General features: G+C 67.2%; 49 protein-coding genes and 3 pseudogenes (1 of these 52 running past the window's edge). 33 read left to right on the top strand and 19 right to left on the bottom strand.

Going from position 1 to position 57671, the window contains the following annotated elements:
* Positions 1-607, top strand: partial view of a selenocysteine-specific translation elongation factor gene (selB, locus tag A5648_RS02850; protein ID WP_065023100.1) — the final stretch only. The gene continues 1193 nt to the left of window position 1, outside the view; only the last 607 of its 1800 coding nucleotides appear in the window; its start codon lies beyond the left edge, outside the window; it ends in the stop codon at positions 605-607.
* 23 nt (positions 608-630) lie between these two features.
* Positions 631-1611: an FUSC family protein gene (locus tag A5648_RS02845; protein ID WP_065023099.1), complete on the top strand. Its 981-nt coding sequence runs from the start codon at positions 631-633 to the stop codon at positions 1609-1611.
* Between the two features lie 101 nt (positions 1612-1712).
* Here the strand turns inward: A5648_RS02845 and A5648_RS02840 are convergent, their stop codons facing one another.
* The gene (locus A5648_RS02840) at positions 1713-2678 is read right to left on the bottom strand and encodes a hypothetical protein (RefSeq protein ID WP_065023098.1); all 966 of its coding nucleotides are present in this window, start codon (positions 2676-2678) and stop codon (positions 1713-1715) included.
* Positions 2679-2914: 236 nt separating this feature from the next.
* On the opposite strand from A5648_RS02840, the gene A5648_RS02835 reads away from it, so the two are divergent.
* Positions 2915-4036 carry an acyl-CoA dehydrogenase family protein gene (locus A5648_RS02835; RefSeq protein WP_065023097.1) on the top strand — a complete coding sequence of 374 codons (1122 nt, stop codon included), beginning with the start codon at positions 2915-2917 and terminating at the stop codon, positions 4034-4036.
* Positions 4037-4063: 27 nt separating this feature from the next.
* Here A5648_RS02835 and A5648_RS02830 read toward each other — a convergent pair whose 3' ends face one another.
* Positions 4064-4771 carry a TetR/AcrR family transcriptional regulator gene (locus A5648_RS02830; protein ID WP_065023096.1) on the bottom strand — a complete coding sequence of 236 codons (708 nt, stop codon included), beginning with the start codon at positions 4769-4771 and terminating at the stop codon, positions 4064-4066.
* A gap of 89 nt (positions 4772-4860) precedes the next feature.
* Here A5648_RS02830 and A5648_RS02825 point away from each other — a divergent pair, with 89 nt between their 5' ends.
* The 3 genes from A5648_RS02825 to A5648_RS02815 all read left to right on the top strand — a co-directional run bounded on the left by A5648_RS02825 (position 4861) and on the right by A5648_RS02815 (position 7344).
* Positions 4861-5199, top strand: coding sequence for a DUF2563 family protein (locus A5648_RS02825; RefSeq protein WP_234787268.1), 339 nt, complete (start codon positions 4861-4863; stop codon positions 5197-5199).
* Complete coding sequence (locus tag A5648_RS02820) at positions 5181-6677, top strand: hypothetical protein (protein WP_065023094.1); 1497 nt, start codon at positions 5181-5183, stop codon at positions 6675-6677. The genes A5648_RS02825 and A5648_RS02820 overlap by 19 nt, the downstream gene beginning before the upstream one ends.
* Before the next feature lie 196 nt (positions 6678-6873).
* Positions 6874-7344, top strand: coding sequence for a hypothetical protein (locus tag A5648_RS02815; protein WP_131810510.1), 471 nt, complete (start codon positions 6874-6876; stop codon positions 7342-7344).
* Positions 7345-7351: 7 nt separating this feature from the next.
* On the opposite strand, the gene A5648_RS02810 is transcribed toward A5648_RS02815, so the two are convergent.
* A complete protein-coding gene (locus A5648_RS02810) occupies positions 7352-8260 on the bottom strand; it encodes an oxygenase MpaB family protein (protein WP_065023136.1) in 909 nt (302 codons plus the stop codon).
* A 67-nt stretch (positions 8261-8327) separates the two neighbouring features.
* Here A5648_RS02810 and A5648_RS02805 point away from each other — a divergent pair, with 67 nt between their 5' ends.
* Positions 8328-8975 (top strand): TetR/AcrR family transcriptional regulator, encoded by a 648-nt coding sequence (locus A5648_RS02805; protein WP_065023092.1) that lies wholly within the window; start codon positions 8328-8330, stop codon positions 8973-8975.
* On the opposite strand, the gene A5648_RS02800 is transcribed toward A5648_RS02805, so the two are convergent.
* Positions 8972-9547, bottom strand: a complete 576-nt coding sequence (locus tag A5648_RS02800) for a VOC family protein (protein WP_065023091.1) — start codon at positions 9545-9547, stop codon at positions 8972-8974. The two genes, A5648_RS02805 and A5648_RS02800, sit on opposite strands and share 4 nt — an antisense overlap.
* Before the next feature lie 88 nt (positions 9548-9635).
* Between A5648_RS02800 and A5648_RS02795 the strand changes: the two genes are divergently transcribed.
* The 4 genes from A5648_RS02795 (at position 9636) to A5648_RS02780 (ending at position 14654) form a co-directional block, all read left to right on the top strand.
* A complete protein-coding gene (locus A5648_RS02795; protein WP_065023090.1) occupies positions 9636-10292 on the top strand; it encodes a TetR/AcrR family transcriptional regulator in 657 nt (218 codons plus the stop codon).
* A complete protein-coding gene (locus A5648_RS02790) occupies positions 10289-11245 on the top strand; it encodes a 2-hydroxyacid dehydrogenase (protein ID WP_234787267.1) in 957 nt (318 codons plus the stop codon). The genes A5648_RS02795 and A5648_RS02790 overlap by 4 nt, the downstream gene beginning before the upstream one ends.
* A gap of 32 nt (positions 11246-11277) precedes the next feature.
* Positions 11278-13479, top strand: coding sequence for an acyl-CoA dehydrogenase (locus A5648_RS02785; protein ID WP_065023089.1), 2202 nt, complete (start codon positions 11278-11280; stop codon positions 13477-13479).
* Positions 13480-13613: 134 nt separating this feature from the next.
* Positions 13614-14654 carry a TQO small subunit DoxD gene (locus A5648_RS02780; protein ID WP_065023088.1) on the top strand — a complete coding sequence of 347 codons (1041 nt, stop codon included), beginning with the start codon at positions 13614-13616 and terminating at the stop codon, positions 14652-14654.
* A 27-nt stretch (positions 14655-14681) separates the two neighbouring features.
* On the opposite strand, the gene fadD2 is transcribed toward A5648_RS02780, so the two are convergent.
* Positions 14682-16352 carry a long-chain-fatty-acid--CoA ligase FadD2 gene (gene fadD2 / locus A5648_RS02775; protein WP_065023087.1) on the bottom strand — a complete coding sequence of 557 codons (1671 nt, stop codon included), beginning with the start codon at positions 16350-16352 and terminating at the stop codon, positions 14682-14684.
* 67 nt (positions 16353-16419) lie between these two features.
* On the opposite strand from fadD2, the gene A5648_RS02770 reads away from it, so the two are divergent.
* Entirely contained in the window at positions 16420-17667 is a 1248-nt protein-coding gene (locus A5648_RS02770; RefSeq protein WP_065023086.1) for a DNA polymerase domain-containing protein, read from the top strand.
* Position 17668: 1 nt separating this feature from the next.
* On the opposite strand, the gene A5648_RS02765 is transcribed toward A5648_RS02770, so the two are convergent.
* Genes A5648_RS02765 through A5648_RS02740 form a run of 6 tightly spaced genes read right to left on the bottom strand, consistent with a single transcriptional unit; the run spans position 17669 to position 24557 of the window.
* Positions 17669-18802: a Rieske 2Fe-2S domain-containing protein gene (locus A5648_RS02765; RefSeq protein WP_065023085.1), complete on the bottom strand. Its 1134-nt coding sequence runs from the start codon at positions 18800-18802 to the stop codon at positions 17669-17671.
* A complete protein-coding gene (locus A5648_RS02760; RefSeq protein ID WP_065023084.1) occupies positions 18799-20469 on the bottom strand; it encodes an AMP-binding protein in 1671 nt (556 codons plus the stop codon). The genes A5648_RS02765 and A5648_RS02760 overlap by 4 nt, the downstream gene beginning before the upstream one ends.
* Positions 20462-21067 (bottom strand): hypothetical protein, encoded by a 606-nt coding sequence (locus A5648_RS02755; protein ID WP_109470664.1) that lies wholly within the window; start codon positions 21065-21067, stop codon positions 20462-20464. The genes A5648_RS02760 and A5648_RS02755 overlap by 8 nt, the downstream gene beginning before the upstream one ends.
* 55 nt (positions 21068-21122) lie before the next feature.
* Positions 21123-22196, bottom strand: a complete 1074-nt coding sequence (locus tag A5648_RS02750) for a PucR family transcriptional regulator (protein WP_065023083.1) — start codon at positions 22194-22196, stop codon at positions 21123-21125.
* Between the two features lie 41 nt (positions 22197-22237).
* On the bottom strand, positions 22238-23641 hold the full coding sequence (locus A5648_RS02745; protein ID WP_082966299.1) for a carboxylesterase/lipase family protein: 1404 nt from the start codon (positions 23639-23641) through the stop codon (positions 22238-22240).
* A 13-nt stretch (positions 23642-23654) separates the two neighbouring features.
* On the bottom strand, positions 23655-24557 hold the full coding sequence (locus A5648_RS02740; RefSeq protein ID WP_065023081.1) for an MBL fold metallo-hydrolase: 903 nt from the start codon (positions 24555-24557) through the stop codon (positions 23655-23657).
* Positions 24558-24658: 101 nt separating this feature from the next.
* Between A5648_RS02740 and A5648_RS02735 the strand changes: the two genes are divergently transcribed.
* Both A5648_RS02735 and A5648_RS02730 read left to right on the top strand, forming a co-directional pair.
* Positions 24659-25507, top strand: a complete 849-nt coding sequence (locus A5648_RS02735) for a helix-turn-helix transcriptional regulator (protein ID WP_065023080.1) — start codon at positions 24659-24661, stop codon at positions 25505-25507.
* 122 nt (positions 25508-25629) lie between these two features.
* Positions 25630-25968: a hypothetical protein gene (locus A5648_RS02730; protein WP_065023079.1), complete on the top strand. Its 339-nt coding sequence runs from the start codon at positions 25630-25632 to the stop codon at positions 25966-25968.
* On the opposite strand, the gene A5648_RS02725 is transcribed toward A5648_RS02730, so the two are convergent.
* The 3 genes from A5648_RS02725 to A5648_RS02715 are packed head-to-tail and all read right to left on the bottom strand — an operon-like array spanning position 25961 to position 28977.
* Positions 25961-26722 carry an SDR family NAD(P)-dependent oxidoreductase gene (locus A5648_RS02725; RefSeq protein WP_065023078.1) on the bottom strand — a complete coding sequence of 254 codons (762 nt, stop codon included), beginning with the start codon at positions 26720-26722 and terminating at the stop codon, positions 25961-25963. The genes A5648_RS02730 and A5648_RS02725 overlap by 8 nt on opposite strands.
* A gap of 18 nt (positions 26723-26740) precedes the next feature.
* Positions 26741-27769, bottom strand: coding sequence for a phosphotransferase family protein (locus tag A5648_RS02720; RefSeq protein WP_065023077.1), 1029 nt, complete (start codon positions 27767-27769; stop codon positions 26741-26743).
* Entirely contained in the window at positions 27766-28977 is a 1212-nt protein-coding gene (locus tag A5648_RS02715) for an acyl-CoA dehydrogenase family protein (protein ID WP_065023076.1), read from the bottom strand. Before A5648_RS02715 ends, A5648_RS02720 begins: the two co-directional genes overlap by 4 nt.
* 138 nt (positions 28978-29115) lie before the next feature.
* Between A5648_RS02715 and A5648_RS02710 the strand changes: the two genes are divergently transcribed.
* The 6 genes from A5648_RS02710 (at position 29116) to A5648_RS02685 (ending at position 36761) form a co-directional block, all read left to right on the top strand.
* Positions 29116-29964: a TetR family transcriptional regulator gene (locus A5648_RS02710; protein WP_065023075.1), complete on the top strand. Its 849-nt coding sequence runs from the start codon at positions 29116-29118 to the stop codon at positions 29962-29964.
* 11 nt (positions 29965-29975) lie between these two features.
* The gene (locus tag A5648_RS02705; protein WP_065023074.1) at positions 29976-33575 is read left to right on the top strand and encodes a hydantoinase B/oxoprolinase family protein; all 3600 of its coding nucleotides are present in this window, start codon (positions 29976-29978) and stop codon (positions 33573-33575) included.
* A 19-nt stretch (positions 33576-33594) separates the two neighbouring features.
* Positions 33595-34542 (top strand): ABC transporter substrate-binding protein, encoded by a 948-nt coding sequence (locus A5648_RS02700; RefSeq protein ID WP_065023073.1) that lies wholly within the window; start codon positions 33595-33597, stop codon positions 34540-34542.
* Between the two features lie 89 nt (positions 34543-34631).
* A complete protein-coding gene (locus A5648_RS02695) occupies positions 34632-35282 on the top strand; it encodes a 5-oxoprolinase subunit B family protein (RefSeq protein ID WP_065023072.1) in 651 nt (216 codons plus the stop codon).
* A gap of 31 nt (positions 35283-35313) precedes the next feature.
* Positions 35314-36207 carry a 5-oxoprolinase/urea amidolyase family protein gene (locus A5648_RS02690; RefSeq protein WP_065023071.1) on the top strand — a complete coding sequence of 298 codons (894 nt, stop codon included), beginning with the start codon at positions 35314-35316 and terminating at the stop codon, positions 36205-36207.
* A gap of 8 nt (positions 36208-36215) precedes the next feature.
* Entirely contained in the window at positions 36216-36761 is a 546-nt protein-coding gene (locus A5648_RS02685) for a GNAT family N-acetyltransferase (RefSeq protein ID WP_065023070.1), read from the top strand.
* A gap of 494 nt (positions 36762-37255) precedes the next feature.
* On the opposite strand, the pseudogene A5648_RS24295 reads toward A5648_RS02685, so the two are convergent.
* A pseudogene (locus tag A5648_RS24295) lies at positions 37256-38470 on the bottom strand (SulP family inorganic anion transporter); the annotation flags it as partial.
* Between the two features lie 896 nt (positions 38471-39366).
* Between A5648_RS24295 and A5648_RS02680 the strand changes: the two are divergent.
* From A5648_RS02680 to A5648_RS02655, 6 genes and pseudogenes are all read left to right on the top strand, one after another.
* Entirely contained in the window at positions 39367-40581 is a 1215-nt protein-coding gene (locus A5648_RS02680; protein WP_065023069.1) for a sodium-dependent bicarbonate transport family permease, read from the top strand.
* A 183-nt stretch (positions 40582-40764) separates the two neighbouring features.
* A complete protein-coding gene (locus tag A5648_RS02675; RefSeq protein ID WP_065023068.1) occupies positions 40765-42171 on the top strand; it encodes an MFS transporter in 1407 nt (468 codons plus the stop codon).
* An 87-nt stretch (positions 42172-42258) separates the two neighbouring features.
* A pseudogene (locus A5648_RS02670) lies at positions 42259-42558 on the top strand (winged helix-turn-helix domain-containing protein); the annotation flags it as partial.
* Positions 42555-43271 (top strand): sirohydrochlorin chelatase, encoded by a 717-nt coding sequence (locus A5648_RS02665; protein WP_065023066.1) that lies wholly within the window; start codon positions 42555-42557, stop codon positions 43269-43271. The pseudogene A5648_RS02670 and the gene A5648_RS02665, both read left to right, overlap by 4 nt.
* Positions 43272-43382: 111 nt before the next feature.
* Entirely contained in the window at positions 43383-44774 is a 1392-nt protein-coding gene (locus tag A5648_RS02660) for a nitrate/nitrite transporter (RefSeq protein ID WP_065023065.1), read from the top strand.
* Positions 44771-45898, top strand: a complete 1128-nt coding sequence (locus tag A5648_RS02655) for a uroporphyrinogen-III synthase (protein WP_065023064.1) — start codon at positions 44771-44773, stop codon at positions 45896-45898. Before A5648_RS02660 ends, A5648_RS02655 begins: the two co-directional genes overlap by 4 nt.
* Here the strand turns inward: A5648_RS02655 and nirD are convergent.
* Entirely contained in the window at positions 45895-46266 is a 372-nt protein-coding gene (gene nirD, locus A5648_RS02650; RefSeq protein WP_065023063.1) for a nitrite reductase small subunit NirD, read from the bottom strand. The genes A5648_RS02655 and nirD overlap by 4 nt on opposite strands.
* Positions 46263-48824 (bottom strand): nitrite reductase large subunit NirB, encoded by a 2562-nt coding sequence (nirB, locus tag A5648_RS02645; protein ID WP_082966297.1) that lies wholly within the window; start codon positions 48822-48824, stop codon positions 46263-46265. The genes nirD and nirB overlap by 4 nt, the downstream gene beginning before the upstream one ends.
* Positions 48825-49051: 227 nt before the next feature.
* Here nirB and A5648_RS02640 point away from each other — a divergent pair, with 227 nt between their 5' ends.
* The 6 genes from A5648_RS02640 (at position 49052) to A5648_RS02615 (ending at position 54554) form a co-directional block, all read left to right on the top strand.
* Complete coding sequence (locus A5648_RS02640; RefSeq protein WP_065023132.1) at positions 49052-49489, top strand: Hsp20/alpha crystallin family protein; 438 nt, start codon at positions 49052-49054, stop codon at positions 49487-49489.
* A gap of 166 nt (positions 49490-49655) precedes the next feature.
* Positions 49656-49952 carry a hypothetical protein gene (locus A5648_RS02635; RefSeq protein ID WP_065023062.1) on the top strand — a complete coding sequence of 99 codons (297 nt, stop codon included), beginning with the start codon at positions 49656-49658 and terminating at the stop codon, positions 49950-49952.
* 64 nt (positions 49953-50016) lie between these two features.
* Positions 50017-50859, top strand: coding sequence for a hypothetical protein (locus A5648_RS02630; RefSeq protein WP_065023061.1), 843 nt, complete (start codon positions 50017-50019; stop codon positions 50857-50859).
* A 34-nt stretch (positions 50860-50893) separates the two neighbouring features.
* Positions 50894-52807, top strand: a complete 1914-nt coding sequence (locus A5648_RS02625) for a fumarate reductase/succinate dehydrogenase flavoprotein subunit (protein WP_065023060.1) — start codon at positions 50894-50896, stop codon at positions 52805-52807.
* Positions 52807-53562, top strand: a complete 756-nt coding sequence (locus tag A5648_RS02620) for a succinate dehydrogenase/fumarate reductase iron-sulfur subunit (protein WP_065023059.1) — start codon at positions 52807-52809, stop codon at positions 53560-53562. Before A5648_RS02625 ends, A5648_RS02620 begins: the two co-directional genes overlap by 1 nt.
* A gap of 2 nt (positions 53563-53564) precedes the next feature.
* Positions 53565-54554 (top strand): aldo/keto reductase, encoded by a 990-nt coding sequence (locus A5648_RS02615; RefSeq protein ID WP_065023058.1) that lies wholly within the window; start codon positions 53565-53567, stop codon positions 54552-54554.
* Here the strand turns inward: A5648_RS02615 and A5648_RS02610 are convergent.
* Together A5648_RS02610 and A5648_RS02605 are read right to left on the bottom strand one after the other, a co-directional pair.
* Positions 54551-55438 carry an aldo/keto reductase gene (locus A5648_RS02610; RefSeq protein WP_065023057.1) on the bottom strand — a complete coding sequence of 296 codons (888 nt, stop codon included), beginning with the start codon at positions 55436-55438 and terminating at the stop codon, positions 54551-54553. The two genes, A5648_RS02615 and A5648_RS02610, sit on opposite strands and share 4 nt — an antisense overlap.
* A gap of 185 nt (positions 55439-55623) precedes the next feature.
* Positions 55624-56493, bottom strand: a complete 870-nt coding sequence (locus A5648_RS02605; RefSeq protein ID WP_065023056.1) for an inositol monophosphatase family protein — start codon at positions 56491-56493, stop codon at positions 55624-55626.
* An 87-nt stretch (positions 56494-56580) separates the two neighbouring features.
* Between A5648_RS02605 and A5648_RS02600 the strand changes: the two are divergent.
* Positions 56581-57597: pseudogene (locus tag A5648_RS02600) on the top strand (13E12 repeat family protein); the annotation flags it as partial.
* Positions 57598-57671 lie beyond the last annotated feature (74 nt).

Below are 57671 nucleotides of genomic sequence, written 5' to 3'. Positions count from 1 at the left end.
CACGGTGCCCGCCGGCGTCCGGGTGATCGGCGACTGGTGGGTGCATGCCCCCACTTACGACGCCTGGCGGGAGCGCCTGCAGAACGAAGTGCGCGAACTGCGGCAGCGAGATCCGTTGGCCGCCGGACTGTCGCGGGGTGCAGCCGTTGACGTGTTGGCCCTCCCCGATCCGGTCCTGCTCGACGACGTCGTCGGCAGCGCCGGCCTGGAGCAGCACAACGGGCTGATCCGGCTGCCCGGCCCGCCCGGCGATCTGGGCCCGGCCGACGCCGCGATCGCCGCGCTCGAATCGCGGTTGGCCGCCGATCCGTTCCTGGCACCGGAAGCCGACGATCTGGCCGCCCTGCACCTGGGCAGCCGTGAGCTGGCGGCGGCCGAACGGGTCGGGCGGCTGTTGCGGCTCACCGAGAGCCTGGTGCTGCTGCCGACCGCGCCCGCCCTGGCGATGCGTGAGCTTGCTCGGTTGGATCAGCCGTTCACTGCCAGCCAAGCCCGACAAGCGCTGCACACCACCCGGCGGGTGATGATCCCGCTACTGGAGTACCTCGACGCTCGCGGCTGGACCCGGCGGATCGATGCGATCCAACGCGAAGTGGTGCGCCGATAAATCAGATGCGGTTTTCTGGCACCATGATCGGCACCTCTCGGCTGCGCGCCCCGCTGTGGACGATCCTGCAGACCGCGCTGGCCGCCGGCCTGGCCTGGTATTTGACCCGCGACGCGCTCGGCCACACCGCACCATTCTTCGCGCCGATCGCGGCAGCGGTGTGCATGTGGGCGACCAACGTGGTCCGCGCACAGCTCGCGATCGAGATGGTGGTCGGGGTGGGGTTGGGTATCGGCTTGGGCAGCGGTGTACACCACGCGCTCGGTACCGGGCCGTTCGCGATGTCCGTGGTCGTACTGGTCTCGCTGTCCGCGGCGTTGCTCATCGGGCGGGGCTTTCTGCTCCACCGTCCGATGTTCGTCAACCAGACCGTCATCTCGGCGATCCTGGTCCTGGCGTTCCCGCACGGGGGCATCGGAACGGAGCGGCTTTTCGACGCGCTGATCGGCGGTGGAGTGGCGGCGACCTTCAGCATCGTGGTCTTCCCCAGAAATCCGCTGGCTGTGCTGCGCGAGGCCCGGGTCGAGGTATTGGCGGCGCTACGGACCATCCTGTCCCAGACATGTTGCCACACCGGCGATTCAGACTGGATGCTTGCAGCCGCGGCGCAGCTGCACCACCGCCTCGCCCGCCTGACCGAAGCCCGTAGCACCGCCGAACAATTGGCGCGGATCTGCCCACTTCGCTGGTCGCTGCGCGACGCGACCCGCGCGGCCGATCGCCAGGCCGCACAATTGTCCCTGCTAGCCACCTCCGTGGTTCAGCTGGCGCGCACCGTCACCGGGACCGACAAGCCCCCCACCGAACCGGTCCGCGCCGCGATCGGCGAACTCGCCGACGCAGCGTCGGCCCTCGCCGGCGACGAGCCCGCTCCCGCTGCAGCCCACGCGGCGTCGGCGCGCGGTCACTGGGTGGCGCAGCCCGGTACTGCGGCCCCGCTGGCTGCCGCCCTCGACACCTGCGTGGACGAACTGGACCGGGTCATCGTTCTCGCGCCGCGCTGACACCCTGTTCGACCCGCTCACCGCGGCACCGACGGTAACCCGCCCCGCAAACACGAAATGCCCCGGCGAACCGGGGCATTCGTGCGTGCTGTTGTGGTCGGTTACGCGTCCGGCGTCAGCAAGCCGAGGTCGAGCGCGCTGTACAGACCGGCGGCTGCCAGGTCGGCGTCAGGCGTGATCACGTCGACGTCGGAGTAGTCGGCCGGCGCGAACCACGACGCCGCCCACGACATGTCGAAGTTGCCGAACGGCGTCTTGAGGAAGTCGACGGCGGCAGTGTCGTCACCGGCGGCGTCGTAGTAGAGGTTGGTGAAGCCGAAGCCCAGCTGGTTCTGGGCGTAGACGTCTCCATCCTCCGTGACGAACACGTTGTTGATCCCGGCGCCGAACAGCGACTCCGTGAGGTAGTTGGTGCCAACCAGCGTGTCGCCCTCACTGGGAACGAAGGTGGCATCCAGCTTCCAGGTCTGCGAGAACGGATCCTTGTCGACGAGCAACTGCGCGTCGTCGGTGCCGTACACCGGCGTCCAGGTCAGGTTCTCCGGAATGTCCTTGCCATACGCCAGGTTCAGCGCGCTGTACAGTCCGGCGTTCTCCAGCGCCTTGTCCGGCGAGGCCTCGTGCAGCTTTGTGACGTCTTCCGGGGTGAACAGCCACGCCATCGAGGACATGTTGATGTTTCCGAACGGCGTCTTCAGGATGTCGACGACGTCCTTGCCGTCACCCTCGGCGTCGTAGTACAGGTTGGTGAATCCCAGACCCAACTGATTCTGGTTGTAGACGTCCTTGGTGGCCTCGTCGATAAACAGGGTGTTGAGCCCACCGGTCGACGGCGTGAGGTACGTGGTCCCTACCAGCGTGGTGTCGTCGTTCACGAAAGTGGACCCGACGGCCCAGGTGTTGGTGAACGAGTTCGCCTGCTGCAGGACCTCCGCGGTGTCGGTCTGGTAGACCGGCGTCCACGTCGGCGCCGGCGTTTCGGCCGTGTCGGCGTTGGCAGTCCCGGCCGCCAGGAACGCCGCTGCCGCAGCGCCACCTACCGCCACACCCAGTGCACGGAACTTCATGACATTCTCCCTTGTTCGAAACCGTCATCCTTTTTCTTTTGACGGTAGCGTAACTGTAGGGCTGTCCCGATCTGACGTCAAGTTTTCTCACAGGTTTTTTTTGGGAACGAACCGATTCTCTTGATCCCGGAGCTGCGGTCGAGTACCTTGAACCAATTTGATGGGACCGTACGTCTCGGTAAATCACCGGGACCTTTCGATAAGGAACCGCCGTGTCCAACCGCCGCTCCCCCTGGATGACCGACGACCTCGACGCGCTGCGCGAGCTGGCTCGCGCCTTCTGCGAAAAGGAGATCGCCCCCAACATCGAGAAGTTCATCGGCCAGCACCAGGTCGACCGCGACCTGTGGAACAAAGCCGGCGAGCTGGGGTTGCTGTGCCTCTCAATTCCTGAGGAGTACGGCGGGGGCGGTGGCACGTTCGCCCACGAAGCGGTGCTGATGGAGGAGCAGGCGCGCGTCTGCGACACCGCCTGGGGTGTCAGCGTGCACAGCACCATCGTCGCCCACTACCTGCTGGCCTACGGGACCGAGGAACAGAAGAAGACCTGGCTGCCGAAGATGGCCAGCGGCGAGGTCGTCGGCGCTATCGCTATGACCGAGCCGGGCACCGGCTCGGACTTGCAGAACGTCAAGGCCCGCGCCACCCGCGACGGCGACGAGTACGTGGTCAACGGCTCCAAGACGTTCATCACCAATGGCCAGCAGGCGGATCTGATCATCACGGTGGTCAAGACCGACACCGCCGAAGGCGCCGGCGGCATCTCCCTGGTGCTGGTCGAGGCGGACCGCGCGGGTTTCCGGCGCGGCCGGTCGCTGGACAAGATCGGCCAGCGCGGCCAGGACACCTCCGAACTGTTCTACGACGACGTCCGGATCCCGGTCTCCAACCTGCTCGGCACCGTGGAGGGCCAGGGGTTCATCCAGCTCATGCAACAACTTCCCCAGGAACGGCTGGTCATCGCGGTCGGCTCGGTGGCCGGGATGGAGACCGCGCTGGAGCACACGCTGCGTTACACCAAGGAACGTCAGGCTTTTGGGCGGCCGATCTTCGGGTTTCAGAACACCAAGTTCAAGCTCGCCGAGGTGGCCACCGAGGCCAAGATCGCCCGGGTGTTCATCGACGACTGCATCGAACAGCACATCCGCGGCGAACTCGACATCCCCACCGTGGCAATGGCCAAGTGGTGGACCACCGACCGTGCCATGCACGTCGCCGACGAGTGCCTGCAACTGTTCGGCGGGTACGGCTACATGACCGAGTACCCGATCTCACGAATGTGGACCGACCAGCGAGTCCAGAAGATCTACGCCGGCACCAACGAGATCATGAAGGAGATCATCGCGCGCGCCCTGTGAAAGCCGCGGCGCCCCAAGGGCAGTTCCTCAGGACCGTTGCAGGGCCTCGATCACCGCGGTCAGCTCCTCGTCCGGGTCCAGGGTCACCCCGATCGAGCGGGCCGCGCCGTCGAGGATGAACCAGATGATGTCGGTCAGTGTTTCGGCCATCTGAGTGCGGGACCGGGTCGGCGGGGACTCCGACAACCAACTCGCCAGTGTCGCATCGACCATGGTGACGACCACGAACGGCACCGACTCGAATACCTCGCCGCCCACCCCGATGGCTTCGGCGAGCGAAGAGATGACGTCCGCCCCCCGCAGCGCGATGCGGCGCTTGAGCTCTTCGGTGGCGTCCTGCGAACCTTCCAAAGCCGGTCCGCGACGGGTGAATTCGTTCAGCGATTGGTGGTCGACCATCCAGTCGGCCACCGCCAGCAGCGAGCGGTTGAGGATCTCCCGCAGCGAACCGCTGGAGACGTCGAGCTTGGCGTCGAGCACCGCGGCGAAGTCGTCGATCAGATACGAGCGGATCCGGCGCTCCAATTCGTCTTTGCCGCTGAACTGTCGATAGACCACCGACTTGGCGACACCGGCGCGTTTGGCGATGGCCTGCACCGAGATATCCGCGCCGGCGGGGCTGTCCTCGATCACCTGCACCGCCGCCTGCAGGATCTGCGTGCGGCGTTCGGCGTTGTGCTGCTGCCAGCGCGCCTCATAGCCGCTCAGCGCGGCGGGCGTCGTGGCCGATGGCATGGGGATGAGCGTACCGGCGGCCAGGCGGGTAGCCGCGGGATCTTCGCCGGGTGAATTGACCCTCGCTGGGCCGGCTGCCAGAGTTGTCGATGACTGACCTGAGAGGGGTTGCGGTGTTTGTCGATCCGGCGATGCTGAAAGCAGGGGCGTCGGATTCTCACAGTGCTGCACAGCATGCCCAGGCCGGGGCAGCGTCACTGGGTCAGAACGCCGTCGCTACCGGCATTTTCGGGAGCTTCGGAGCCGCCGACGTCTTCCACCAGGCGCTCTCGGCCAGCCACTCCGAGCACATCACCACCCTCAACGACCACCACCGGACGCTGGCCGATCTCGCCGACAAAGCCCACCTGGCCCGGCGCGGATTCACCGACATGGACCAGGCCAACGCAGCCGAACTTCGCGCGGTGCGGTGCAACTCCAGCACATAAACCTGACGCTGCTGATCGAAGCGGCCGGCGGCGACCCATGGCAGGTCAACAACACCCTGCAAAGCGGTAACCCGGCCGTCGTCGACGAGCTGGCGCAGGCATTCCACGACGCCGGGTCATGCACCGCCGAGTCCAGTGCGGCGTTCGCCCAAGCCCGCCAACGCTTTCACGCGGCCTGGAACCGAGAGAACGGCGAACACCCGATCAACGACTCCGCCGAAGTCCAGCGCGCCACCACCACCTTGCATCTCCAGCAGACCCAGCTGGCCGCAATCGGCACCGATCTGGAAACCATCGCCGCCGCGCTGGCCGAGGCCCAGAAGGCGGCGGCCGCGAAGATCAACGCGCTGCAGATCCAGCTCCAAGACATCGACAATCGCATCGGCATGTACCAGCAGGCGCAGCTCGACACCTCCGAACTGGAGCAGATCGCGATCGACGACACCGCCGGGATCCTGCATCAACTCGAAAAGCTCCGCGACGACTACGCCGCGGTCCTACAAGACGCCACCAGCAAACTGCTCTCCGATGGCTACGACCCGGCAGCGCTGCACGGCTACGACGGCGACGGGCAACCCACCCAAGACCAGCAGGCCGATCAGGCTGCCGGGATTTACGGCACCACCCAACGTGATCGCGACCAGGAGTTGGTGAACAGCCCCGGCGAGATGACACCCGAGAAAACTGCCGCCGCCGCGCGGTTGCGTGACTATGCCACCGCCACGGATCCGGCCGCCGATCCTCAGGCTCGACGCCTGGCCGGTGACCGCCTCGAGGACTGCCGCATGGCCCACTTTCTCGGCCCGCTGCCGGTGGACCCGGTGCTGGGTGGCGATGCGCGAAGCAACGCCGCCAACCGGCTGGACCTACAACGCTGCCTGGAATCCGGGGCGCTGCACCCCGACCTTTCACCAATGACACCGGACCAAGCCACCCGAGCCCTCGACGACGCCGAAGCGGCTGCCCGTGCGTTTGCTCTCAACAGCTTCGCCGACCGCCTCCGCAATAGCGGCGTCTCCTCCGGAGGTGTCCAACAGGCCATAACCGCCATCAAGAACGGGACACCGCCCAGGGAGTTCTTCAACCAGCTTTCGAATGCAACTTCCGCTGTGGGCGGAGGCTTGGAGACGTACGGCGTAACGGCTTCCCCGGTGCGTCACGGCTTCGACCCCAGCGCATTCACCAAAGCCGATGCCGAAGCTCTGACGAAATTCGGCAAACATCTGGGCGGCGCGGGTACCGCACTGGATATCGTTTTGACCGGCAAGGACATCAACAACGGCACCGTCTCGCCCGGGCGGGGCCTTGCAGAATTGGGTGGTCGTACGGCGGGTGGTGCAGCAGGTGCGTGGGGCGCCGGGCTATTGATGTCTTTTGTGGTCGCCCCGGAGATTGCTGTGCCCGTCGTCGTGGCTGGAGGGGTGATCGGAGGATCATCGGTGGGCCAATGGCTTGTCGATAAGGGCTTGGGGTACTGACATGGGGAACGGGTTTCTCGTAGCGGCCGGCCTGTGCGTCGCGGTGGCAATCAGCTTGGCGTGGCTGAATCTATCGCTCCAACTGCAGCGTCGCATCTACTGGTGTTGCACGCTCCTCGCATCCATGTTCTCCTTTCTATCGGCCTACCCGAACTTGCAGTTGGGCCTAGGACTCGTCGCTTTTACATTTTTCGCAATGACAGCCCTGGCATTTCGCTGGACTCCGTACATTCGGGTCAACGGTAGGATCTACGCGCTCCGCGCCAACGATGTGAATGCCGAAGCGGAGAACCCGTCCGGCCCGCGGAAAGGCAACAGTCGGAGGCTCAGCCTCGAAGAATGGCTCGCGACCGCGCGCGGAGTGTGGTGGTTTGTTGCGGCAATATGGTTGGTCTTCGACGCTTCCATCGCGGGTTCGCTCGTCCACGGTGGCCCGGTATTGAACGACGGACACGATCGAATAATGTTCGCGTCCATCCTCATATTCCTCTTTTTATTCGGCGTCGCCCTGGGATTCATTGAGGCGGTAAACGAATACCCCCTGGCGCAACGACAAACCCTGCAGTTCGTCATCGCGACGATCTCGTCGGCCGGCCTGTTCGCCGTGCTCTACCTGACGTCCTACTACCTGACGGCGCTAACCAGGGGAAGCAGCAGCGGCGGTTAGCCGCACTTCACACCAGCGGCCGGCCCGTCCGCATCCGCCACCGCATGTCGGCCATCAGAGCGTTGAACGGGAAACGCCGCAGCGGCCCCGGCGTCACGTTGTTGACGATCCGCAGCAGTGCGATCAGGGCGTCGAACTGTCGCTGCTTGTCGGCATCCCACGACAGCCGCATCTCGTCGCGGAACCGTTGCGGCAGAAAGCCGGTCGTAATGAACAGCATCGGCCCTTCGACCAGCTTGTGCAGCGGGCCGGGCAGCGTCACCCCGCGCATCCGGACCGCGGCGATGCGATACAAGTAATCGCGGACCGGGCCGTCGATGTGGATGTTGGTGTTCAACTGGTCCTGCCAGTACTTATCGAACGCCTCCCGGTCCGCCGGCCACATCTCCTCTTTCATCTGCAATGCGGTGCCGAAGACCTTGGCCTCTTGGTAGTGGCGGTCGGCCGCCTCGTCGTCCATCTCGCCGTAGAACATCCGGTAGAGGTCGACCGAGCCTTTGTACAAACACGCCGCCACCCACAGCTGCAGTTCCGGGTCGAAGGCGTTGTACTTGACCGGGCTGCCCTTGCTGGAGCGGACCTGCCGATGGGACCCGTCGACCGCTTTGGTGAACGCCTGCCGTTCGGCCGCACTGCCCAGCGCCACCACCGCCAGATAGCCGATCGTGGTACGGGCCCGCTTGAACGGGTGCAGATCCGCGCGGCCGCTGTCGACCTTGCTCTCCAGCACCCCGTAGCCCACGCCCGGGCGTGCCAACTGCATGATCACGTTGGCCGAGCCGGCCATCAACGACAAGCCGAACATGCCGTCGGACATGTCCACGCCGTGTCGCTGCTGGGGGGCGCGCCGGCGGGTCGGGTCCGGCGGCGCGCTGACCGGCCGCTCCACCTGCTCAAGCCCTGCGCCTGTCGTCATCGCCACCACCCCATTTCTGAGAACGCTTGTTTCCTGATATTGGTCCGCATTCGGCCTCGGTGTCAAGATGGTGGGCATGGTCTCCACGAACGTCTCGGGGGCGCGCCCGTACGGCGGTATCGACGCCGCCGACCGGCTCGCGTCGCGCCGCGCCAAACTTCTCGAGGCCGGACTCGACCTACTCGGCGCCGACGTTCCGCAGGCCGCCGAGTTGACCGTGCGGGGCATCTGCCGGCAGGCCGGCCTGACCGCCCGCTACTTCTACGAAAGCTTCGCCGACAAGGACGAATTCGTCAGCGCGGTCTTCGATACCGTGATCGCCGACCTGGCCGCGAAGACCCAGGCGGTCGTACAGTCGGCGCCGCCCGACCAGCAGACCCGGGCCGGCATCGCCAACATCGTGCGAACGATCGCCGGCGACGCCCGGATCGGGCGGCTGCTGTTCGGCGTGCACCTGAGCAACGCGGTCGTCGTACGCAAGCGGGTGGAATCCACTGCGCTGCTGGCGATGCTGTCGGGTCAGCACGCCGGCACCGCGCTGCGCCTGCCCGAAAACGACCGGATCAAGGCGGCCGGTCACTTCGTCGTCGGCGGGGTGGCCCAGACGATCAGCGCCTGGCTGGCCGGTGAAGTGCGGTTCAAACCGGAACGGTTGATCGAGCAGTTGGCCGCACTGCTGGACAAACTCGGCGATCCGGGGCTGTATCGGGACTAAGTGGCGGCCGGAACCCGCCGGTCGGCTTCGGTCTTCGGCGTGACGTGCTCGGAGTCTGCGGTGAATTCCTTCGTCCAGCAGGCAAACTCCAATGTGATCCCGTCCGGGTCGAGGAAGTAGAACGACCGCACGTAGACGCCGGGATGCAGGGTTGCGCTGACCTGAAAGTCGGACGTGTCGTGGTTGAGCACGGGGCCGACCCGCACACCCTTGTCCTTCAGCCGCTGTCGATAGGCGTCGAACTTCTCGGCCGGCACGTGGAACGCCAGGTGGTTCATGGTGCTCACCGCGCTGGTGATCTCTCCGACGCCCGGGATGGCGGCCGGCGACGAGATACCGGGGACGCGGTCGGGAGCGTCGGCGAACCAGAAGAACGCCACGCAGTCGCCGTTGCCGGCATCGAAGAAGAAGTGCTGCCCCATCCCGCCGGGCAGGTCGAGGGACTTGACCAGCGGCATGCCGAGCACGTTGCTGTAAAAGTCGACCGTGCGCGCCATGTCGGCGCAGACCAGCGCGACGTGGTTGATACCGCTGATCTCGAACTCGGTGTTGACCCCGTGCGGTTTGATCATGGCGACTCCTCTGGTCAAGACCCGGATCTGAATCTAACATCAGATTCAGTTGCGATCCAGGCCCCGCCTCGACAGAAATCGGTGATCAGTGTCCACCCTTTCCGAGCAACCCGCCCGCCGCGAACCGTTGCCCACCCAGCGTGGCCGGCGCACCCAGGCCGCAATCGACGCGGCTGCGCGCACCGTGATCGCCCGTAAAGGGGTGCTGGCCACCACCATCGCCGATATCGCGGCCGAAGCCGGCCGGTCGGCGGCGTCGTTCTACAACTACTACGACTCCAAAGAGGCCATGGTCCGGGAGTGGGCCCTGCGCTTTCGCGACGAGGCCGGCGAGCGGGCATCCGGCGCGGTGCGCCACGGGCTGTCCAACCGGGAGCGGATCGAGCAGGCCGCCGCCGCGCACTGGTACACCTACCGCAACCGGCTGGCCGAGATGGTCGGGGTCTCCCAGCTGGCGATGGTCAACGATGACTTCGCCCGGTACTGGGCGGAGATCTGCGCGGTGCCAGCAACTTTCATCACCGAGATGGTGAAGCGCGCCCAAGCCGACGGCTACTGTGCCGATGACGACCCGGAACTGCTCGCGGTGGCGATCGTGTCGATGCTCAACCAGTTCTGCTATGTCCAACTGGCCACAGCGCGTCCAGCGGGATCCGAGTCAGACCTGGACGACGAAGCGTGCATCCGCACCTTGGCCAACGTCTTCTATCGGGCCATCTACGCCGAGCCGGTGGGCCAGCGGTGAGCTTGCGAGTCCTGGCGCACTTCGTCCCCGGCCCGAAGGTCAGCGATTTCGTTGCACCCGAGTCCGATTGGCTGGACATCCGGTGGTGCGGCGCGGACGACGACACCACCTTCCGCCGGGAACTGAGTGATGCCGAGGTGATCTGGCATGTGCTGCGGCCGCTGACCGGGGAGGAGCTGCGCAGCGCGCCCCGGCTGCAGCTGGTGCACAAGTTCGGCGTCGGGATCAACACCATCGACGTCGACGCCGCCACCCAATGCGGTATCGCGGTAGCCAACATGCCCGGCGCCAACGCGGCCTCGGTGGCCGAGGGCACCGTCCTGCTGATGCTGGCCGTGTTGCGCCGGTTGCTGGCGCTGGACCGCTCGACCCGGCAGGGCCGCGGCTGGCCCACCGATCCCGCTCTGGGCGAGCACTGCCGCGACATCGGCGGCTGCACCGTCGGTTTGGTCGGCTACGGCAGCATCGCCCAACGGGTGGCCGGGATGGTGAGCGCGATGGGCGCCCGCGTGCTGCACACCAGCACCGGCGACGATGGCCGGCCCGGCTGGCGGCCGCTGCCGGATCTGCTGGCCGAAGCCGATGTCGTATCACTGCATGTGCCGCTCACCGAAGCGACCGAGGGACTGATCGACCGCGCCGGCCTGCAGCAGATGAAGCGGGAGGCGGTGTTGATCAACACCTCCCGCGGCCAAGTCGTCGACGAACCCGCCCTGGCCGAGGCCCTGGCCGGCGGACGGCTGGCCGGCGCGGGACTCGACGTGTTCGCCGTCGAACCGGTCGGTGCCGACAACCCGTTGCTCGGCCTGGACAACGTGGTGCTGACCCCGCATGTCAGCTGGTACACCGCCGACACCATGCAGCGGTATCTGTCTGCGGCCGTCGACAACTGCCGCCGACTGCGCGACGGCCAACCCCTGACCCATGTCGTCAACCAACCGTCTGGTTGTTAGTTTGGCCACAGGCACAACCCGAAAGGCACATCATGGCGATAGCGATCACCTCTGAGCATCAGGACCTGGCCGATTCCGTGCGGTCCCTGCTGACCCGGGCGGTGCCGTCCGAGATGCTGCACGCGGCGATGGACTCCCCGATCGAGAACCCGCCGCCGTACTGGCGGGCCGCCGCCGAGCAGGGCCTGGCGGGCGTGCACCTGGCCGAGCAGGCCGGCGGGCAGGGTTTCGGCATTCTGGAGCTGGCGGTAGTGCTGGCCGAGTTCGGCTACGGCGCGGTTCCGGGCCCGTTCGTGCCGTCGGCGATCGCCAGCGCCCTGATCGCCGCCCACGACCCGGCCGCCCCCGAGTTGGCCGGCCTGGCCACCGGCGAGGTCATCGCCACCTACACGCTCAGCCCGGGTTTGACCGCCACCGCCCACGGTGACGGATTGGTGATTCGCGGTGAGGCCCGCGCCGTCGCGGCGGCCGCCGAGGCATCGTTGCTGGTTCTGCCCGTGGCGATCGACAGCGGTGCGGCATGGGTGGTGCTGGCCGCCGACCAACTCGAGATCGAGCCGGTGACCAGCGTGGACCCGCTGCGTCCGATCGCCCACGTGCGGGCCAACGGCGTCGAGGTCGCCCGGGCGGCCGTCTTGAACAACCTGAGCCAGGTGCGGGCCCAGGCCCTGATCTCCACCCTGCTGTCCGCGGAAGCGGTCGGCGTGGCCCGCTGGGCCACCGACACCGCCGCCGAGTACGCCAAGATCCGCGAGCAGTTCGGCCGGCCGATCGGCCAGTTCCAGGCCATCAAGCACAAGTGCGCCGAGATGATCGCCACCACCGAGCGGGCCACCGCCGCGGTCTGGGACGCCGCCCGGGCGATCGACGAGGCCGACCAAAACGGCTGGGACGAGGCCGCGAGTTCAACGGTGCAATTCGCCACGGCCGTGGCGGCCTCCCTGGCCCCGGAGGCAGCGCAACACTGCACCCAGGACTGCATCCAGGTGCACGGCGGGATCGGCTTCACCTGGGAGCACGACGCGGGCGTCTATTACCGGCGGGCACTGATCCTGGCCGCCTCGTTCGGCCGCCGCGCCGACTATCCCCAGCAGGTCTTGGACACCGCCACCGCCGGTGGCATGCGCAAGATCGACATCGACCTGGATCCGGAAACCGAGAAGCTGCGCACCGAGATCCGCGCCGAGGTGGCCGCGCTCAAGGCCCTGCCGCGCGAGGACCGCACCGTGGCGATCGCCGAGGGTGGCTGGGTGCTGCCCTACCTGCCGAAGCCGTGGGGACGGGCCGCCGAACCGATCGAGCAGATCATCATCGAGCAGGAGTTCGCCGCCGGGCGGGTGCGCCGCCAGGGCATGGGCATCGCGGCGTGGCTCATCCCGTCGATCGTGGCGTTCGGCACCGACGAGCAGAAGCAGCGCTTCCTGCCGCCCACCTTCCGTGGGGAAATGGTGTGGTGCCAACTGTTTTCCGAGCCCGGCGCGGGTTCGGACCTGGCCAGCCTGACCACCAAGGCCACCAAGGTGGACGGCGGCTGGCGGATCAGCGGGCAGAAGATCTGGACGTCGGCCGCGCAGTTCTCTGCCTGGGGTGCCCTGCTGGCCCGGACCGACTCCTCGGTTCCCAAACACGATGGCATCACCTACTTCCTGCTGGACATGAAGAGCGAAGGGGTGACCATCAGTCCGCTGCGTGAACTCTCCGGCGGGGCGATGTTCAACACGGTGTTCATCGACGACGTGTTCGTCCCGGACGAGCTGGTGCTCGGCGAGGTGAACCGGGGCTGGGAGGTCAGCCGCAACACGCTGACGGCCGAGCGGGTCTCGATCGGCGGCTCGGAGATGCCGTTCCTGGCCAGCCTCGACGGGTTCGTGGAGTTCATGCGCGACGGCCAGTTCGATCAGGGCGAGCACCGCCGGGCCGGCGAATTGATCGCCGAGGGCCACGCCGCCAAGCTGCTCAATCTGCGCTCGACCCTGCTGACGCTGGCCGGACGCGACCCGATGCCGGCGGCGGCGGTGTCCAAGCTGCTGTCGATGCGCACCACCCAGGGGTACGCCGAGTTCGCGGTGGGCACCTTCGGCGGCGACGCCGCGATCGGCGACAGCGACCAGCTGCCCGGCAAGTGGGCCGAGTATCTGTTGATGAGCCGTGCCACAACCATTTACGGCGGCACGTCGGAGGTTCAGCTCAACATCATCGCCGAGCGGCTGCTGGGGCTGCCCCGCGACCCGTAGTTCCGCGAGCAGTCGTGAAAGCCCCCAAATCTACTGGAATTTGGGGGCTTTCACGTCTGCTCGGCGCAAGGGGATTGCGCTGCTAGCATGGCGGGCGTAATTCGCCAGGAGACTACTGCACCGGGGCCGTCCACGTGAGCACTGACACCACCGAACGAAGCCGTATCACCGAAAGCCATTTCACGACCGCCGCCCTCTTCACACTGCCGGTCCGTCTGGTCATCGGATGGACCTATTTCTCCGCGTTCTGGCGTCGCGTCGGGATCGCCGACAAGTTGGACCCGAACCTGCCCGGCTATGTCGGCGAGAAGTTCAACCACTTTCTGCCGAACGCACTGGGCATCGGCCCGATCATCGAGTACCTGCTGACCCACCCCGCTCTGCTCGCCGCGGCGATGACGGTCTTCACCATCGTGGAAGGAATCGTCGGGTTCTGCGTGATCATCGGCCTTTTCACGCGGGTCATGAGCGTGGCCATCCTAGGATTGGCGTTCGGCATCCTGCTCAGCGCAGGTTGGCTGGGCACCACCTGTCTGGACGAGTGGCAAATCGGCATCCTCGGGGTGGCGTGCGGGTTGATGCTGTTTTTGAGCGGTGGCGGACGTTATTCGGTCGATCATGTTCTTTCCGACCGGTTCCCGAAGTTGGTGCAGCGAAAATGGCTGCGCTGGTTGACTTCCGGCGAGATCAGCGTCCCGAAGCCGGCGGTGCTCGCCGGCTCAGTAGCCGTCCTGGCATTGGCGTTGTTCACCAACCAGCATTTCCACGGCGGGGTATACGGCCCGCTGCACAACAAATCAGTGGCACCGCAGATCGAGATCACCGATGCGAGCATCGCCGGCAACAGCCTGCAATTCCAGGTGTTCCGAACCGAAGGAGCCGACGTGTACGGCTCCTTCCTGATCGGGGTCAGCGTCCGCGACGACACCACCGGCGATACCGTCATCCAGCTCGACGGCACCCAGCTCAGTCGGCTGCCCGAGGCGGCGATAGCCAACCGCTACGTGGCCAAGGTGAAACCGGGCGCGCACAGCCTGGTGGTCCCGTTGGGCGCGAAAGCGCAGCTGACGATCCCCACCGGGAAAACCCGGTGGGATGCCACCCACCGGTACACGCTCGTACTCACCGATATCAGCGGCGCCACTTGGGAACAGGCAGTCAGCATCGGCGCGTGAGGGTGCGCGAGCGCGCGCAAACCCGCCCTACAGCTCGCGGAGTTCTCGCTTGAGAATCTTGCCGGTCGGGTTACGCGGCAGCTCGTCGAGGAACACCACCTCACGCGGCACCTTGTAGCGCGCCAGGTGCTCCTTGACGTACATCTTGATGGCGTCCTCGTCGACGCTGGAGCCTTCCTTCTTGACCACGAAGGCGCGCAGCCGCGCACCCCACTCCTTGTCGTCGACACCCAGAGCGGTCGCCTCGACCACATCGGGATGCCCGCTGATGAGGTCTTCGACCTCGGCCGGGAAGACGTTCTCGCCGCCGGAGACGATCATCTCGTCGTCGCGGCCGCTTACGTAGAGCAGGCCCCGCTCGTCGAAGTAGCCGACGTCGCCGGAGGACAGCAGCCCGTCGATGATCTGCTTGCCTCCGCCGCCGGTGTAGCCCTCGAACGGGAAGAAGTTGCCGACGAAGATCCGCCCCACCTCGCCCTGCGGCAGATCGTGACCGTTGTCGTCGAGGATTCTGACCTTGACGCCCTTGACCACCTGTCCCACCGTCGCCGGGTTGAACTGCAGATCACCCGGATCGGCGATGGTGGCGAACGCGACCTCGGTGGAGCCGTACATGTTGTAGATCACCGGCCCGAGGTCCTTCATCGCCCGGGTGGCCAACTCGGCGCCGAGCTGGGAACCGGAGACGAACACGATCCGCAGCTGCGACAGGTCCGGTTTGGGGCTGGTCTTCTCCAACTGGTCCAGAATCCGCGACAGCATGACCGGGACGACGACCATGCCCGTCACCTTGTGCTTCTCCAGGTCCTCCAGCACGGTGGCCGGCTTGAAGCGCCGGCGCAGCACCAAGGTCGAGCCGAAGAACATCGCCAGGGTTCCGTGCAGGTAGCCCAGGGCGTGGAACATCGGCGAGGGTAGCGACGTCACTTCGCCGGCGCGGAACGGGACGTGCGACAGGATGCCGCCGATCGGCGCCAGTGTGGGCGGGGTGCTGCGGTTGGCGCCCTTGGGGGTGCCGGTGGTGCCGGAGGTCAGGATGATGATCGAGGCGTGCTTGGTGACTTTCGGCGCCGGCGCCTTGCTGCTGCGGGCGATCAGCTGGGCCAGCGTCTCGTCGGTGCTGCCCGACGGTTCCTCCGAATCCGGGTTGACGCCCAGCGCCCGCAGTTTGCCCAGCGGTGGGTCGGCCTGCGCAACCGCGGCGGTGTATTCGTCGTCGTAGATGATCAGTTTGGCGCCTTCGCGTTCGGAGACGTCCTTGATCTGCGGGCCGGAGAATTCGCTGTTCAGCAGGATCAGCCGGGCGCCGACCCGGGCGCAGCCGTAGTTGGCGATCAGAAACCAGCGGTGGTTGCGGGCCAGGATCGCCACCCCGTCGCCGCCCCGCACGCCCATCGCCACCAGGCCGTTGGCCACCGCGTTGGCGGCGGCGTCGAGCTCTTTGAAGGTGATACTGCCATCGTCGTCGATGACGGCGAGGCCATTGGGGTTGCGGCGGGCATTGAGGGCCGGAATCATCCCCAGCTCGCCCCACCGGGCCCCGTCGGCGAGTGCGTTCGCGATGATGCGCGGCGACTCGAGTCTCACGGCACCGGATTCGATGACCTTGCGCAGATAGTGCAGCTCGGCGCTACCACGTTCGAAGTAGCGGCTGAGCGTGGTTACGGCCTGGCCGGGCAGGTCGGTGAGCTTTGCCATGGAGCAACCTTATGTGACTCAGGTCGCTGCCGGTCAGCGGATTCGACGTGATCGTTAGCATGGCTTCATGGCCGGCGGGTTGTCGCTGGAAGTGGCGGGACACCGGGTGGCGGTTACCCACCCGGACAAGGTGGTGTTCCCGGGCCGCGACGGCAGCGCCCCGCGCACCAAGCTGGACCTGATCCACTACTACCTGGCGGTGGCCGACGGCGCGTTGCGCGGCGTGGCCGGGCGGCCGATGATCCTCAAGCGCTTCGTCGACGGCATCGACGCCGAAGCCGTCTTCCAGAAACGGGCACCGGCCAAACGTCCCGACTGGGTGTCGGTCGCCGAACTGCGCTATGCCTCGGGCCGGTCGGCGCAAGAGGCCGTCATCGACGATGCGGCCGGGCTGGCCTGGGTGATCAACCTGGGCTGCGTGGATCTCAACCCGCACCCGGTACTCGCCGGCGACTTGGACCACCCCGACGAGTTGCGGGTCGACCTCGATCCGATGCCCGGCGTCAGCTGGCCGCAGATCGTCGAGGTGGCCATGCTGGCCCGAGAGGTACTGACCGACCACGGGCTGACCGCCTGGCCGAAGACGTCCGGTTCACGGGGCATGCACATCTACGCCCGCATCGCGCCCCGCTGGCAGTTCGGTCAGGTTCGGCTGGCCGCGCAGGCGGTGGCCCGCGAGATCGAGCGGCGCGCTCCAGAGTTGGCCACCAGCCGGTGGTGGAAAGAGGAACGGCACGGCGTCTTCGTGGACTTCAACCAGAACGCCAAGGACCGCACCGTCGCCTCGGCCTACTCGGTGCGCGCCACCGCCGACGCCCGGGTGTCGACGCCGCTGTACTGGGACGAGGTCACCGACGTCGACCCGGCGGCATTCACCATCGACACGGTCCCCAAGCGGTTCGCGCGCATCGGCGACCCGTGGGAAGCAATGGATGACTCCGTCGGCGACCTGGAGTCGCTGCTGGAGCTGGCCGACAAGCAGGGCCCGGCGGAGAAGGCGCCCAAAGGGGCCCGCAAGAACGTCGACGGGCGCCGCACCTCACCGCTGCCGCTGATCGAGATCGCCCGCACCAAAACCAAAGACGAGGCGATGGCCGCCCTGGACGTCTGGCGGGAGCGGCACCCTGCGGCCGCGAAACGGCTGGCGCCAGAGGACGTCCTGGTCGACGGCATGCGCGGGCCGAGCTCGATCTGGTACCGGATCCGGATCAACCTGCAGCACGTCCCGGCGGGGCAGCGCCCGCCGCAAGAGGAGTTGATCGCCGACTACAGCCCCTGGAAAAGCCAGCAGAGCGAGAAAGGCCAGAGCCGGTAGCTCACGTCGCCGGGACGCGCGCCGCCAGATTCGCGGCGACTTCGGCCTCCCAGCGCCCGAACGCGTGGGAGGTGTCGACCTCCACCTCGAACCGGTCGGTCATGTCGGGGGTGACGTCGGCGACGTCGACGTAGAACTGCTGATACCAGCGGCGGTGCTGGTAGACCGGGCCGTCCTCCTCGACCAGCAGCGGATTGTCAACGGGCGCTTTGTGCTTCCAGATCTCGACGTCTTCGAGGAATCCCTCGCCGAACGACCGGCTCATCGCCGCGGCCAGCTTGGTGGCCTTCTCCGGCGGCAGGCCGGGCATGTTCTGCACGGCCACGCCCCACTGCAGCATGAACGAGTTGTGCGTGATCGGGTAGTGGCTGTTGATCAGCGCGATCTCGACGGTGAAATTGGGCCCCAGGTCGTTGTGCAGCCAGTTGATCATGTAGGCCGGCCCGAAGTAGGTGGCCTCTGAGCGCAAATAGGTGCCCTCCCACAGCTTTTCGTAGCCGGCGCCGTCGGGCCGTGGCTTGGACTCCATGAACTGGCTGGCGGTGTGGCCCTGCATGACGTTCTTGAAGTAGGTCGGGTAGGCGTGGTGGATGTAGAAAAAGTGCGCCATATCGACGTTGTTGTCGACGATCTCGCGGCAGTTGGAACCTTCGATCAACACCGAGCTCCACTGCCACGGCGACCAGCGGCCCTCGTCCATCCCCTCGATCGTGGGCGGTGTCAGCTCCGGCGGCGGTGTCGAGCCCTCCGGGTCGTTCCACACCAACAGCTGACCGTTGACCTCGCAGGTGGGCCAGCGCCGGGTGCGCGCCATCCGCGGCGGCCGCTTGGCGTAGGGCACCTCGACACAGCGCCCGGTCGAGCCCTGCCAGCGCCAGTCATGGAACGGACACGCCAGGGTGTCGCCCTTGACGGTTCCGCGGGACAGGTCGGCGCCCATGTGCCGGCAGTAGGCGTCGAGCACATGCACGGCCCCGCCGGAGTCGGCGAACACCACCAGCCGGGTGCCGAACGCGTTGATGGCGTGCGGCTTGCCGTCGCGGAAGGTCTCAGCCAGCCCCAGACAGTGCCAACCCCGGGCGTACCGGGTTTGTGGCCGGCCGTGGTCCAGTTCGCGAATCGCGCAGTCCGTCATCGCTTCTCACCTTCGCCTCGCAGGTAGTTTTGCCGGCCGTAGGACGCGAATTCGGCGTCCAGGGACCGCTTGTCGTCATCGGTCATCCGGGTGTAGACGGGCGTACCCCGCCCGACCCATCGGTACACCGGTTCGTCGGTGTGCCAGCGCTGCGCCTGTAGTTCCCGTTTGAGCACCTTGTTCGAGCCGGTGACGGGCAGGCGGGCCGAGACCCGCAGGAACCGCGGTGCGCCCTTGCTGCCCAGGTCGGGCTGGTCGGCCAGGTATCCGGCGAACGCCGCCACATCGAAACCCGCGGGGTCGGCGACCTCGACCGCCCCCATCACCTGGTCACCGGAGCGGGGGTCGGGCACCGCATACACCCCGGCGCTGATCGTCCCCGGATACCGGCGCAACACCCGTTCAATAGTGAGCGCGGAGGTGTTCTCGCCGTCAACCCGGATCCAGTCCCCGCGCCGGCCGGCGAAGTACAGGAATCCGGCCTCGTCGCGGTAGCCGAGATCTCCGGTCCAATACCAGCCGTCGCGAACCTTTTCCGAATCGGCGGCGTCGTTCTTGTAGTAGCCCTCGAAGTCACGGGCTCCGGTCTTGTCGACGATCTCGCCGACCGCGTCGTCGGCGTTGGCCACCCGCCCGTGCTCATCGAGGACCGCGACCGGGCACTCGGCGCGGGTCTGCGGGTCGACGACGGCGATGCCTGCGTGCGCCGGACGTCCCAGCGCGCCGGCCGGCGCCGCCGGGTCGGGCAACGCGGCGTTGCCGCCCTCGCTGGAGCCGTAGCCCTCATGCAGCACGGCGCCGAACCGGCGAAGGAACTCGGCCTGATCCTGCGGCGACGCCTCGGTGCCGAAGCCGCGGACCAGGGTGTTGTCCGCATCGTCGGGACGCTCTTCGGTGGCCAGCAGATAACCCAGCGCCTTGCCCACGTAGGTGAAGAACGTCGCGCCGAAATAGCGCACGTCGGGAAGGAACTGCGACGCCGAGAACTTCGGCGTTAGGCAGACCGTGGCCCCGTTGGCCAGCGCCGGCGCCCACAGCGCCATGATCGCGTTGCCGTGAAACAGCGGCATGCAGCAGTAGTCGACGTCGTCGCGCACATGACCGAACTTCGCGGTGGCCAGTTCGGCGATCCGGGCCAGCCGGCCCTGACTGCACTTGACCGCCTTCGAGGCGCCGGTGGTACCGGAGGTGAACAGCAGCAGCAGCAGCGATTCCGGACCGACCCCCGGCGCGGCGGCCGGCTCCGAGCGGTGCGCCTGGATCAGCTCGGCGTAACCGGGGTCGTCGACGACCAGGAAGCGCGTCGACTCCAGTCCGTGGTCCAGGTCGCGCAGCCGGTCTGCTCCGCTCGTGTCGGTGACGATCAGCTGGCAGTCGGCGTGGCGGATCTCCGCGGCCAGCTCGGCGTCGCCGCGGGTGGGATTGATCCCGACGATGACGGCGCCCGCCAGTGCGCCGGCCCCAAGCCAGAACACGAAATCCTCGACATTCTCCAGCAGCACGCCGACGTGAAACGGTCCGTCCCGGCGCAACGCCGAGGCCAACGAGGCGCGCGCGGCGGATTCACGCACCACCTCGTCCCAGGTCCAATCCCGCTGTCGGGTACGCAATCCCGGATGGTGATCGCCGAGTCGGTCGAGCAGCATGCCCGCGATGTCGTTACGCATTCGCCGCAGGCGCGTGAACAAGATCGAGGTACTGCTGCGGGAGGTCCTCACGGGCCACCGGGGTCACGCTGCGCACGCCGGCGAAGTAGGAGTCTTCACCGACGATCTTGCCGCTGGCATCGATCGGCCACAGCAGCACCTGCCGGTACACCACCAGGTAGTCGGCGGCGGGATCCTCGACTTCCACCCCGAGGATGGCGGTCGCCAGAGCACCGGGGTACAGCTGCTTCATGTCGCCCTCCGTCACCACGCAGTCGTCGTCGACGACCAGACGGTCGATCGCGAACTCCAACACGTTGGTGCGGGTCCCCATGAAGTTCGTGTAGTAGGTGCGGACCCCCTCGGTGGTCTTCGGCCCGACGTCTTGACCGCCCATCCAGAAGTGGTAGTCCGGCTCGCCGCTCAGCGTCTCCATCACACAGTCGAGATCCGGCGCGGCCTCACCCTTCATGTGCTCGATCACCACTTCGAGCGCCGCCCGGTGCCGCTCGTTGGTGGTCGTCGCCAACCGCTTCTCCAAGGGGGCCCAGGTCCGGCTGGGGTCGATGACGGCCACGGTTCTAACTCCTCGTATCGGTTGAGCGGGTGCAGTGATCATCATCACTGCCGCCGTAGACCTGGTCATCCGCCAGACGTCGGGTTGATAATCGTTTTCAACCGACGCCTGTCGGACCCGCGTCGGTGAGTTCGGCGGACGAGAGCGCGATGCGGCGCACGAAGAGCACCAGGGTGGCGGTGAACCGATCGATCGGGTCGGCCAGATCCCAGCCCATCGCGGCCTCGACGTGCGCGATGCGCGCGGCCACCGTGCTGTGGTGCAGATGCAGCTGGGCGGCGGTGCGGCGCAGCGACCCGAGCACGCAGAACGCCTCGGTGGTGTCGACGTCGTGCGCACCGGCCGGTGTTGACGCGATCGCGTTGATCCGGGCGACATCGTGGTGCCGCAGCACCTGCTCTGACGGCAGGTCGGCGAGCAACTCCAGCGCGCTCAGGCGTTCGTAGGCGACCGCCCGCCGCCCGTAGTGCGTGGACGAAGCGAACCGCAGTCCCCGTTGGGCCTGCCGCCAAGACGTCGCCGCGCCGAAGACGGTGGTCTTGGCGCCGATCCCGACCCAGGGCCCGCGGCCGATGTGTGCGGGCAGCGGCGGGGGAAACGCCGCGATGATCGCCGCATCCAGGCGATCCGACAACGTCCGGGCATCCTCGGAGCTGTAACACAGCAGCGCCGTGTCGGCGCCGATGGCGACCGACCGCACCGGTTGGTCGCCCAGTTCGCGCACCACGACGCGCAGCGCCTCGGCGGGGGATCCAGCCGACACCGCCAGTACCCGGATCTCGCGGGTCTCATCGAGGCCCAGCAGCCGGATAGCCCGCGCCCGCTCTGCCGGTAACTCGTTGTCGGACAACACCAATTCCAGCAATGCTGGATCGCCCAGCTGCACTCTCGCCCCGACCCGGGAGGCGGCCATCCGCAGCGCGTGGCGCACCCGGTCTGCCAACACCGGATCAAGCGGGTGCCCGGCACCCGTTCGCTCGAGCCAGACCTCGGGTTCGGTCGGCGAAACCCACCGCACACCCAGCGGGCACTCGGCGGCCTCGGTCGCGATCCGGAGCACCCTGTCGGCGTCGGCCGACGATTCGACGAGCTCGTCGAAGTAGGCGAGCAGTCGCACGACGGCATCCGGTTCGGCGCCCAATTCCGATATGCGGAGCGGATCGACGCTCATCAGCGCAGAGTACCTAGCTTGGTACAGCAGAGACCGACGGCCTATCGGGCAGCGAACCGATGGACCCTCTGACTGCGGCCTAGCGGTGGCCAGCCCGGGTTTCCGCTGCGCGCAAACGACACCCAGCACGCGCGTATCTCTGCGGCCAGTGACTTCGGCGGTTCGCCGGCGCCGAGCAGGCCCCGACATCCACGCAACTCGGGAAGATCGAGCCGGTCGAACACGAAGGGCAGCTCCACCGCGTGTGCAGCGCCCAGCCGCCCCTCGAGCGCCTTTGACTGCCAAGCGAATTCGTAGCCGTAAGCATTACCATGCACCTCGGCCAGCTCACGGCTGCCAATCCGGAACAGCGCGTCGGCGAGGATCGTCGAACGCAACTGCCCGAGCGCGACGCCCGGCAGTGCGGCCCGGTACGACGCCACCAGCGCGTCGGGATCGGGATGGACCAACGCCGCGGTATCCCGAACTTCCCGGTCGGTCGAGGACGTCAGCGCTCCCTGCGGTGCGAGATACAGGTTGGCTTCCTCGGTGTTGGTGCCAACCAGCAGATCAACCGGCGCGAGCCGGTGTTCGGCGGGCCGACGATCCGAGACAACGCCCAATGGGCTGAGCCCGGCCAGCGGGTCCATTCGGTCGACCGTTGCGAGATCAAGGCCGGTGAGCGCGGGCATGACCGCGATGAGGTCGTCATCGGCGACGGCGCCGAAGTCGGCTGCCGTCGGCGCGACATCGAGGGCGGTAGCAGCCGCCAGGGCGACCCGCTCGGCTTGTTCGCCGGAGAACGCGCGCAGCCCACTTCCGCTCTGCGTTATCGCGCGCCGGATCAACCCGTCGGCTTCGGGTGTGGCGAGAGCGGCGCCGACAATGGTCGCACCGGCGGACTGCCCGAACAGCGTGACGTTGGCCGGATCGCCGCCGAATGCAGCGATGTTGTCACGCACCCAGGCGAGCGCGGCCAGGACGTCGAGCAGGCCTCGGTTACGGGGCGCATCCAGAAGGTCCAGGAACCCTGCGATACCCAGCCGGTAGTTCACCGTCACCATAACCACGCCGTCGCGGGCGAAGGCCGCTCCGTCGTACAACGCGGCACGGTTGGAGCCGGCAACGAAGCCGCCGCCATGGACGAACACCATCACCGGACTGGAATCCACGGTGGGGGGGCTCCAAATGTTGAGTGTGAGGTAGTCGTGACCGCGAATCCATCCCGGACCGAAGTACGGCGACATGTCGAGGGCCCCAAACCCGTCGCGGCGCGGTTGCGGGGCGGTCGGCCCGTGTCGGGTCGCATCTCGCACACCCGCCCAGGGCGGGTGGGCGACAGGCGGTGCAAATCGGCCGGCTCCGAGCGGCGGTGCGGCGTATGGGACCGCCAGAAAACAATGGATGCCACCTACCCGGTGTCCGCGCACCGCTCCGGACTCGGTGGCCACGATCGGATCGGACATGGTGTCGACGGTTTCAGATTCTGCCGAACGGTGCCCACGCCTTGATGGCGAAACCCGTTCCGTCACGGATAACTTCGGCTCCGCCGTGCCCACCCAGATGAGCAGGAAGCACCAGGGCGTTGCTGTCGTGGGCGCGACCGAGCAGCCGACGCCGGGTGGTGCGGGAGGCGGCGGCGTCGACGCAGAAGCAACTGTTGGCGTCGGGATGCAGAAACTGCATGGGGCTGTGCAGCAGATCCCCGACGAACACAGCTCTGTCGGTGCCTGACTGCAGCGAAAGCACCGATGACCCGGGGGTGTGACCCGGCGCCAGGTCCAGGCGCAGGTTGGCGTCGATGGTGTGGGCGTCGTCCCACAGCAGCGCCTGCCCGGCGCCGTGGATCGGAGCAACGCTGTCTTCGAACACGTTGCTGTTCACCCGGACTCGCTCGTCCTGACCGCTGTTGACCGGATTCCAGAAGTCGAAGTCGGCCCGGGGGATCAGGTAGGTCGCGTTGGGGAAGGTCGGCACCCAGTCACCGCCGTCGAGCCGGGTGTTCCAACCCACGTGATCGACGTGCAGGTGGGTGTTGATCACCAGGTCGACGTCGGTAGGCCGCACCCCGGCCCGGGCAAGCCCGCCGAGGAAATCGGTATCCAGATGATCCCAGATCGGCGAATTCGGTCGCTCCTTGTGGTTCCCGACGCCGGTGTCGACCAGGATCACCTTGCCCTCGCTGCGCAACACCCAGGTCTGGATCGCGCTGATGCAGGTATCCGCTCCGACAGCGACGAAATCGGGAACCAACCACTCCTTGTTGTGGCGCCAAGCCTCGGCTGGGAGGTCCGGGAAGAAGTCACTCGGCGAAAGCGCCACCGATCCGTAGTACTCGACGACGCGAGTGATGCTGACGTCACCCAACACGATTTCGTTCATGCGGCCAGAGTGCCGAGTCCGGGACCCGCGAACCAGCCCCTGCACTGGCTACCACTGGTAGGGACAGGCTGCCGTCCTCGGCCGCTGGCATAGTGGGTCAAGTGGCGGTATCCGGGCAACTAGGCGAGTTCCTGCGGGCCCGGCGCGCGCAGCTTCGACCCGACGAGGTGGGTCTGCTCGAAACGGTGAACCAGCGGCGCGTGGCAGGGTTACGCCGCGAGGAACTCGCCCAGCTGGCCGGGGTGAGCGTGTCCTATTACACCCGTCTGGAACAGGGACAGTCGGTGAACGCCTCGGGGGCAGTACTCGATGCGCTAGCCAAAGCGCTGCAGCTGGACGCGCACGAGCACGCGCACCTGCACGAACTCGCCGCGCAACGCCCGCGCCCCCTCAAGCGCCCACCGCCGGAACGTGTCCACCAGTGGACGCGAGAGTTGATGCAGACCTTCGGGGACACGCCGGCGCTGGTGCTGGGACGGCGCACCGATGTGCTCTCCTGGAATCCGCTGGGCCATGCGCTGTTGGCCGGACACACCGACCGCACCGCCCCCGACCGCCCCGCCGAGCGACCCAATCTGGCCCGGATGCTGTTCCTCGACCCGCATACCCGCGAGCTGTACGCGGACTGGGACCGTAAGGCCCGCACTGTCGTCGGCAGCCTGCGTGCGGCCGCCGGCCGCCACCCCGACGACGCAGCGCTGGCGTCACTGGTTGGTGAGCTGTCGGTGCAATGTGCCGAGTTCACCGCGCTGTGGAGCGATCACCGGGTCAGGCCGTGCACCGGCGGCACCTACCGGCTACGCCACCCGCTGGTCGGTGAGGTCACCGTCACCCAGCAAACCCTGCAGGTGGCCCACTCGCCGGAGCAGTCCGTGGTGGTGGTCACCACCGAACCCGGCTCGGGCGCGCAGGATTCACTCGAGTTGCTCAGCCGGTTGATCGCGCCGTGAGCAGCCGGTGCGTCGTTGAGTGACCTCGGCGATGCACGCCCAGTCCAGTTCCGCGCCAACGCGTTCGCCGACGCTCGTGCCACGCCCGAATCCGGACGGCGTCACCCAGTAGCCTCACCACCGTGACCTTCTATTTGGTGATCCGGGAGTTCAACAACGAGACCCGCGCGGAAGGCCCCGAGCTCGCCCGGGCCGAACCGTCGGCCGTGGGCGCGGCCCTGCAAGCCTTCCGGCCCGGGCAGGAGGCGGTGCTGGCCAGGTTGCAACGCGCACTGGACGACGCACCGCCCCGCGTCTTCGACATCGACGACCCGCAGATCCTCAAGTCCAAGCAGCTGCTGCTTTTCGCCGACGAACTGGCGGTGCAGTTCAGCGGGTACGACGATGTGACAAAAGAGGAGGCGCGGTACGCGCATTACGATCGCCCGGAGGACCCGATCCGATTCTCCGACCTCAATTGATCGTGAAGCCGCCGTCGACGGCGATGGTCTGCCCGGTGACGTAGCCGCCGGCATCGGAGGCCAGCCACACCGCGGTGGCCGCGAGTTCCTCGGGGTCTCCCATCCGGCCCAGCACCATGCGGTGGGAGATGCTGTCCAGGTAGCCCGGACGGTACTGGTCGGTCATCTCCGAGGCGAAGAAGCCGGGCGCGATCGCATTGACCCGGATACCTTTCCGGCTCCCCCACTGCTGAGCCAGGTCTCGCGTGAGTCCGATGAGCCCGGCCTTGCTGGCGGCATACGCGGCTTGCGGCAGTCCCGCCGTGGTCAGGCCCAGGATGCTGGAGATGTTGACGATCGACGAGCCCGGTCCCATCACCCGGCCGCACGCCTGCGCGGCCCAGTAGGCCCCGTTGAGATTGATGTCGATCACCTCACGGAACTGCTCCGGCGTTTCCCGGGTGGCGGGGTGTGCGGTGCCGATACCGGCGTTGTTGATCAGCACGTCGACCCGGCCGAAGCGCTCCATGGCGGCCTCCACCATGGCGGTCGCCGCCGCCGGGTCGGCGACATCGGTGGCCACCGGCAAGGCCGCGCGCCCCGTCGCGGCGACCAGTTCGGCGGCATCGGCGAGCTTGTCCACTCGCCGCGCGGCCAGCACGACGTCGGCGCCGGCCTCGGCCAGGGCCCGAGCGAAATACACACCGAGGCCCGAGGACGCCCCGGTCACCACTGCAACCCGGCCGTCGATACGGAATTTGTCCAATACGCCCACCCGTCTCACCTTTCTCAGTCAGCTGTTCAATGCTTTTCGGGCCGCGGCGATGAACTCCGGCGCGGCCTGCGCCGCCTCATCGGCGTGCAGCACGTTTCCGGCCCCGTGCTGGGCCCGATGGGTGATCCCTTCGGCGATGACCCCGATCTTGAAGTTCGCCAGCGCCAGGTAGAAGCTCCACTGCGCCAGGTCGCGTCCGGAAAGCTGGGCGTACTGCTCGGCGAGGTCATCGGCGGACGGCAGCCGGGAACTGGTCCACGCGGCGGGGTGGCCGAAGACCAGATCGAACGCGGGCGACCGGTAGGCACACATCAGCGCGATATCGGTGAGCGGATCGCCGAGCGTGGACAGCTCCCAGTCCACGACCGCCCGGATGACCCCGGCCTGCTCGGTATCGCAGAGGGTGTTGTCGATTCGGAAGTCGCCGTGCACGACCGAGGACTCCGAGGCCCGCGGGATGGCCTCGGCGAGTGCGGCGGCCAGCTTCGCCACATCGCCGTCCACCGCGTCGTCATCGCCGCGCGTCTTGACCAGTTCCCACTGGCGGGCCCATAGCCGAACCTGGCGTTCCAGGAAACCCGCTGGCCTGCCGAAAGTTTCGAGCCCTACCGCCCGATAGTCGACCGCGTGCAGGTCGACGAGTATCCGCACCAGCGCGGAGGCGTTGGCGGCCAGTTCCTCATCGGCGAGAACACCGAGATCGTCCTTGTGCCGGAATACCCGGCCGGTCACGAACTCGGTTACCGTCAGCGGAGCACCGCACACCGTGCCGTCGGCGTCGAACGCGATGGGCTCCGCGATCGGCACCCCCGTACCGAACAGGCCTCGGGTGACCACGAATTCGCGACCCACATCATGGGCCGACGGCGTCAGGCCACCCAGCGGAGGCCGGCGGACCACCCACGCCGACACTTCATCGCTGACCTTGAAGGTCAGGTTGGACCGTCCGCCGGCGATCAGCTCGACGGCCAGGTCGCCGCGAACCGGTACGTCGTGTGCGATGAGGTAGTGGCGCAGCGCAGCCGGGTCCAGTCCATCGACCGTCACCGCGGGGACGCCTTGAGCGCTCGCCGGGCCGCGCCGATGCGCCGTTTGGCGATCGCCCAGCGGTGTACCTCCGAGGGCCCGTCGTAGACCCGGAACGGGCGTACTTCCCGGGACAGCCGCGCCGGCGGCAGGTCCTCGGTGACGCCGAGCGCACCACACATCTGCACGCTGCGGTCGACGATGCGGAAGATCGCCTCGGCGGCGAAGGTCTTCGCGATCGACGTCGCATCGCCGGCGTTGCCGCCCTGATCCAGTTCCCAGCACGCCCGCACCAGCAGCGCGCGGGTGGCGGCGATGTCGATCTCGTTGTCGGCCACCATGTTCTGGATCATGCCCAGATCGCCGAGCGCCGAGCCGAACGCCTGACGCTCCACCACATGAGCCAGCGCGGTGTCGTGACCGCGGCGCGCCGCGCCGAGCCACCGCATCACGTGCGTCATGCGCGCGGGGCCAAGGCGGACCTGGGCGTACTCGAAGCCGCGGTCCACCTCGCCGAGCACCGCTTCCTCGGGAACCCGAACGTCGTCGAAGAGCACCTCGCAGTGCCCGCCCACCATGGACCGGTCGAGGGTCGGGATGTGCCGGCCGACGGTCAGGCCGGGGGTGTCGGCGGGAACCAGGAACATGGTGGCGCCGCCACGCTGCCCGGCCTCCCCGGACGTCCGGGCCATCACGATGAAGAAGGCGGCGCCGTCAGCACCGGTGATGTACCACTTGCGGCCGGTGATGTACCAGTCTCCCGAGCGGCGCTGCGCCGTGGTCGCCAGCGCCGCCGGGTCCGAGCCGGCTCCCGGGGCCGGCTCGGTCATCGCGAACGCCGACCGCACCTCGCCGGCCGCCAGCGGGGCCAGATAGCGAGCCTTCTGTTCGGGGCTGGCCACCTCCGCCAGCAGATGGACGTTGCCTTCATCCGGGGCCGCGATGTTCACCGCGGCCGGACCGAACAGGGAATATCCGGCGGCCTCGAACACCGGCGCGCGATCGGACATGTTCAGGCCCAGGCCCCCGTACTCGATGGGGGCGTGGGGCGCGAACACTCCCACTTCCCGGGCCGCTGCCTGCAGTTCCTTGATCACCGTGTCGCCGCCGGCGGCCGCGATGTCCCCGCCGAACCGGTCCTCGACAGGCAGCACGACGTCCTCGATGAACGCCCGGGTGCGTTCGACCAACGCCGTCACATCCGGCGAGTAGCTCAGCTCGATTGCCATGTCACTCCATTCTGACCGACCGATCACTCGGCCCGGGCAGTACGGACTTTGACATAGAAGCTGTCACCAGTCAAAACGCGGCGTTGGCAGCGCACTTCCCGCGCGCTATAGTTCAGAATTCCTGAACATGGAGGTGGTGTGACCGGACCGTTGGAGTGCGGCGTTGCGATCCGCGCGGCCCGCCAGGGGCGCGGGCTGACCGTCCGGGAGCTGGCGCAGCGTTTGGGGGCGAGCGCGGCGACGGTGAGTGCCGTCGAAAACGGTAAGACCGGAATCACAGTGACTCGGCTGCAGCAGTACGCGCAGGCATTGGGCGTGACGGCCGCCCAGCTCGTGGAGGGCAATATCGAAGTGCCGGCGACTAGCTCGGAGAATTTGGCGGCGAATTCGGGGATCCCACACGGCGACTGGCGAACGTTTCCACCGCTGGCACTGGACGGTGTGCTGACCGCGGCGATCGACGCTTTCGTCGAAACCGGCTATCACGGCAGCACGATGCGGGATCTGGCGGCACGCGCCGGGATGAGCGTTCCGGGCATCTACCACCACTACCCGGATAAGCAGACGCTGCTGGTGGCGATCCTGGACCTGACCATGACCGAACTGCACTGGCGCGTCGACGCGGCCCGTGCCGGGGCGCCAACCGGCATCCAAGAGCTGCGGCGCATCGTCGAAGCGCTGGCACTGTTCCACACTCACCGGCAAAAGCTGGCGTTCATCGGAGCCAGCGAGATGCGCAGCCTGACCCCGGTGAATCGGCAGCGCATCGCCAACTCCCGCAACCAGCTCCAGCACACCCTGGATGCCGCCATAGACCGCGCATCGCGCGAAGGGGACGTCGTTGTCGCAGACCGCCGCATCGCCGGCCGCGCCATCGCGACGATGTGCACCTCGCTGCCGCAGTGGTTCAACGCCGCCGGTCCGGCAACACCGGAGGCAACCGCCCGCATCTACGCCGACTTCGCGGTATCGCTGCTCACCGAGTAACAATGTGAGCCGTGTCGACGACGTGGCAGTTCTGGATCGACCGGGGCGGCACCTTCACCGATATCGTCGCCCGGCGCCCCGATGGGCGACTGGTCACCCACAAGCTCCTTTCGGAGAACCCGGCCCAGTACCGCGACGCCGCAGTGGCCGGAATCCGCGCCCTGCTGCAGATTCCCGACGCCGCGCCCATCCCGGACGTCACCATCGACGCGGTGCGGATGGGCACGACGGTGGCCACCAACGCCCTATTGGAGCGCGCCGGGGAACGCACCCTGCTGGTCATCACCCGCGGCTTCGGCGACGCGCTTGCCATCGCCTACCAGAACCGGCCCCGCATCTTCGACCGGCACATCGTGCTGCCCGAGCAGCTATACGAACGCGTCATCGAGGTCGATGAACGTATCGGCGCCGACGGCAGCGTCCTGCGCGCACCGGACCTGGAAACCCTGGGTACCCAGCTGCGCGCGGCGCACGCCGACGGGATTCGTGCGCTGGCGGTGGTGTGCCTGCACAGTTACCGGAATCCCGCGCACGAGCGGGCGATCGGCGCGCTGGCGCAGCAACTGGGCTTCACCCAGGTCTCGCTGTCGGGTGAAGTCAGTCCGCTGCCGAAGCTGATTCCGCGCGGCGACACCGCGGTCGTCGACGCCTACCTGTCGCCGGTGTTGCGCCGCTACGTCGCGCAGGTCGCCGAGCAGCTGCACGGGGTGCGCCTTGAGTTCATGCAGTCCAACGGAGGCCTGGCCGCTGCCGATCACTTCCGCGGCAAGGACGCGATCCTGTCCGGCCCGGCAGGCGGAATCGTCGGCATGGTGCGGATGTCGGCGCTGGCCGGATTCGACTCGGTGATCGGGTTCGACATGGGCGGAACCTCCACCGACGTCTCGCATTACAGCGCGGATTCCGGCGGTTACGAGCGGGTGTTCACCACCGAAGTCGCCGGAGTGCGGCTGCGGGCTCCGATGCTGCACATCCACACCGTCGCCGCCGGCGGCGGATCGATCCTGCACTTCGACGGCAGCCGGTTCCGAGTCGGGCCGGAGTCTGCGGGCGCCGATCCGGGCCCGGCCTGTTACCGGCGCGGCGGACCGCTGACCGTCACCGACGCCAACGTGATGCTCGGACGCATCCAACCGGCGCACTTTCCGGCGGTGTTCGGCCTCAACGGCGACCAGCCGCTGGATGCCGCGGCGGTGCGACGGGGCTTCACCGCCCTGGCCGGCGAAATCCTCAGCGCTACCAGCGATGCGCGCAGCCCAGAACAGGTCGCCGAAGGGTTCTTGCGCATCGCGGTGGCGAACATGGCCAACGCGGTCAAGAAGATCTCGGTGGCCAAGGGCCGCGACATCACCCGCTACGCCCTGACCACCTTCGGCGGAGCCGGCGGACAGCACGCGTGCGCGGTCGCCGACGAACTCGGCATCCGCACGGTGCTGGTACCGCCGATGGCCGGTGTGCTCTCCGCACTGGGCATCGGGTTGGCAGACACCACCGTGATCCGTGAGCGGGCGACAGAGACCCGGCTGGACGCCGACGGCCTCGCTGGCGTCGCCGACGACCTGGAACAGCAGGCCCGCGCCGACCTTGCCGCCCAAGGTGTTTCGGCCGACCGGATACGGGTGACACGTCGGGTCCACCTGCGCTACCAGGGCACCGACACCTCGATCCCGGTCGAACTCGGCAGCCTCGAGCAGATGACCGCGGCGTTCGAAAGCACCCACCGCGGCGTGTACTCGTTCCTGATGACGCGCCCGCTGATCGCCGAAGCGGTCGCGGTCGAGGCGACCGGCCTGACCGAACAACCCGACCTGGCCCTGCACGTGGCATCCGGCACCGCGCCGGACTCAGCCGAACTCGTCCGGCTCTACACCGGCGGACGCTGGCGGGACGCGCCGCTGCACCGGCGAGAGCAGATCACCTCCGCCGACGTGGTGTCCGGGCCGGCCATCATCGCCGAGGACAACGCCACCACCGTCGTCGACGACGGCTGGCAGGCCGGCCTGACCGCCGACGGACAGCTGATCCTGCGGCGAATCGCCGCGACGGTGGCGGACCGGGCCGGGACCGACGCCGATCCGGTGCTGCTGGAGATCTTCAACAATCTGTTCATGGCCATCGCCGAACAGATGGGCGCTCGACTGGAAGCCACCGCTCAATCGGTGAATATCCGGGAACGGCTGGACTTCTCGTGCGCACTGTTCGACGCCGACGGCAACCTGGTCGCCAACGCACCGCACATCCCGGTGCACCTGGGATCGATGGGCGCCACCGTCAAGGAGGTGATCGCTCGGCGGGCCGGCCAGATGCGGCCCGGGCAGGTCTACGCGGTCAACGACCCGTACCACGGCGGAACCCACCTGCCCGACATCACGGTCGTCACCCCGGTCTACCCGGCCTCGGCCAACGCCGGCGACCCGGTGCTGTTCTTCGTGGCATCCCGCGGTCACCACGCCGAGATCGGCGGAACCACACCGGGTTCCATGCCCGCCGACAGCCGGACCCTCGACGAGGAAGGCGTGCTGTTCGATAACTGGCTGCTGGTCGAGGACGGGCAGTTCCGCGAAGCGCAGACCCGAGCGTTGCTCACCGGCGGGCGGTTCCCCTCTCGCAGCCCTGGCACCAACCTCGCCGACCTGCGCGCACAGATCGCCGCCAATCAAAAGGGCATCGACGAGATCCACGCCATGATCGACGATTTCGGGCTGGACGTGGTGCGGGCCTACATGCGTCACGTCCAGGACAACGCCGAGGAGGCGGTGCGCCGGGTCATCGATTCCCTCGACGATGGGCACTACCGCTACGTGATGGACTCCGGTGCGACGATCGCCGTCCGGGTGACTGTCGACAAGGCCGCCCGCAGTGCCACCGTCGACTTCGACGGAACCTCGGCACAGTTGGCAACGAACTTCAACGCGCCGTCATCGGTGGCCACCGCCGCGGTGCTCTATGTGTTCCGCACTTTGGTGGTCGACGACATCCCGATCAACGACGGCTGTCTGCGTCCGCTGCGCATCACGGTCCCCGACGCAACGATGCTGGCACCGCGATATCCAGCCGCGGTGGTGGCCGGCAACGTCGAAACCTCCCAGGCGATCACCGGGGCGCTGCTGGCCGCGCTGGGGGTGCAGGCGGAGGGGTCCGGGACGATGAACAACGTCACGTTCGGCAATGCCGGCCACCAGTACTACGAGACGCTCGGTTCCGGGTCCGGCGCCGGTGACGGGTTCGACGGCGCCGCCGTGGTGCAGACCCATATGACCAACTCGCGGCTCACCGACCCGGAAGTGCTGGAGATGCGTTTCCCGGTGTTGTTGCGTGAGTTCGCGATCCGGCACGGTAGCGGTGGTGCCGGCCGCTGGCACGGCGGCGACGGCGGCGTGCGGCGGATCGAGTTCGGCGAGCCCATGACGGTCAGTGTGCTGTCCGGACATCGAACCGTCGCGCCGTACGGCATGGCCGGGGGATCCCCCGGGGCGATCGGGCACAACCGGGTGGAGCGCGCCGACGGCACCGTCACCGAACTGGCCGGCTGCGACTCCACCGACGTGGCGCCCGGCGACATTCTGGTGATCGAGACTCCCGGCGGCGGCGGGTATGGCGAACCGCGCTGAACAGCGTTAATCTCACGCGATGCGCGACCAGTGGAGCCGACGCGGCTTCTTCGGGCTCTGCGGTACGGCCGGGGCCGCAGCGCTGTTGGCGGCCTGCTCATCCAAGATCCCCGATGACGCCGGCGCCCCGGGGCCGGTGACCATCACCCACCTGTTCGGCGAGACCACCGTGCCCGAACCACCCCAGCGGGTGGTCTGTGCGGGCTACACCGGGCAGGACGACCTGCTGGCGCTGGGTGTCGTACCGGTCGCCGTCACCGCCTGGTTCGGCGACCAGCCCTTCGCGGTGTGGCCCTGGGCGCAGCCGCGCCTGGGTGACGCCAAACCCGCGGTGCTCAACTTGGACAACGGAATTGACGTCGATCAGATCGCCGAGCTCAAGCCGGATCTGATCATCGCGACGAACGCCGGGGTGGACGCCGACACCTATCAGAAGCTGTCGGCGATCGCGCCGACCGTGCCGCAGTCGGGCGGCGACGCATTCTTCGAGCCGTGGAAGACCCAGGCCAACACGATCGGCACAGCGGTACATCAGGGCGCCCAGATGCGGTCGCTCATCGACGGCGTCGACGCGAAGTTCGCCGACGTCGCCGCCGCGCACCCCGGCTTCAAGGACAAGAAGGTGCTGTTGCTGGCGGGCCGCCTCGAGAGCGGCAACCTCACCGCCAGCACCGGGTGGCGCACCGAGTTCCTCTCCCGGATGGGACTGACCGTCGCCGATACGCCGGCGGTCATCGAACATGACCGGCGCGCGGCCACCCTCGCCGCCGCCGACGTGCTGATCTGGACCACCGAGAACGACGATGAACGCCGGGCGCTGCTGGACGATCCCGACATCGCCGGGTGTGAATCGCGCAGCGTCTTCACCACCGGGGATCAGGCCGCCGCGATCGCCTTCGCCTCCCCGCTGAGCTACCCCCTGGTGGCCCAGCAGCTGCCGGGACCGATCGCCAAAATCCTCGGCTAGCGGCCCAACTCTGCGCATTTGGTAAGACCGCTCTGGCATAGCCCGCAAAATTGTGGCCTGGATCACTTTGCGTGACTACGGTCAGAGTCATGAGTACGACGTTGGATTTCAGGGCAGCCGACACCATCCTCGACTACGGCGACTGCGCACTGCTGTTGCAGTTCGACCGCACCGCCGAGGTACTGGCATGGACCTCGGCCCTGAGCGCCGCGGCGCTGCCCGGGGTGGTCGACATCGTGCCGGCGTCGCACACCGTGCTGGTGAGGCTGGCCGCGCCCGGCTATCGGACCGATATCCGGCGCCGGCTGGCCAAGCTGACCGTCGAATCCGGCGAGATCGAGCCCACGCCACCCGACGCCGCCGTCGACGTGACGATCGATGTGGTCTACGACGGCCCCGATCTCGCCGAGGTGGCCGAACGCACCGGCTTGACCGTTCCCCAGGTGATCAACGCTCACACCGCAACACCCTGGCGGGTGGGATTCGGCGGCTCCACCCCCGGATTCGCCTACTTGATCGGCGGCGACCCGCGACTGCAGGTACCGCGCCGCGCCGAACTTCGGGACGCCGTTCCGGCCGGCTCGGTGGCGCTCGCCGGCCAGTTCAGCGGCATCTACCCGCGCCAGTGGCCGGGCGGCTGGCAGTTGATCGGCCGCACCGACGCGGTGCTGTGGGATCTGGAACGGCCCGGCCCGGCACTGCTCACACCGGGCCTGACCGTGCAATTCCGGGCCGCCTGAGAGCCGCGGGACTCGCGAACGAGAGGTTGCGATGACCACGTTGGAGATACTGCGCACCGGGCCGCTGGCCTTGGTCGAGGACCTTGGCCGCCCCGGGTTGGGCCACCTGGGCGTCACCCGGTCCGGGGCCGCCGACCGCCGCTCGCACCAGCTGGCCAACCGTTTGCTGGCCAATCCCGACGACCGGGCCACCATCGAGGTGGCGTTCGGCGGCTTTTCCGCCCGCGTCCACGGCGGCGACGTCGACATCGCGGTCACCGGCGCCGACACCGACCCCGAAGTCAATGGAATCTCATTCGGCACCAACAGCATTCAGCGCGCCCACGATGGCCAGGTGATCTCGCTGGGCTCGCCCCGCTCGGGTCTGCGGACCTACCTTGCGGTGCGCGGCGGGATCGAGGTCACCCCCGTGCTGGGCTCGCGCAGCTACGACGTGATGGCCGCCATCGGACCGGCGCCGTTGCGCGACGGCGACGTGCTGCAGATCGGCGAACCGACCGGCGAGTACCCCGAGGTCGACCAGGCGCCGGTGGCAACCATCCCCGGCGACGTCGTCGAGCTGCGGGTGACCCCGGGGCCACGCGACGACTGGTTCATCGACCCCGACATCATGGTGCGCACCAACTGGCTGGTCTCCAACCACAGCGACCGGGCCGGGATGCGACTGGTCGGGATGCCGCTGGAATACCGGTGGCCGGAGCGGCAGTTGCCCGCCGAAGGCGCCGACCGCGGCGCCATCCAGGTACTGCCCAACGGATTCCCGATCATCCTGGGCCCGGATCACCCGGTGACCGGCGCCTACCCGGTGGTCGGGGTGGTAGTCGAGGACGACATCGACACCCTGGCGCAGGTCCGGCCCGGCCAGACCGTGCGGATGCACTGGTCGCGGCCCCGTCAGCACCCGTCCGCCCACTCGGGCTGGTAGGCCGGCGGGTGCTTCGCAAGGTCCGCACCGCCCGCCTGATCCACACCTCCGATCTGGACGACGAGACCCGCCGCGGCGCTCATCAGCTGGTCATCGAGGCCTATGGGGACGCATTCTCCGACGCCGACTGGCAACACGCGCTCGGTGGCATGCACGCGCTGATCTGGCAACGCGGTGCCCTGATCGCCCACGGTGCGGTGATCCGGCGTCAGCTGCTCTACCGCGACCGGTCCCTGCGCTGCGGCTACGTCGAGGCCGTCGCCGTCCGGGAGGATCAGCGCGGGCGGGGGCTGGCCACCGCGGTGCTGGATGCCTGCGAGCAGGTGATCCGCGGCGCCTTCGAGCTGGGTGCGCTCAGTTCGGCCGAGATCAGCCGCCGGCTCTACACCGCCCGGGGCTGGTTGCCGTGGCGCGGCCCGACCTCGGTGCTGTCCCCGACCGGGCTGGTCCGCACCCCCGATGAGGACGGCACGGTATTCGTGATGCCGGTCGAGCTGGACTTGGATACCACCGCTGAGCTGGCCTGCGACTGGCGCGACGGCGACGTTTGGTAGCCCAACTCCTCAAGGCTGGCCAGCGCGATTCGGGTGCTCATCTCGTGCTTGGAAAGGGGCCGCAGATGGGCCCATCCCTCGATCACCAAGTTTGGACGCTGGTCTTGGCCGCTGAACTCCTCCAGGTAAGAACGAAGGGATTCACTTGTCGTGTGGTCGACGAGGGACACGCGCGAACTCAAGTTTAGGTGCACCGCCCGTGTGCCCTGCGGAAGCTGACCCAACTCCCGAATTACGTGGAACAGGTTGAAACACACCAGGGAACTATTCAGATACAGCTGGTAAACGCCGTCATCGAATTCCCGCTGCGACACCGGGTTGCGAAAGAGACCGAGGAAGCGGCCGGCAAGATTCGGCTTGGCGGTTCCCGAGCCGTTGCGCACCGTGTGCCAAAGGCCCACCAACCACAGATTCAGTATCAATTCCGCGGCGACGCCGGCGAAAATACCGATGAGCAGGTCCGTCGTCACCGTCACGAACACAGTGATCGCGAAGACGACGAACTGTTCGGTCCCGACCCGTGCGGCATGGATCCAGACCGCGGGCTTACACAATTTGTAACCGATGAACACCAGGACGGCGGCCAGCACCGCCAACGGGACCAGGTTGATCAGGTCGGTGAACAGCAGCACGAACACCAGCAGGAAGCAGGCGTTATAAAAGTTGGCCCACTGGGTACGGCCGCCGCCCAAGATATTGGCCGTGCTCTTGACCATGCCGGGGATGATGGTCAAGCCACCGAGCGTGCTGGAGGCGATGTTAGACGCGCCCATGGCCAGCAGGGTCCGGTCCGGGTCGGAGCGGCGGCGAAAGGGATCGATCTTGTCCACGGCCGAGATCGTCGCCAGAGACTCGGTCCCGTCGATCAAGACCAGGGTGACCACCAGATAGACCAGCGGCAGCCATAGTTCGGGATGAGCGAACACCGTTCCGAACTGGGGCAGGACAACCCCATCCGTGAGCGAACCCGGGACGTTGATCAGGTAGTGCTCGTCCAGCTTCAGGATGAACACGCTGGCGAGCGTGCCGGCGAAGAACACCCAGACCGGAGGCGGCATGACCTTCAGCAACCGCCCGGAAACCGCCGTTAGCACGAAAAGCCCCGCCAGGCAACCGATCCCCAGGCCGAAGACCTGAGGGTTCATCGCCCCGACTTGGCGGGGCACTTCGCCCAGGATCGCCCAGAATTCGCGGCCCTCGAACGCCACGCCCATAAACAGCGGGATCTGCTTAGCGATGATCATCAGGCCAATCGCGCACAGCATGCCCTGAATCGCTGCGGCCGGGAAGATGGCGCTCAGGCGGGCCACCTTCAACCTGGCAAGGATCACCTGCACCACGCCCGCAATGACGATGGCAACCAGAACCAGGGGGTATCCCACCGCAAGCAAGTCGGCTTCCGAGGCGCCGTCGCCCAATTGGACCTGCCCCAGCATGATCATGCCGGCGAACAGGGCCGGTGCCAGTCCCGCCGCCGGGCCGCTGATGGTCACATACGAGCCGCCCAGAAACGGCAGGACGAAACCGGCGATGATCGCCGACACGATTCCACAGATCGGCGGCGCTCCCGAGGTGATCGCGATTCCCATCGAGAACGGCAGCGAGATCATGGCCACCGTGAAACCCGACCGCAGATCGTAGCGCCAGTGTTCGAGGCCGGCCAGGCCGTTGCGCGGCTTTTCAGTCGAAACGGTCAGGCTCTGTGACATGGGTCAGCTCTCTCGGCAGCGGCTTAAAGCGGTTGGCGCAAAGCACTGCCGGAACTCGTGCGGGTGAATCCAACTCCATGACGGGAGGACGGAGATAGGGGGCGGGACGGACCACCGTATGATAGTCGTTACAGCGGCGGGCGCTACTTAAACGCGGTTACCGTGAAATCTGCACGGCAAGTGTGAACTCCGAACGACCGGACGACACGACCGATTAACCCCGGCCCGCGCGACGGTATCTCGGCTATCAGCGTCGCCACCCGGGCAGGAACATCGGCGCTCCAGGACGCCGGGCTTAGGCACCAATGTCGCATTCCCAGAGAATTGGCAGCTGGGCTCACAGCAAACTGGCAGCTCCTATTGCTTCGCGATAGTCGGAATAGGGATTGCGGAATCCACCAACAGCACGTTTGACCTGCTGACCAGCACGTTGTAGCCCCCGGTCGGGCATTGGGGATGCCGGTGGCGATGACGGCGTTGATCTCGGGCCAGCAGGTCCAGGCGGTGCCGGGTCAGGTGCGTATCGTCGTCCGTGTCACGGTGGACAGCAGCGTGCAAACTCCTCCTTGGCGAGCCCCACCGACCCGATCTGCGCACTGGACTCCTCATTGGCGATAGCGTTCCAGATCACAGCGAAACGCTTGCGAGACAGCCGGTCTCGCGCCTCAGCTGTCGGCTCCGGGTACCTCATTCAGGTGCGACTTTGTGTCCAGGACGCCAGCCTTCCGTCTCGAACATGCCGCAGGCCAAAACGAGAAGCAGGACGCCACCGCGACCTCATCCGAGCCAAGCTTCTTCCGGTCGCGGCCCTCACAGCAAATGCGTACCCTGCACGGGAGCTGTCGGCCAGCCTCGAGAAGTAATCTGGCCCGCTGGATACTGACTCGGGAGACTCCATGCTGTTTGAGTTCTGGCACAACTTCACGCACAACCTCTTCAAACCACTGCTTCTCTTCTTCTACATGGGTTTCCTGATTCCCCTGCTGAAGATCCAGTTCGAGTTCCCGTACGTGCTGTATCAGGGTTTGACGCTGTACCTGCTGCTGGCGATCGGATGGCGCGGCGGTGAGGAGCTCGCCACCATCGACTCCTCGAACATCGCCCACGTCCTGGGCTTCATCGTGCTGGGGTTCTTCACCAACCTGATCATCGGATTCGTCGCCTATGGGCTGCTGACCCGGATGACGAAGATGCGACGAATCGACCGGGCCACCGTGGCCGGCTATTACGGCTCGGATTCAGCCGGCACCTTCGCCACCTGCCTGGGCGTACTGGCCGCGTTGGACATCGCATTCGACGCCTACATGCCGGTGATGCTGGCCGTCATGGAGATCCCGGGCTGCATGGTGGCGCTGCTGCTGGTGGCGCGGTTGCGGGAGCGCGGGATGGACCCGGTGGGCAACATGCCCGATGAGCCGGGCTACAACCCGAAAGCTCGCCTCGAACTGGTCACCGCCGCCCAGGCGCAGCAGCCCCAGACCCGGCATGAGCTCGAGGTCGAAGCGGAACTGGAGATCTCGCTGGAGAAGCGCGACCACCCAGATCCGGTCGAGGTGAACCCGAGGGTGGCGACTGCTCCGGTCAACGGAACGCTGCTGCGCGAAGTCCTGCTCAACCCGGGGCTGTACCTGCTCTTCGGCGGAATCCTCATCGGTTTCATCGGCCGGCTGCAAGGCGCCTCGGTCATCGAGGACGGCGACCACGTCTTCGTCACGGCGTTCCAGGGCATGCTGTGCCTGTTCCTGCTAGAGATGGGCATGACGGCATCCCGCAAACTCAAGGATCTGCGGAGCGCGGGACGCGGCTTGATCGCGTTCGGATTACTGGCCCCGAATCTCTTTGCCGTAGCCGGAATTTTCATCATCCACACTTACGCGCAAGTCACCGGGACACACTTCGAGACGGGCAGCTACGTACTGTTCGCCGTGCTCTGCGGCGCGGCGTCGTATATCGCTGTCCCTGCGGTGCAACGGATTGCGATCCCAGAGGCCAGTCCGACGGTGCCGCTCGCCGCATCGCTGGGTCTGACGTTCTCCTACAACGTGACGATCGGCATTCCGCTCTATCTCCAGATCACTCAGGCTGTCAACAGCTGGCTACCGGTCGGCTGACAACCCCGGCGAATTCGGCTGCGCCCACACGCAATAGGTGACGCGGCCCACACCGGCGAACCCCTCCAACGCTTTTACAGCTTCTACACCGCAAGCTGCCAGTTCGGGTCGGTATGTTCGCACGGCGGCCCCTCGCGACGAGTCAGCACGGCGACGGTGACCGGAGAGCACGAGGAGAGTTCAATGACGCCTACCCATCTCAGCGAATTCGACCCGGAGGACTGTGCGGCTTGGGAAAGCGGCAACAAGGCCGTCGCGCGACGCAATCTGATCTGGTCGACGGCGACCATGCACGTCGCCTTCTCGATCTGGTCGCTGTGGTCGGTGGTCGTGCTGTTCATGCCCGAGTCGGTCTACGGCATCAAGGCGGGTGACAAGCTGCTGCTCGCGGCGGTCGCCACCTTGGTCGGTGCGTGTGCGCGGATTCCCTACGTGGCGGCCACCGCCAAATTCGGTGGTCGCGACTGGGCGGTGTCCTCGTCGCTGATTCTGCTGATACCCACCGTCGGTACGCTGTTGCTGCTGGTCAACCCCGGTCAACCGCTGTGGATGTACCTGGTGTGTGCGGCCCTGACCGGACTCGGCGGCGGAAACTACGCAGCGTCGCTGGCCAACGTCGACGCGTTCTACCCGCAACGCCTCAAGGGCGTCGCGCTCGGGCTCTGCGGCGGTATCGGCAACCTCGGGGTGGCGGCCATCCAGCTGGTCGGACTGCTGGTTCTCTCCACCCTCGGCAACACCAAGCCCGAGCTGGTCTGCGGCGTCTACCTGGTGCTGCTCGCCCTGGTCGGAATCGGCGCCGCCCTGCGGATGGACAACCTCGACCACGGCGCGAAAGAGGTAGGCAGCATCCGATCGATCCTGTCGATCCCGGACAGCTGGGTCGTCTCGCTGTTGTATTGCGCCGCTTTCGGTTCCTTCATCGGCTTCGCGTTCGCCTTCGCCCAGGTGCTGCACGTCACATTCGAGGAAACCGGCCACAGCCCCGCCGAAGCCTCGCTGTACGCCGCGCGAATCGCCTTCCTGGGGCCGCTGTTGGGCGCCTTGTCGCGCATCTACGGGGGCCGGGTGGCGGACCGGCGCGGAGGCGGGCGGGTCACTTTCGTCGTCTTCGTCGGAATGATCGTGGCCGCCGCGATACTGGCTGTCACCAGCACGATCGACGACCGCACCCCGGGCACGGTGTCCTCGACCAGCGTCGTGCTCTACATCACCGGATTCATCGCGCTGTTCATCCTGGCCGGGATGGGCAACGGTTCGGTGCTCAAGATGATCCCGTCGATCTTCGAGGCCCGCAGCCGGTCGCTGGACTGCCCTGAAGGCGAGCGCCGCCACTGGGCGCGTTCGCATTCCGGCGCATTGATCGGGTTCGCCACCGCGGTCGGCGCGCTCGGCGGGGTCGCCATCAACCTGACGCTGCGGCAGGCCTGGGCCAGCACGGGCAGCGAGACACCCGCCTTCTGGATCTTCCTCGCGACGTATTGCGCCGCAGCGGCATTGACCTGGGTGATGTACGTGCGCCGCCCGCCGCGGATGCGGACCGGCACGAGCCCGCGGGCTCCGCGTGACACCCAGACGGTGTCGGTGTGACCGAAATCGCCGCCACACCGGGCAACCGGTTGGAAATCGGTCGGTAACACCGATGAAATCGACTGCCGCTAAACCTTATACATGAGCACCGTTCAGGCGGCCGGTCATCTCATCACGATTGAGGACGGCCGGGTCTTCGTGGACGGGATGATCAAGCCGGTGTCGCCTGCCGGCCTGGCCACCCTGCGGGTGCTGGCGCACCGACCGGGTGTCGTCGTGCCGCGCGAGGCGTTGCTGCGGGCATTGCCGGGGCGCGACAGCAGCACGCACGCGGTGGACACTGCGGTGCTTCGGCTGCGAACGGCATTGGGAGACAGTCAGATCGTCGCCACCGTGGTCAAGCGGGGGTACCGGCTCGCGGTCGACGATCAAGCGGGGGCCGCATGATTCCCATCCTGGTCGCACACGGCACTCGCCGGCCCGAAGGTGTCGTCATGATCGGCGAACTCGCCGAGCGGGTCGGCACATTGCTGGCGCAGCCGGTGCGGGTGGCGTTCGTCGATGTGCTGGGCCCCACCCCGACAGAGGTTCTTGCCGCTGAAGCCGATACCGGCCGCCCGGCCGTCGTCGTGCCGGCCTTCCTGGCCCGCGGCTATCACGTCCGGGTCGACGTACCCACCCATGTGCTGGCCAGCGGCCACCCTGACGTCACGATGACCCCGGCCCTGGGGCCGGACCGGCGCGTGGCCGCTGTGGTCGCCGGGCGGCTGGTCGAATCGGGCTGGCGGACAGGAGACTCGGTGGTCCTCGCGGCGGCCGGTTCGTCGGACCCGACGGCGCGGGCCGACCTCGACCGGGCCGCCCGGATGCTGTCCGGGATGCTGCGCGCGCACGTCGAGGTGGCGTTCGCCGCCACCGGCGCGCCTGGTGTTCCCGACGCGGTGGCCGCCTTGCGCAGTCGAGGCGCGAGGCGGGTGGCGGTCGCCTCGTACCTCTTGGCAGACGGGCTGTTTCAGCGGCGACTGCACGACGCGGGAGCGGATCTGGTCACCGAGCCACTGGGCGCCCACCCCGTCCTCGCCCGAGTCGTCGCCAACCGGTTCCTCACCGCACAGACCCGGCTTCCGTTGCGATCCGGATCCTTTGGCGGCGGCCGGTAACCCGGTCGCGAGACAGGGTCTCACGCCAGCCCCGGCCGGCCGTGAGCAGAAGTTCACCGGAGGGACATCGGGTGCAGCTTTGCCGTAACGAAAGATTCCTACCGTGTCATCATGCCTCGCTCACACGTCATCACCGATTGGGATCCCGAAGACACCGTGGCCTGGGCCGCCGGTAACGACAAGATCGCCCGGCGCAACCTGATCTGGTCGACCATCGCCGAACACGTCGGATTCTCGATCTGGTCGATCTGGTCGGTGATGGTGCTGTTCATGCCCGAATCGGTGTACGGCTTCACCAACGGGGACAAATTTCTTCTCGCGGCGACCGCCACCCTGGCCGGCGGCGGCCTGCGCATCCCGTACTCGATGGCCACCGCGACGTTCGGCGGCCGGAACTGGACGGTCTTCTCCGCGTTGGTCCTATTGATCCCGACGGTGGCAATGATGGGTCTGCTGGCCCATCCGGGCCTACCGCTGTGGCCGTATCTGGTGTGCGCCGCGGCGACCGGTCTCGGCGGCGGCAATTTCGCCGCGTCGATGACCAACGTGAACGCTTTCTACCCGAACCGGCTCAAGGGCTGGGCGCTGGCGGTCAACGCCGGTGGGGGCAACCTCGGGGTGCCGTTGATTCAACTGGTCGGCTTGGCGGTGCTGGCGACCGCGGGCAACCGCCAGCCGCACTGGGTGTGCGCGGTCTACCTGGTGTTCCTCGCCGTCACCGGTATCGGCGCGGCACTGTTCATGGACAATCTGGAGAACCACAAAGTCGACCTGACCGCGATGCGCTCGATCCTGCCGGCGGTCGACACCTGGATCATCGCACTGCTCTATATCGGCACCTTCGGCTCGTTCATCGGGTACTCCTTCGCGTTCGGCCAGGTGCTTCAGATCAGCTTCGTGGGCAGCGGCCAGAGTCCCGCGCAGGCCGCCCTGCATGCTGCTCAAATCGCATTCCTGGGGCCGCTGTTGGGCTCGGTGGCCCGGATCGTCGGCGGCCGGATCGCCGATCGCATCGGCGGCGGACCGGTCACCCTGGCTGCCTTCGGCGGGATGTTTGCCGCAGCGGGAGTGCTCGTCGGTGTCAGCGTCCTCGCCGATCATCGCGGCGGCCCCACGACCAGCGCCACCATGGTGGGCTACGTGATCGGCTTCGTCGCGCTGTTCATCGTCTCGGGAATCGGCAACGGCTCGGTGTACAAGATGATTCCGTCGATGTTCGAGGCCCGCAGCCACGCGCTGGGTCTCAGCGAGAGCGACCGCCGGCAGTGGTCACGGGCCATGTCGGGCGCGCTGATCGGATTCGCCGGTGCCATCGGCGCATTCGGCGGTGTCGGTATCAATCTTGCGCTGCGCCAGTCGTATCTGGCCAACGGCTCGGCGACGGCGGCCTTCTGGATCTTTATGGCAGGCTATGTCGGTGCCGCGGGCCTGACCTGGCTGAGGTATGTGCGCAGCCCCGTCCTGATCCCGCACCCGGCTCGGGCGGCGTTGGCATCGGCGTGAGCCGGCCAGACCACACCTCGCTGAGCGGCTACCGGGTCGCGGTGACCTCGGCGCGCCGCGCCGATGAGCTCTGCGCCCTGCTGCGCCGCCACGGCGCCACCGTGTGCGCCGCACCGGCGATCGCGATGATCGACTTGACGGACGATGACGAATTGCGCCGGTGTACCGAGGAATTGATCGCCGTACCGCCGGACATTCTGGTGGTGACGACCGCCATCGGCTTCCGCGGCTGGATCGCTGCCGCCGAAGGCTGGGGGCTCGCCGAAGGGCTGATCGCGGCATTGCGCTCGGCCCGCATCGTGGCACGCGGACCCAAGGCGGTCGGTGCCGTGCGCGCCGCCGGGCTGCCCGAAGAGTGGTCGCCCGAATCCGAATCGTCGGCCGCCGTGCTCGACTATCTGATCCGAGCCGGCATCATCGGCGCCCGGGTAGCGGTCCAGTTGCACGGCGCCACCGGTGGTTTCGACCCCGTTCCCGAGCTTCTCGACCTACTCCGTTCGGCAGGCTCCGAGGTGCTGCCCGTCCGGGTCTACCGGTGGCGGGCCGCCCGTCCGGGCGGGGAGTTCGACCAGCTGACCACCGAGATCGCCCAACGGCAATTCGACGCCGTCAGCTTCACCTCGGCCGCCGCGGTAGTGGCGACCCTGACGCGTGCCGGCGAGCTCGGCCTCTCCGAGGAGTTGCTCGGGGCACTGCGCTCGGATGTGCACGCGATGTGCGTCGGTCCGGTAACGGCCCGGCCGCTGGCGCTGCTGGGGGTGCCCACTTCGTCGCCGCGGCGAATGCGGTTGGGAGCGTTGGGACGTCACATCGTGGACCAGCTACCCCGGTTGCGCACTCACATTGTGTACGCCGCCGGGCACCGGATCGAGGTCCGCAGCAGTTGCGTGCTGGTCGACGGGGTGACCAAGCCGGTCTCACCCGCTGGAATCGCGACTCTGCGGGCATTGGCGCAGCACCCCGGCCGGGTGGTGTGCCGCGACGAGCTGCTGGATGCGCTGCCGGGCAACGGCAGTAGCACTCATGCGGTGGAAACCGCGGTGCTGCGGCTGCGATCCGCCTTGGGCGACAAGAACATCGTGGCGACCGTGGTCAAGCGCGGGTACCGGCTGGCGGTGGATTAGGCGACCGCCTGGTGAGCTTCCTCGAAGCGCCCGACCTGCACGTAGCCGTCCACGATCCGGGTCGGGTACACCCGGACCGAGACGCGGGGGTCATCCAGGCAGCTGCCATCGTCGAAGGCGAACGCCTGCTTCTTCAGCGGCGAGATGACCGTCAGTCGGCCACCGCGGTCACCGACGATCCCCCGCGACAGCACCGCCGCGTGGAAGAACGGGTCGACGTTGCACACCGCGTGTACCGAGCCGTCGTCGAGCCGGAACAGCGCGGCCTGCTTGCCGTTGTCGAGCAGCACGCCGACGCCGAGGCCGGGAATCAGCTGGTCGTATCGGCAGGCGGTGGTCCATGCCTCAATGTTGTGAGCGGTGATCATGCTTCCTCCTCAATGCGCAGTACCGGGATGGGCAACGGGATCTTGCGGCCGTCGCGTTCGGTGAACGCGACGGTGGGGTCTTCGGCGTCGGGGGCGTTGACGAACGACACGAAGCGTGACAGTTTCTCCGGATCGTCGAGCACCCCCTTCCATTCGTCGGTGTAGTTGTCGACGTGGCGGGCCATCGCCTCCTCGAACTCGGAAGCGAGGCCCAATGAGTCGTCGCAGACGACTTCGCGGACGTGGTCGAGCCCGCCTTCCATCGACTCGATCCAGGGTGCGGTGCGCTGCAGCCGATCCGCGGTGCGGATGTAGAACATCAGGAATCGGTCGATGTAACGGAACACCGTCTCGGTGTCGAGGTCGCCGGCCAGCAGCTGGGCATGCTTGGGCGACATGCCGCCGTTGCCGCCGACGTAGAGATTCCAGCCGAGTTCGGTGGCGATCACGCCGACGTCCTTGGCGCGCGCCTCGGCGCACTCCCGGGCGCAGCCGGACACCCCCATCTTGATCTTGTGCGGAGCGCGCAGCCCCCGGTAGCGCATCTCCAGGTCGACGGCCAACTTCACCGAGTCCTGCTGCCCGTAACGGCACCAGTCGCTGCCCACACAGCTTTTCACCGTGCGCAGCGACTTGCCATATGCCTGACCGGATTCCATCCCGGCGTCGACCAGTTTGCGCCAGATCTCGGGCAGCTGATCGACCCGGGCGCCGAACATGTCGATCCGCTGCCCGCCGGTGATCTTGGTGTACAGGCCGAACTCCTGGGCGATCTGGCCGATCAGGATCAGGTGCTCGGGCTTGATCTCCCCGCCGGGTACCCGGGGAACCACCGAGTAGCTGCCGTTGCGCTGAATGTTGGCCAGGAAGTGGTCGTTAGAGTCCTGCAGCGCGGCCTGCTCGCCTTCCAGGATGTGCTCGGATCCGGTGGAGGCCAGGATGGAGGCGACGGTCGGCTTGCAGATGTCGCAGCCGTGTCCGGTGCCGAAGCGCTCCAGCAGCTCGGAGAACGTGCGGATTCCGGTGACCTGGATGATCTCGAAAAGCTCGGCGCGGGACTGGGCGAAGTGCTCGCACAACGACTTCGACTGCTCCACGCCCTCAGCGATCAGCAGTTCTTTGAGAAGCGGGATGCAGGAACCGCACGAGGTCCCGGCCTTGGTGCGGTCCTTGAGCGCCTGCACGTCGTGGCAGCCCTCAGCGATCGCGTCGCACAACTGCGTCTTGCTGACGTTGTTGCAGGAGCAGATCTGCGCCGCCCCGGGCAGCGCGCTGATGCCCAGGGAAGTCTTGGCGCCGTCACTTGGCGGCGCGATCAGGTGCAGCGGGTCACCGGGCAGCTCGGCGCCGACCATCGGGCGCAGCACACCGTAGGAGGAGGCGTCACCGACGAGAATGCCGCCGAGCAGGGTCTTGGCGTCATCGGAGAGCACCAGCTTGGCGTAGGTGCGCTTCACCGGGTCGTTGATCACGACCGACAGCGAGTTCTCGGTGACGCCCATCGCGTCGCCGAAGCTGGCCACGTCGACACCGAGCAGCTTCAACTTGGTGGACATGTCGGCTTCACCGAACTCGGCGGCTCCCTCGAGCAGCCGATCGGCGACTACCTCGGCGCTGGTGTAGCCGGGCCCGACCAGGCCGTAGCAACAGCCCTCGATGGCGGCCACCTCACCGATCGCGTAGACGTCGGGATCGCTGGTCCGACAGGACAAATCGGTCAGCACGCCGCCGCGCTCGGCGATCGCCAGGCCGGCCTCGCGGGCCAATTCGTCACGCGGACGCACCCCGGCGGCGAAGATCACCAGCCCGGCATCGATCTCGGTGCCATCGGAGAGGCGCACCCGCAGACTGGGTGAGCCGTATTGGTGGGTGAGCTGCTCGATCGACTCGGTGCCCACGCCGACGTGCACCGCGATGCCCAGGTCGGAGATCATCCGGCTCAGCAGCATGCCACCGGCGTCGTCGAGCTGCTGTGGCATCAACCGCGGCGCCATCTCGACGATATGGGGCTGGATGCCGGAGCTACGAAGCGCATTCGCGGCTTCCAGCCCGAGCAGCCCGCCGCCGATCACCACGCCGGCGCGCGTGTGGCCGGCTTCGAGCATGCACTGGATGTCGACCCGGATGCCGTCCAGGTCGTCCAGGGTCCGGTAGACGTGGCACCCGGGCAGGTCGTGGCCCGGAACCGGCGGAACGAACGCCCGGGATCCGGTCGCCAGCACCAGGGTGTCGTAGCCGTAGCGCTGCCCGTCCGCGGCGAGCACCGACTTGCCGGCCAGGTCCAGTTCGGCGACCCGGGAGCGCAGCAGCAACCGCACATGGTCGTCGCCGGCGTAGTCGTTTCCCGGCAGCGCCAGCCGGGATCGATCCCAGCCTTCGGTGTAGGAGGTCAGTCCGACCCGGTCGTAGGCGGGATCGGATTCCTCGGCGAGCACGGTGACCCGCCAACGCCCGCTGTCGGACCGGCTGCGCAGCGCCTCGACGAATCGGTGGCCCACCATGCCGTGGCCCACGACGACCAGGTCGCGGACGGCGCGGGGCGTTTCGATCGGGGCCATGCGGATGAGATTAGGAAGCCGATATTGCCGCAGTATCGCCATGCGTTACAAGCGTGTGACGGTGTGCTCACGCACGTGTGAAGTCGTTCACCAGGGGCGCTGAACTGTGGGTTTGTTCACCGTCGGCGAACACGGAACTTTAGCGTGGTCGACTCAAGTTCTACTCGGTGACGGGTCGGCGACCGACCGGCACGCAGAGATCGATCTTCAAGAAAGGCAGCGACACCATGAGCACCCTGACCCTGTGGCAGCGTCCCTTCGACACCGACCGGTGGGTACGCGACTTCTTCGGCCCGGCGACGGCCAGCGACTGGCGGGCGCCGAGCGGGTTCAGCCCGGCCGCCGAGATCACCAAAGACGGCGACGACGCGGTGGTCCGGCTGGAGCTGCCCGGCATCGACGTGGACAAGGACGTGACGGTCGAACTCGACGGCGGCCGCCTGGTCGTCCGCGGCGAACGTCGCGATGAGCACGCCGAGACCGACGCCGAGACCAAGCGCACGCTGCGCGAGGTGCGCTACGGATCCTTCCGCCGCTCGTTCGCGGTCCCGGCACATGTCACCGGCGAGGCCGTCACCGCGTCCTACGACGCCGGTGTGCTGACCGTCCGGGTGGCCGGCGTGTACGCGGGCAGCGAGCCGCGACGGATCGCCATCACGAAGTAGGCCGGTAATCGGCGAAGGCCCGGAAAACCCCCGCACACACCGTGTGTGGGGGTTTTTCGTGCGGCGAACACGCCACCACCGCAACGTGATCTGTCTCACGTTCCGTTCCGGATATGACTAGCATCGGGTGAACGTACTGTGATCCGTAACACCTGAGGAGGCACCGGTGTCTGGCACTAGTGAACTCGCCGAACTGCACGCCCTGATTGGCGACCTGCGGCGTTGCGTGCTGGGGCTGAAAACCCGGTTCGGCGACATACCCGGGATGCGCCGCATCGAAATGGACGCCGAGCGCATCCTCACCGATGTCGAACTCCTCGAATCCGACGCCGGAGAACTCGACCTGCAGCGCTGGGCCGCCGAACGCGCCCAGGACAAGATCACCATCCCCGACACCGAGTACGACAGCGAATTCTGGCGTGACGTCGACGACGAGGGCGTCGGCGGCCAGGGCAGGTACTGACACCATCGGGTGCTGCTTGCATAGGGGCGCCCTCCGACGAATCCAGCCGAAGGGAACCCACTAGATGAGCGCACCCGCCGTGAACCGTCCTGGCACCGGCGTCTTCTCGGCGACTCGCGCCCGAATCGCGAATCGCACTCTGCGTACCGACCGCTGGTGGTTGTCGCCGCTGCGGGTGAACCTGGGCCTCACCGCCTGGGTCATCTACGCAACCGTCCGGGCGTTCTGGGGCAGCGGGTACTGGGTGTCTGACTACCACTACCTGACGCCGTTCTACTCGCCGTGTATCTGGGAGTCGTGCGTGCCCGGCTCCAGTCACCTGGGGGTATGGATCCCGTTTGCGGCGCCGTGGTGGGTCCCGATGGGCATGCTGGTGCTGCCGTTCCTGCTTGCCTTCCGACTGACCTGCTACTACTACCGCAAGGCCTACTACCGCGCCTACTGGCAGTCACCGACGGCCTGCGCCGTCCCCGAGCCGCGCGCCGGCTACACCGGCGAAACCCGATTCCCGCTGATCCTGCAGAACAGCCACCGCTATTTCTTCTACGCCGCGCTCGCGATCACGGCGCTGAACACGTACGACGCGATCACCGCGTTCTATTCGGTACATGCCAATAACGGCGCGGGCGGATTCGGCTTCGGCGTGGGCAACATCGTGCTGCTGGTCAACGTAGCGATGCTGTGGGCCTACACCGGCGGCTGCCATTCCTGCCGGCACATCTTCGGCGGCCGCCTGAATCACTTCTCCAAACACCCGGTGCGCTACTGGTTCTGGACGAAGATCAGCTGGTTCAACGGCCGGCACATGCAGTTCGCCTGGATCACGCTGGCCACCCTGGCATTCACCGACTTCTACATCTGGATGGTCTCCAGCGGCGTCATCACCGACTTCCGATTCATCGGCTGAACGCCGCAATCACACGAAGGGTAAGCGAGAATTCATGGTTGAAGTCGAACGGCACTCCTACGACGTGGTCGTGATCGGTGCCGGCGGCGCTGGCCTGCGCGCGGTGATCGAAGCCCGCGAGCAGGGCCTGAGCGTGGCAGTGGTGTGCAAGTCGTTGTTCGGCAAGGCGCACACCGTGATGGCCGAAGGCGGCTGCGCTGCGTCGATGGGCAACGTCAACGCCAAGGACAACTGGCAGGTGCACTTCCGGGACACCATGCGCGGCGGGAAGTTCCTGAACAACTGGCGGATGGCCGAGCTGCACGCCCGGGAGGCGCCGGAGCGGGTCTGGGAGCTGGAGACCTACGGCGCGTTGTTCGACCGCACCAAAGAGGGAAAGATCAGCCAGCGCAACTTTGGTGGTCACACCTACCCGCGGCTGGCCCACGTCGGCGACCGCACCGGACTGGAGCTGATCCGCACCATGCAGCAGAAGGTGGTCTCGCTGCAGCAGGACGATCACGCGGAGTTCGGTGACTACGAAGCCAAGATCAAGATCTTCCACGAGTGCACCATCACCGAATTGCTCAAAGATGAGGCCAGCGGCGCCATTTCGGGCGCGTTCGGCTATTGGCGGGAAAGCGGCAAGTTCGTCTTGTTCGAGGCGCCGGCGGTGGTGCTGGCCACCGGAGGCATCGGCAAGTCGTTCAAGGTGACCTCGAACTCCTGGGAGTACACCGGCGATGGGCACGCCTTGGCGCTGCGGGCCGGCGCGACGCTGATCAACATGGAGTTCGTCCAGTTCCATCCGACCGGGATGGTCTGGCCGCCCAGCGTGAAAGGGATTCTGGTCACCGAGGGCGTGCGCGGCGACGGCGGGGTGCTCAAGAACTCCGACGGGACCCGGTTCATGTTCAACTACATCCCGCCGGTGTTCAAAGGTCAGTACGCCGAGACCGAGCAAGAGGCCGATCAGTGGCTCAAGGACAACGACTCGGCCCGGCGCACGCCCGACCTGCTGCCCCGCGACGAGGTGGCCCGCGCCATCAACTCCGAAGTCAAGGCCGGGCGCGGTTCGCCGCACGGCGGGGTGTTCCTCGACATCGCCTCGCGCCTGACACCTGAGGAGATCAAGCGCCGGCTGCCCTCGATGTACCACCAGTTCATGCAGCTCGCCGAGGTCGACATCACCAAGGACGCAATGGAAGTCGGCCCCACCTGTCACTACGTGATGGGCGGCATCGAGGTCGACCCCGACACCGGCGCTTCGGTGGTCCCCGGACTGTTCGCCGCCGGTGAGTGCTCCGGTGGAATGCACGGCTCCAATCGGCTGGGCGGAAACTCCCTGTCGGACCTGTTGGTCTTCGGCCGCCGCGCCGGCCTGGGGGCCGCGGAATACGTGCAGAAGCTGGACAGTCGGCCGGCCGTGGCGCCGGCGGCGCTGGACGCCGCAGCCAAGCTGGCGCTGGCGCCGTTGGACCGAAGCGGCGGGGCCGCGGAGAACCCGTACACCCTGCACGCCGACTTGCAGCAGTCGATGAACGACCTGGTCGGCATCATCCGCAACGCCGGCGAGCTGGAGCAAGCGCTCTCCCGGCTCGAGGAGTTCAAGGCCCGGTTCGCCGCCGTCGCCGTCGACGGCGGCCGGCAGTACAACCCGGGCTGGCATCTGGCAGTCGACCTGCGCAACATGCTGCTGGTCAGCGAGTGCGTGGCCAAGGCGGCGCTGCAACGCACCGAGAGTCGCGGCGGGCATACCCGTGACGACCACCCCGGCATGGACTCCAACTGGCGCAAGACCCTGCTGGTCTGCCGGGCCTCGGACGACAGTGAGGTCCCCGACATCACCATCACCCCCGAGATCCGGTCCGGGATGCGCGAGGACCTGCTGGAACTGTTCGAGATCTCCGAGCTGGAGAAGTACTACACCGACGAAGAGCTGGCCCAACACCCGGGACGGAGAGCGTAATGACATACAACGCCCAGCTGCGGGTCTGGCGCGGTGACGTCGACGGCGGTGAGCTGCAGGACTTCGAGATCGAGGTCAACGAAGGCGAGGTGGTGCTCGACGTCATCCACCGGTTACAGGCGACCCAGACCCCGGACCTGGCGGTGCGCTGGAACTGCAAGGCCGGCAAGTGCGGGTCATGTTCGGCCGAGATCAACGGCTACCCGCGACTGCTGTGCATGACGCGGATGTCGACGTTCGACCCCGACCAGACCATCACCGTCACCCCGGTGCGGACCTTCCCGGTGATTCGGGATCTGGTCACCGATGTGTCCTACAACTACGAGAAGGCCCGCGAGATGCCGGCATTCAAGCCGCCGGCGGATCTCAAGCCCGGCGAGTACCGGATGCAGCAGCGGGACGTGGAACGCTCCCAGGAATTCCGCAAGTGCATCGAGTGCTTCCTGTGCCAGAACGTCTGCCACGTCATCCGCGACCACGAGGAGAACAAGCCGCGGTTCGCCGGGCCGCGGATGTTCATCCGATTGGCGGAGTTGGACATGCACCCGCTGGACACCGCCGACCGCCGCGACTTCGCCCAGGACGAGGCCGGCCTGGGGCTGTGCAACATCACCAAGTGCTGCACCGAGGTCTGCCCGGAACACATCACGATCACCGACAACGCCATCATTCCGATGAAGGAGCGGGTGGCCGGGAACCGCTATGACCCGGTGGTCTGGCTCGGCCGAAAGATCTTCCGCCGCAAGCCCGACTGAGCATGCAGACGACCACACTGGGTCGAAGCGGCCTCCAGGTCTCGCGCTTGGCGCTGGGCACCTGGGAGTTCAGCGGTGCGTGGGGTGACGTCGACGAGGACAACGCGATCGCGATCGTCCGCCGGGCCCGCGAGCTGGGATTCAACTTCTTCGACACCGCCCACGAGTACGGGTTCGGAACGGCCGAGCGCATTCTCGGCACCGCGCTGCGACACGACCTGGACCACGCCCGCGACGAGGTGCTGATCGCCACCAAGGGTGGCTTGCGCGAGACCGACGACGGACCGGTCCGCGACGCACGGCCCGAATGGCTTCGCCACGACGTCGACACCAGCCTGGCCGCGCTCGGCGTCGATCACATCGACCTCTATCAGGTGCACTGGCCCGACCCGGCCGTGCCGGCGGCCGAAACCGCCGGCGCGCTGGCCGATTTGGTGGCGACCGGCAAGATCCGCCACGTCGGGGTGTCGAACTACGACGCCGAGCAGATCGCGGAGTTCTCGGCCACGCTGCCGGTGGAAACCGTCCAGCCGCCGTTCAACATGTTGCGCCGCGGACTGCAGGACACCTTGTTCCCCTACTGCCGCGACCACGACATCGGCGTGCTGGTCTACGGTGCGCTGGCGCACGGCCTGTTGACCGGGGCCATCACCTCCGACAGCAGTCTCGCCGCCGACGACTGGCGGGCCCGAAGCGGCATCTTCACCGGCGACGACTTCGCGCGCAACTTGAAAGTCGTTGCGGGACTTCGGTCGCTGGCTTCAGATCTGGGTGTCACGCTGAGCCAGCTCGCGCTGGCCTGGGTGCTGGCGCAGCCCGGGGTGCATGTCGCGATCGTCGGCGCCCAGCAGGCCGGCTATCTGCAGGACAGTGCCGCGGCCGTGGACCTGGATTTAAGTCCCGATGACCTGGCCGCGATAGCGCAGATCCTGGCCCCGGCGGCACCGCTGGGCGGTCCCTACCCGGAGATGTGGAGGGAGTTCCGCTCCTAAGTGCCGACGAACGTCATCGGGTGGTGGTGAATCCGGGTTCCGTTGTGCAGTCCGTTGAGGACGTCCATGTCGTCGTCGCTGAGTTCGAAGTCGAAAACGTCGAAATTCTCGACGATCCGGTGCGGCTTCGACGAACGCGGCGTGACCACGTTGCCCAGCTGCAGGCTCCACCGGATGAGCACCTGCGCCGGTGACCGGTCGTGCTTGGCCCCGACCGCCTTCACCGTCGGGTTGTCGATCACCCGAACGATGATGTGCCGTTCGCCGAACCCCAGCGGGCTGTGCGCCTCGGTGACGATGCGGTGCTGGTCGTGGAACCGGCGCAGCTCCCCCTGGTTGAGAAGCGGGTGCAGTTCGACCTGGTTGAGTGCGGGCGCCACCGAGGTCTCGTCGACCAACTCGGTGAGCAGATCCTCGGTGAAGTTGCAGACACCGATCGAGCGGACCAGGCCCTCCTCGCGGGCGTGGATCATGGCCTGCCAGCTGTCGAGGTACTTGCCGACCTGCGGAGCCGGCCAGTGGATCAAGTACATGTCCAGGTAGTCCAGCCCGAGCTTGTCGATGCTCTCGCGGCAGGCGTCCAGCGTGCTGGCGTAACCCTGCCGGGACGTCCCGAGCTTGGTGCTGACGAACAGCTCCTCGCGCGGCACCCCGGACTTCTCGATGGCGCGTCCCACCACGGCTTCGTTGCCGTAGGACGCGGCGGTGTCGATCAGCCGGCAGCCGTTCGCCAAGGCCGCCGATATGGAGGCCTCGGTCTCCTTGTCGGAGAGCTTCGCGACCCCGAGGCCGAGGACGGGCATGGCCGTCCGGTCATTGAGGGTGATCTGGGGAATCGGGTCCGTATCGACCCGGGCGTTCTCAATTGCGTACGCAATCGTCATCTTTTCGACCTACACATTCGGTTACTTTGCCGTCATCAGTTACGTTCCGCGCTATTGCGACGCCGCTGGCACAGAGCGGATTTGCACGCTCCGTTATACCGATGTGATCAAACAGAGGTCAAAGCGTGATAGGCGACAATTGCCCTGCCGCGGTGAATTCAGTCACAATTCAAGTGCGCGTCACGCTACTGCGAAATCGGCCCGAGACCGCCCTCGCGCTGCAGCGTTGCGATGAATTCGTCGGCGATACCCGGCGCCGCGGCGATGATCGCGTCCGCGCTGTCGATCTCGGGGCCGGGCAGCACCAGCCGCGCACCCGCCTCCGCCGCGATCAGCGATCCCGCCGCGTAGTCCCACGGCTTGATCCCGTGCTCGTAATAGACGTCGAGGCGCCCGGCAGCCACCATGCACAGGTCCAGCGCCGCTGATCCGATCCGACGCACGTCGCGCACCATCGGCAGCAGCCGCGCCAGCAACTGGGCCTGCGCTGCTCGGCGCCCGCGCGAATACCCGAACCCGGTACCCAGCAGCGCCACCGACAGCTCGGAGACGTCGTTGCAGCGCAGCGCGGCCGTGCCGCCCCGGTCCGTGACCTGGGCGCCCAGCCCGCTGGCCGCCGAGTAGATCCGGTCACCGACCACGTCGGCGACTGCGCCGGCCACCGAGGTCCCACCGATCTGGGCCGCCACCGACACGGCGTACGCGGGCACGTCATACATGAAGTTGACGGTCCCGTCGATCGGGTCGACCACCCAGGTGACGGCGCCGGGTTCTCGTCCCGAGACATCGCCGGAGCCGCCGCCTTCTTCTCCCAGCACCGCATCGCCGGGCCGCAGCTGCGTCAGCCGGTCGCGAATGAAGCGCTCGGTCTCGGTGTCGACCACCGTCACCGGATCGGTCGGAGTGCTTTTGGTTTGGACCAGGTCGTGGGCCGAGCCGGCCGCTTCCGCGCCGAACACCTCGGCGCGGCGCCGCCGCACGAATTCCGCCGCCTCGGCCACCAGCGTCTCGGCCGTGGACCGCAACTGCCCGGGGTCACTACTGAGAGTCGCCATCTGCCCATAGCAACACATCCGCGGCGAGCATTGCATCTTCGGCGAAGGCGCCGGGGGGCGTCGTGAACTTCTGGTATAGTCGAACGCATGTTCGAGTCGTCGAGGTCGGGACCGCCGTCGCCGGCGTCGGTGGCGCAGTTCAGTGCGTGGTTTTCGCAGCGCCATCCTGCGACGACGCCGGAGTCAGCGGCCTTGGTGGATCAGATCTGCGCCTCGGCGCGGGCGGAGAATCGCGCGGCGGCGGCGCACCTGGTGGCGATCGGGGAGTTGTTTGCGCTGCGGTTGAGCCGGTGCGGCGAGACCGAGGACTGGGCGATCGACACCGCCGCGGCGGTCACCGCCGAAGTGGCCGCGGCGTTGCGGATCAGCCAGGCGCTGGCCGGCAGCCGACTGCGGTATGCCCGGGCGATGTGCGAAGAGTTGCCCAAGGTCGCCGAGGTGTTTCGGGCCGGCGATATCGACCTTCGACTGTTTCAGACCATCGTCTATCGCACCGAGTTGATCACCGACCGTGAGGTGTTAGCCGCCGTCGATGCCGCGTTGGCGCTGCAGGTGCCGCGGTGGGCGTCGCTGACCGCGGCCCGGCTGGCGGGCAAGATCGACAAGATCGTGGCCAACGCCGACGCCGATGCGGTGCGGCGCCGCAAAGAACGCCAGGCGGGGCGCGAAATTGCGTTCTGCGATCAACAGGGCGGGATCTCCGAGATCTACGGCAGCCTGTTCACCACCGACGCCCGCGCTCTGGGCAAGGCCTTGGATGCGTTGGCGGCCACGGTGTGCGAGCACGACCCGCGCAGTCGTGATGAGCGCCGCTCCGATGCCCTGGGGGCGCTGGCCGCGCGAGCGGATCGGCTGGGCTGCCGCTGCGGGCGCCCCGATTGTGCCGCGGGAAAACGCCCGGGCGCCGCACCGGTAATCATTCACGTGATCGCCGAGCAGGCCACTGTCGAGGGCACCGGGATCGAACCGGGCTGGATGGTCGAAGCCAATGGGCTGGTGCCGCCAGAGATGGTCGAAGAACTCGCCCGCTCAGCACGCCTGGTGTCATTGGTCCACCCCGGTGATGCCCCGCCCGAGCCGGGTTATGCGCCCTCGGCAGCATTAGACGGTATGGGGGGCTGGGGCCTCACTCACATGTGAACGTGGGTTGCCGACAGGAAATGGGTCCTGGCCGGTAG

The sequence above is a fragment of the Mycolicibacter sinensis genome (assembly GCF_001673565.1).
Classification (GTDB): Bacteria; Actinomycetota; Actinomycetes; order Mycobacteriales; family Mycobacteriaceae; genus Mycobacterium; species Mycobacterium sinense_C.
The sequence above is the reverse complement of the archived record's forward strand: the minus strand, read 5'-3'. Positions and strand labels throughout refer to the sequence as shown.

Bases quoted from the DNA above. Each gene is read 5' to 3' on its own strand.
- A5648_RS02665 (WP_065023066.1), top strand. From the start codon at position 42,555: ATGATTCCCATCCTGGTCGCACACGGCACTCGCCGGCCCGAAGGTGTC.
- A5648_RS02745 (WP_082966299.1), bottom strand. From the start codon at position 23,641: ATGTCCGATCCGATCGTGGCCACCGAGTCCGGAGCGGTGCGCGGACAC.
- fadD2 (WP_065023087.1), bottom strand. From the start codon at position 16,352: ATGGCAAAGCTCACCGACCTGCCCGGCCAGGCCGTAACCACGCTCAGC.
- A5648_RS02830 (WP_065023096.1), bottom strand. From the start codon at position 4,771: ATGCCATCGGCCACGACGCCCGCCGCGCTGAGCGGCTATGAGGCGCGC.
- A5648_RS02785 (WP_065023089.1), top strand. From the start codon at position 11,278: ATGGCGATAGCGATCACCTCTGAGCATCAGGACCTGGCCGATTCCGTG.
- A5648_RS02815 (WP_131810510.1), top strand. From the start codon at position 6,874: ATGACAGCCCTGGCATTTCGCTGGACTCCGTACATTCGGGTCAACGGT.
- A5648_RS02770 (WP_065023086.1), top strand. From the start codon at position 16,420: ATGGCCGGCGGGTTGTCGCTGGAAGTGGCGGGACACCGGGTGGCGGTT.
- A5648_RS02680 (WP_065023069.1), top strand. From the start codon at position 39,367: ATGCTGTTTGAGTTCTGGCACAACTTCACGCACAACCTCTTCAAACCA.
- A5648_RS02615 (WP_065023058.1), top strand. From the start codon at position 53,565: ATGCAGACGACCACACTGGGTCGAAGCGGCCTCCAGGTCTCGCGCTTG.
- A5648_RS02700 (WP_065023073.1), top strand. From the start codon at position 33,595: ATGCGCGACCAGTGGAGCCGACGCGGCTTCTTCGGGCTCTGCGGTACG.
- A5648_RS02765 (WP_065023085.1), bottom strand. From the start codon at position 18,802: ATGACGGACTGCGCGATTCGCGAACTGGACCACGGCCGGCCACAAACC.
- A5648_RS02845 (WP_065023099.1), top strand. From the start codon at position 631: ATGATCGGCACCTCTCGGCTGCGCGCCCCGCTGTGGACGATCCTGCAG.
- A5648_RS02760 (WP_065023084.1), bottom strand. From the start codon at position 20,469: ATGCGTAACGACATCGCGGGCATGCTGCTCGACCGACTCGGCGATCAC.
- A5648_RS02675 (WP_065023068.1), top strand. From the start codon at position 40,765: ATGACGCCTACCCATCTCAGCGAATTCGACCCGGAGGACTGTGCGGCT.
- A5648_RS02800 (WP_065023091.1), bottom strand. From the start codon at position 9,547: ATGATCAAACCGCACGGGGTCAACACCGAGTTCGAGATCAGCGGTATC.
- A5648_RS02620 (WP_065023059.1), top strand. From the start codon at position 52,807: ATGACATACAACGCCCAGCTGCGGGTCTGGCGCGGTGACGTCGACGGC.
- nirB (WP_082966297.1), bottom strand. From the start codon at position 48,824: ATGGCCCCGATCGAAACGCCCCGCGCCGTCCGCGACCTGGTCGTCGTG.
- A5648_RS02625 (WP_065023060.1), top strand. From the start codon at position 50,894: ATGGTTGAAGTCGAACGGCACTCCTACGACGTGGTCGTGATCGGTGCC.
- A5648_RS02630 (WP_065023061.1), top strand. From the start codon at position 50,017: ATGAGCGCACCCGCCGTGAACCGTCCTGGCACCGGCGTCTTCTCGGCG.
- A5648_RS02610 (WP_065023057.1), bottom strand. From the start codon at position 55,438: ATGACGATTGCGTACGCAATTGAGAACGCCCGGGTCGATACGGACCCG.
- A5648_RS02810 (WP_065023136.1), bottom strand. From the start codon at position 8,260: ATGACGACAGGCGCAGGGCTTGAGCAGGTGGAGCGGCCGGTCAGCGCG.
- A5648_RS02715 (WP_065023076.1), bottom strand. From the start codon at position 28,977: ATGGCAATCGAGCTGAGCTACTCGCCGGATGTGACGGCGTTGGTCGAA.
- A5648_RS02805 (WP_065023092.1), top strand. From the start codon at position 8,328: ATGGTGGGCATGGTCTCCACGAACGTCTCGGGGGCGCGCCCGTACGGC.
- A5648_RS02750 (WP_065023083.1), bottom strand. From the start codon at position 22,196: ATGAGCGTCGATCCGCTCCGCATATCGGAATTGGGCGCCGAACCGGAT.
- A5648_RS02660 (WP_065023065.1), top strand. From the start codon at position 43,383: ATGCCTCGCTCACACGTCATCACCGATTGGGATCCCGAAGACACCGTG.
- A5648_RS02755 (WP_109470664.1), bottom strand. From the start codon at position 21,067: ATGATCACTGCACCCGCTCAACCGATACGAGGAGTTAGAACCGTGGCC.
- nirD (WP_065023063.1), bottom strand. From the start codon at position 46,266: ATGATCACCGCTCACAACATTGAGGCATGGACCACCGCCTGCCGATAC.
- A5648_RS02840 (WP_065023098.1), bottom strand. From the start codon at position 2,678: ATGAAGTTCCGTGCACTGGGTGTGGCGGTAGGTGGCGCTGCGGCAGCG.
- A5648_RS02740 (WP_065023081.1), bottom strand. From the start codon at position 24,557: ATGAACGAAATCGTGTTGGGTGACGTCAGCATCACTCGCGTCGTCGAG.
- A5648_RS02690 (WP_065023071.1), top strand. From the start codon at position 35,314: ATGACCACGTTGGAGATACTGCGCACCGGGCCGCTGGCCTTGGTCGAG.
- A5648_RS02640 (WP_065023132.1), top strand. From the start codon at position 49,052: ATGAGCACCCTGACCCTGTGGCAGCGTCCCTTCGACACCGACCGGTGG.
- A5648_RS02695 (WP_065023072.1), top strand. From the start codon at position 34,632: ATGAGTACGACGTTGGATTTCAGGGCAGCCGACACCATCCTCGACTAC.
- A5648_RS02605 (WP_065023056.1), bottom strand. From the start codon at position 56,493: ATGGCGACTCTCAGTAGTGACCCCGGGCAGTTGCGGTCCACGGCCGAG.
- A5648_RS02825 (WP_234787268.1), top strand. From the start codon at position 4,861: ATGACTGACCTGAGAGGGGTTGCGGTGTTTGTCGATCCGGCGATGCTG.
- A5648_RS02835 (WP_065023097.1), top strand. From the start codon at position 2,915: ATGACCGACGACCTCGACGCGCTGCGCGAGCTGGCTCGCGCCTTCTGC.